Below are 57,505 nucleotides of genomic sequence, written 5' to 3'. Positions count from 1 at the left end.
TTTGCAAAGAAAAAATTTTTACAGCAGCGCTTCGATCTGCGGCGCGATGGCCTGCGCAAATGCCGCATGGTCTGCCGGAGACAGGTGCACGCCGTCGATCGATGTTACATGCGGCACGGCCTCGGACGCGTCCCAGAACGCCACGCCGTAACGCTCACAGACCGCACGATAGGACTGCGCCAAACGCGCCGAGCGGGCAGCTGAGGCCGCGTCAAACATGCTCTCCATATCGCTGCCCGGAATGTGTGCGGCATCCATCGGGATGGGCGCCACCGCTAAAATCTTAGGCACCGACTTTCCGCCCCAGATGAGCGGCGACTGGGTCAGGCGAATGAGCATTTCTAGCCCCTTGGCAATCTCATCTGCTCCGGCTCCTAGACGACGCTTGCAGTCATTGGTACCCAGCATGATGACGAGCAGGTCCAGCGGTTCATGCATGTTCAGCTCAATCGGCAGAATGTCGTAACCCACCCGTCCGGGCTCCAGATCGTCGTGAAACACGGTTGTGCGTCCTTTATGTCCGCACTCCAGAACGCGGCAGTCGGGCAGCATTTGCTGCAATCGTCCGGTCCAGCGCATGTCATACGGGTATCGTCCTCCGTTTGTCGGGTCGTAGCCCCAGGTGTTGGAATCTCCAAAACACAGAATCTGTTTCATATCGTTTTCCTCCCGTAAGATACAAAAAAGCGGCGCAGATGCGCCGCTTTCTGTGATTTACTTTTCCATTCTGCGTGCGAACACAATGCCGCCTTCCTTGAAGTGCTTGGCCTCACGACCGGTCACAACGAGTGCGCAGCGGCCGCCCATCGCGCTGTCCTTGGACACGCGCTCGACAGGCTCCATGGTCTGCTTCTCCTCGTTGGGTGCCTGTACGCTGCTGATATAGCAAGCGAAGGACTCAACCGGCACATGCTTGGGGCCGATCTCGCCGTAAGAGACGATTGCGCCCGGCACAATTTCGCCGCGGAATACCTGACCTGCGAGAATGGTGTGCTCACCGTACGGGTGTACCGAGTCTACGCCAAATACGAACTCCATGTCCGCCGGAATGCGCAGCTCAAACACCGGGAGCTTGCCCAGGTCGAGTTCCTTATCGTTTCGATTATCCGCCATCGTAGAAAACTCCTTTCGTTCGCTTAGAGCTTCGCCAGCTCCTGTGCGAGCAGCTTGTTGATGATCTGCGGGTTGCCCTGGCCGCGCGATGCCTTCATGCACTGACCAACCAGGAAGCCGGTGACGTTCTTGCCAGCCTTGTAGTCGGCGATTGCCTTCTCGTTCTTCGCCAGTACGTCCTGAACGATCGCGAGGATTGCACCCTCGTCGGATACCTGCTTGAGGCCCATGCGGTCAACAATCTGCTCTGCGGTCTCGTCGGTCTCGAACAGTGCCTTGAGCACCTTCTTGCCCGCTGCACCCGAAATAGTGCCGCCCTCGATGAGCACGATCAGGTCAACCAGCTTGTCTGCGGTCAGCTTGGTATCGCCCAGCTCAACACCCTTGTCGTTGAGGTACTTGGAAATATCGGACAGAATCCAGTTGGCAGCAGCCTTGGGCTTGATCTTACCCGATGCAGCTGCCTGGTCGAGCATGCTCGCCTTGGCAAAGGAATCCATCAGCTGACGTGCTTCCATTGCGGTCATGCCGTACTCGTTGAGATAGCGCTCGTAACGGGTGATGGGCAGCTCAGGGATCTCGCTCTCGATCTGGTGCATCCACTCGTCGTCGATCTCGACAGCAATCAGGTCCGGATCGGGGAAATAACGGTAGTCCTGCGCATCTTCCTTGGTACGCATGACGGTATTCTTGAGCTTGACATCATCCCAGCGGCGGGTCTCCTGCTGGATGGTGCCGCCGTGCTCAACAACGTCGATCTGACGTGCGATCTCGTAGTCGATTGCGCGAACCGCACCCGAGAAGGTGTTGACGTTCTTCATCTCGACACGGGTGCCCAGCTCAGTCGAGCCTTCCGGACGGATGGAAACGTTGATATCACAGCGGATGGAGCCTTCCTCCATCTTACAGTCACAGATATCAAGGTAAGACAGGGTGGTCTTGATCATCTCGAGGAATTCCTTGGCCTCGGCAGAGGAATGCAGATCGGGCTTGGTAACCATCTCGATCAGCGGTACGCCGCAGCGGTTGAAGTCAACGACCGTGCCGTCGATCTCGTCGTGCAGCAGCTTGCCTGCGTCCTCCTCGAAGTGGATACGCTCCAGACGGCAGGACTTCTTCTCGCCGTCCACGTAGAAGAATACCTCACCATTCTCGCAGATCGGAACGTCGAACTGGGAAATCTGATATGCCTTGGGCAGGTCGGGGTAGAAATAGTTCTTACGGTCGGACTTGCACAGGCGGTTGACCGTACAGCCGGTCGCCAGACCCATTTTTGCCGCGTAATGTACAACCTGCTTGTTGAGCACGGGCAGTGCACCCGGCATACCGGTGCAGACCGGACAGGTGTGGCTATTGATGGGTGCGCCAAACTCGGTTGAGCATGCGCAGAAAATCTTGCTCTTGGTGGACAGTTCCGCGTGCACCTCGAGACCGATGACAGCTTCGTATTTCATGTTGATGTCTCTCCTCCTTACAGTGCCGCGATGATGTTCTTGAGGCCGGATGCCTGCTCAAACGCCAGACCAGCGTTCAGCAGTTCCTGCTCACCGAACGGACGGCCGATCAGCTGCATGCCAATGGGCATCTTGCTGCTGTCAAAGCCGCAGGGCTGAACCAGACCGGGCAGGCCTGCGATGTTGACGCTGACCGTACAGATATCGCCTGCGTACATCTCCAGCGGGTCCTGAGTCTTGGAACCGATCTCGTAAGCGGTGGTCGGTGCAACCGGGGTCAGAATCATGTCGCACTTGTCAAATGCAGACGCGAACTCTTCCTTGATCTTACGCTGTGCTGCGCGTGCCTTCTTGTAGTATGCGTCGTAGTAACCGGAAGACAGCACGTAGGTACCCAGCATAATGCGGCGCTGTACCTCCTCGCCGAAGCCCTCAGAACGGGACTTGACGTACAGATCGATGAGGTCATCGCCTGCGTTCGGGGTGCGGTAGCCATACTTGACGCCGTCGAAACGTGCCAGGTTGGAAGATGCCTCAGCCGAAGACAGGATGTAGTAGATGGGCAGTGCGTAATCGACCAGCGGCAGCGAGATCTCAAAGACCTCTGCGCCCATTGCCTTGTACGAATCGGCAGCAGCCAGAACCGCCTTGCGTACCTCCTCCGAGATACCCTCGCCAAAGTACTCCTTGGGCAGACCGATCTTCTTGCCCTTCATGTCGGGGTTCAGGTTTGCACGCACCGAGCCCTCGAACGGGGTCTTGACCGAAGTCGAGTCGTGGGTCGGGTCATAGCCGGTGATGGCATCGAGCAGCATCGCTGCGTCCTCGATGGAACGTCCGAAGGGGCCAATCTGGTCGAGCGAGGATGCGAACGCGATCAGACCGTAACGGGAAACCGCACCGTAGGTGGGCTTGAGGCCGACGACACCGCAGAAGGATGCGGGCTGACGGATGGAGCCACCAGTATCCGAACCCAGTGCCAGCGGCACTTCGCCTGCTGCGACAACTGCCGCAGAACCGCCGGACGAACCACCCGGTACACGGTTCAGATCATGCGGGTTGTGGGTCAGCTTGACAGCCGAGTTTTCGCAGGAAGAACCCATTGCGAACTCGTCCATGTTGACCTTACCGGTGACAACCATGTCGTGTGCCGCCAGCTTGTCCACTGCAGTCGCGTTATACGGGGGCTTAAAGTTATACAGCATCTTGGACGCGCAGGTGGTCAGCGTGCCCTTGGTGCAGATGTTATCCTTGACGGCAACCGGGATACCTGCCAGCGCGGACAGTTCCTCACCGGAAGCACGCTTTGCGTCGACTGCCGCAGCCTGTGCCAGTGCCGACTCCTCAGCAACCGTGATGTAAGCGCCGACCTTATCGTCGACCGCCTTGGTTCTTTCCAGAACGTCCTTTGCCAGCTCTACCGCACTGATCTCCTTCTTTGCGAGCAGTTCGGACAGCTCGGACGCTGTTTTCTTAAATAATTCCATGCTCTTCACCTCTTATTCCACAATTCTCGGTACGGCTACGCCGCCTGCCTGGAAGTCGGGCGCATTGGGCTCGATGAGTTCCTCAGGCGTGTAATCCTGCTCGACGACGTCCTCGCGCAGCGCGTTCTTGCGCTCGGTGTTGATGACGTCAGTGATGTCTCCGAGATCGAGCTGCTGGAGCTTATCGACCATGCCGACGATATTCTGCATATCGCCTGCCAGATGGTCAAAGCGCTCGCCGCTCATCTCCAGACGCGCCAGCACGGCGATGTGTTCAATTTCCTGTCTGGTGATTGCCATGACTTGATGTCCTCCTGTATGTGAAATCTGTTTAGATTGCGATGATTTATTCGGTGTCCAGACCGATCATGCGTGCAAATTCGTCCTCGCCCACGACCGGGATACCGAGCTCCGCCGCCTTTTGCAGCTTGGAACCCGCATTTTCGCCCGCGACAACCAGGCTGGTCTTTTTGGAGACCGAACCGGACGCCTTGCCGCCCATGGACTCGATGAGGTCGTTGATCTGCTTGCGCGTAAAGCGCGTGAGCGAACCGGTCGCCACGATGGTCTGTCCGGCCAGTTTGTCGCTCTTGACCGTCTTTTCACCCGTGAAGTTCACGCCGCAAGCGCGCAGCGCTTCGATCAGATGGTGAGACTGTTCCTGCGACCGCCATGCCGCAATGCTCTCGGCGGTGGTCTGGCCAATGTCGCGAATGTCAGTCATTTCCTCGACCGGTGCGGCAAGCAGTGCGTCGAGAGATCCGAAGTGATCGGACAGCACCTTGCCGGCCTTCTGGCCGACATGACGGATGCCGAAGGCAAACAGCAGGCGCGACAGGTCGCGTGTCTTGCTCGCCTCAATACCGGCAACCAGATTTTCTGCCGACTTGCGCCCCATGCGGTCAAGCGGCTCAATCTGCTCCACGGTCAGGCCGTACAGATCGGCTGCCGACTTGACAAGTCCTGCACCAATCAGCGTATTGAGTACGCCCTCGCCCAGTCCGTCAATGTCCATCGCGTCGCGCGATGCAAAGTGCATCAGATTGCGCAAAAGCTGTGCCGGGCACTCAGCACCCGTGCAGCGGATAGCGGCTTCGTCCGGGTCTTCATAGACCGGTGCACCGCACACCGGACAGAACTGCGGCATCTCAAAGGGTACCGTGTCTGCCGGACGCTTGTCCATCACGACACCGATGATCTCGGGGATGATCTCGCCTGCCTTGCGCACCTGTACGGTGTCGCCCACGCGCACGTCCAGGCCGCGGATAAAATCGCGGTTGTGCAGCGTTGCACGGGATACAGTCGTACCTGCCAGACGCACCGGTTTGAGTACCGCATTGGGCGTGAGCACGCCGGTACGGCCAACCGTGATGGTGATATCCTCGAGCAGAGTTTCCTTGACCTCGGGCGGGTACTTGTACGCCGCCGCCCAGCGCGGGAACTTGGCAGTCGAGCCCAATGCTTCACGCTGCGCAAAGCTATCAACCTTAACGACCGCACCGTCGATGTCAAAATCCAGTGTGCCGCGGCTTTCTCCCATGTTCTCGATCTCGGCCTGTACGTCAGCCGGGTCGGTGTAGACCGGATAACGCGGGCTGACCGGGAAACCGAGCTGTTTGAGATAATCGAGCGCCTGCGTGTGGCTGGTGAGCGGCAGTTCGTCACTGTTCTGGATGTTAAAACAGAAGATGGACAGCTGACGGGATGCTGTGATCTTGCTGTCGAGCTGACGCAGCGAACCGGCTGCCGCGTTGCGCGGATTGGCAAGCAGCGGCTGCTCGTTGAGCTCACGCTCGGCATTGAGCGCATCGAAAACCGAGCGCTTCATATAGACTTCACCGCGCACGATCAGACGATGGGGTGCGTCCTTGAGGGTCTTGGGAATATCTTTGATGGTGCGCAGGTTTTCGGTGACATCCTCACCCACCTGACCATCGCCGCGGGTCGCGCCGCGCACAAATACGCCATCGATATACTCGAGCGCAACCGAAAGGCCGTCGATCTTATACTCGACAACGTACGCCGCCTGCTGTCCGGCACCGGCAACCCGATCGTAAAACTCGGAAAGCTCGTCGAACGAGAACACATCCTGCAAACTCTCGAGCGGATAGGCGTGCGTGACCTTAGAAAACTTCTCGTCGGCCTCACCACCTACGCGGTGGGTCGGAGAATCAGGATCGTCAAACTCGGGATATTCGGTCTCGAGCGCGCGCAATTTGCGCTGCATCATATCATAATCGTAGTCCGAAATCTCGGGCGCGTCCTGGTCGTAGTATTTTTGATTGTGATACCTGAGCTGCTCGCGCAGTGACAGGATTTCCTGCTGAACGTCCATAGCGGCTCCTTTCTACTGGCCAGGAGTGCGATGCGCATAGACCGACCAGCATACCTTAGTATTATATCAAACTTTCCCCGATTTAGAAAGACTGAATTTCTCATTTCTCGCGTTTACGGGGTATAATCGTTGATTTTTCCCAGCAGACTCTGCTCGGTGTCGTCGATATAGGTGTACTGTTCGGGGACGTGACCGACGATGACCGTATCGGATACGACGAGCTGATTGGTCACTTCCGTGTCCACACCGCCCAGACCGGTCAGGATGCGCATTTCGGCTGTGACCTCCAAAATAATCTGATGTCGTGTCTGATTGATGCCCGCATCGGTGAACGCGCTGATGAAATCGGCCTGCACATAGCCCAGACTGGAGATACCGACCTGAAAATCCGGACCGAAGCCACCGAACAGGTCAGGTCCGAGCAGCGAACCGAGCGAAATCTGCACCTTACTGTGCTCGAGTTCATCGAGTGCTTCATAGACCGCCTGCGATACCTGCACTTTGAGGTGATTGGCCAGAATACCGTCGGTTTTGAGTGCGGTCACGTTCTGTTCGCTGTCGCGTTCGAACTGCACCAGATTGGCATATTCTGCCCGATTTTCATAGACTGTATCCGTCAGCACGTCATAGAGTGCGAAAGATGCCTCGTGCACGACATAATTTTCCGCATGATCGAACAAAATTGGTCGGATGGCATGCAGAAAAAGCGTATATACCACCGCGCAGACAAGCGGAATGAGTGCGAGCAGGTAAGCTCTCCCCATCCTGCGATAATTTCGTCTCGCTCTCATCCGCGCATCCCTCCCCGTGGGTACTCTATGCCGCGTTTTGCGCCGGTAGTCCTCACAGGGCAAAAAAAGAGCACCCGAAATGGGGTGCTCTCTTATGAAGCGATATTACAGGATTACTCCTCGTCAACGCCGTCCAGCAGTGCACGGATGGACAGGGAAACCTTCTTCTTCTCATCGTTGATGTCGATGATCTTAGCCTCGACCTCCTGGCCGATGGTCAGAGCTTCCTCAGCCTTTGCGATGCGATGATCAGCAATCTGAGAAATGTGGATCAGGCCGTCAACGCCCGGAACGATCTCTGCGAATGCGCCGAAGGGCATGAACTTCAGGATCTTAACGGTAGCGGTGTCGCCAACCTGGAAGTTGGTGGTGAAGATGTTCCACGGATTATCCTCCGGACGCTTGTAGCCCAGGGAAATCTTCTTGTTCTCGCGGTCGAGTGCGATTACGTATACATTGACATGGTCGCCGATGCTAACAACCTCAGACGGATGCTTGATACGGCCCCAGGACAGCTCGGAGATGTGGATCATGCCGTCTACGCCGCCGATGTCAACGAATGCGCCGTAAGAAGTCAGGCTCTTAACGGTGCCCTCGTACTCTGCGCCAACCTCGATGGTCTCCCAAACCTTCTCAGCAGCTGCCTTGCGAGCCTCCTGCTGGATCTGGCGGATAGAACCAACGACGCGCTTGCGCTGACGGTTGATCTCGGTGATGTAGAAAGTCTGCTTGGTCTTAACCAGCTGTGCCATGGACTCGTCCTTCGGAACACCGGTCTGGGAAGCGGGGATGAAGACACGAACGCCGTGAGCAGTTGCAACGATACCGCCGCGGTTCTCCTCGATGATGGTGCCCTCAACCGGGGTGTGCTCTTCCTTAGCAGCCTCGATGGTCTCCCAGCCCTTCAGCTGATCAACGCGCTTCTTGGACAGAGCAACGGTGCCCTCGAGATCGTTGACGCGAACGACAACAGCCTCGATCTCGTCGCCCGGCTTTACATGCTCCTCAACCTTGTAGGACGGATCGTCGGACAGCTCGGATACCGGGATGTAAGCGGTGTGCTTTACGCCCAGATCAACCTGTACCTCAGTCGGGGAAACGGCGATGACGGTGCCGGTGACTTTATCTCCATTATTTAAAGTTTTGAAGGACTCCTCCAGCATTGCTGCGAAATCCTCATTGGTTTCGATTCTAGTTTCTGCGCTCATCATGTTACTGACCTCCTTAATTATCCATGCCGGAGTAGACGCGCCTGCGGTGATGCCCACTGTTAGGCCACGAAGTGCCTCGATATCCGACGTCCCGAGTTCTGTCGCGTCCTCGATGTGGAGGACGTGTGGGCAAAGAGACGCACTGATCTCATACAGGCGCTTGGTGTTCGAGCTTTTTTTGTCCCCGATCACAACCATGCAGTCCGATCTTCCGGCAAGCGAACGAGCTTCTGTCTGGCGCTCATCCGTAGCATTACATATTGTATCAAATATTTTGCAGTTTGTATACCTTTTTTTTAGAATCTTCACAGAAATATTCCAACTTGCCCGATTGAGTGTGGTTTGACCCACAACGCTGACCGGGGTTTCGGGCGGAAGGCCGAGTTCGTCCAAAGCCTGCAAAAGTTGCTCTGAACTCTCATAAATCGCCGCATTTTGACACCAACCGGCAATTCCGAGTACTTCCGGGTGGTTTTTGCTGCCCAAAATGATGATTCTCCGGCCAGCCTTGGACTCTGCCTCGACAATCCGGTGAATCTTGGCAACAAACGGGCAGGTCGCGTCGTAGACCGTGCATCCCTTGGCTTCGAGCTCCTCATAGACTGCCCGCGTCACGCCGTGGGCGCGGATGAGAACGGCTGCGCCGTCCGGGATGTCAGCCGTGCATTCAGCAGTGCGCACGCCCAGCTTTTCCAGTCTCCGCGTCTCATGGGTGTTGTGGATAATCTCGCCATACGAGTACAGCGTCTGATGTTTGGCCGCTTCCCGCTCGGCTAAATCCACCGCACGGCGCACGCCAAAGCAAAAGCCCGCCGACTGGGCAACCGTGACCCGACTCATCGCTCTTCCTCCGGCTTCAGCTCATAAATGCGGCGCATGATCTCCTGAGACAGCGCTGCATAATCTTTGCTCTTCGGGTCAGGCAGGAAGGGTTTGCCGATGATGACGTTGACCCGTCCATGCTTTTCCTTCTTCTCGGTAATGTACATCGGAACGATGGGTGCCTTGGTCTTGAGCGCGAGCATTGCCGCGCCGTCCTTGGCCTCGTTTTCACTGGCACCGCGTGTGCCCTGCGGGAAAATAAGCAGCTTGTTGCCGTCCTTGACCGCTTGCAGCGCGGTCTTGATCGCGGTCAGATCAGCTCTCGAGCGGTCGACCGGGAACGCACCCAGCCAGGTGATCAGCCAGCTCAGGCCGCGAATCTCAAACAGCTCTTTCTTTGCCATAATGCGGATGCTGTGACGGTTGGAAATACCGCACGCAGCCAGCGGAGGATCGGAGTTGTGCTTGTGATTCGGACAAACCACGCAGCCGCCTTCCGGAATGTTCTCGCGGCCGACGATGTGCAGCTTAAAATGGATATGAAATGCCAGCTGCACAAAGGGCAGCGCCAAACGCTGAAACCAGCGATGATATTTAGCCACCCCGGTCACGCTCCTTTCATCTTGTCACGAATGACCGTCAGGACGGCCTCGATGCTCTGTTCCAAAGTCAGGTCGCTGGTATCCACCAGAACGGCATCTTCCGCCTGCTTGAGCGGTGCCACAGCACGCGAAGCGTCCAGCGCGTCCCGGCGTTCCATGTCGGCCAGAATGCCCTCGACCGTCACGTCCTGTCCCTTCTCGCGCAGCTCGGCGCAGCGGCGTGCCGCACGCTTTTCGGGCGATGCGGTCAGGAAAATCTTGACCTTCGCATTGGGCAGAATGACCGTACCAATGTCGCGTCCGTCCATGATGACCGACTGACGGCGTGCCAGATCGCGCTGCAAATCCAACAGATAGGCACGCACCTCGGGTACCGACGAGACCTGCGAAGCATAGGTGGAAATCTGCGGGGTGCGGATGGCATCGGACACATCCTCGCCGTCCAGCAGCACATGCTGTGCACCGTCCTGATACGTGAGTCCCACCTGAATTTCGGGCAGCGTTGCAAGGATACCCGGTACATCGGTGCCGTCAATGCCTCGGCGGCAGACCGCCAGACCGATGGTTCGATACAATGCACCGGTATCCACATAGACAAAGCCCAGCTGTGCGGCAGCTGCACGTGCGATGGTCGACTTGCCCGCACCGGCAGGCCCGTCAATCGCGACCGCAATCACGTCTTGATTCATTTCTGTTCCTCCTCTGCCGCGCTCTTTCCGGCCAGCCGACCGGTCGCCCAGGCAATCTGTAAGTTAAAGCCGCCCGTGTACGCGTCCACGTCCAGCACCTCGCCCGCAAAGTACAAGCCCGGGGTGCGCTTGGACGCCATAGTCTTGGGGTTGACGTCACGCACCGACACGCCGCCGGTCGTGACGATAGCCTCGGCAATCGGACGTGCACCAGTGATTTCCACTGGGAATGCCTTGAGCAGGCGCACGAGTGCCTGACGCTGTGCCTTGGTGACCGAATGCACCTTGACGCGCGGGTCGATGCCCGAGCGCTCTACGACAACCGGAATCAGCTTGCGCGGCAGCAGTTCGCCGAGCGCGTTGATAAAGTCGCTGTTTTTATGCTTTTCAAAATCGGACAGCAGACGCTTGTCCAGCGTCTTTTCATCCAATGCCGGTTTGAGATCGATGTCGATGCGGTACTCCTTGCTGCCGAAATGGCGCATGTGCGCCGAAGCCGACAGGATGAGCGGGCCAGACACACCGAAATGGGTGAACAGCATCTCACCGAAGTCCTCATAGACCGCCTTCTGTCCCTCGTAGACCGTGACCTGCACGTTTTTAAGCGACAATCCCATGAGCTTCTGGCATACGTCACCGCGTGCGACCAGCGGAACCAGAGACGGACGCGGAGACACGACCGTGTGACCGAGTGCCTTAGCAAAGGTATAGCCGTCGCCGGTCGAACCGGTCGCCGGATAGGATGCGCCGCCGGTGGCGACGATGACTCGGTCGGCCTCGTAGGTCTTGCCGTCCGCCTGCACACCGCACACCGCACCGTCTTCCCCGGTCAGAATCTTGTCTACAGTATGTTCAAATTCAAATTTCACGCCCAGCCGCTTGACGTAGAAAAACAGCGCGTCTACGATATCAAGCGCCTTGTCGGACACCGGAAATACACGGTTACCGCGCTCGGTTTTGAGCGGTACACCCTCATTTTCAAAAAAGTCCATCACGTCAGCCGGACTGCATCCGCCCAGCGCCGAGTACAAAAAACGGGGATTGACCGGCACATTGGCCAGAACGGTCTGTACGTCGCAGTTATTGGTGACGTTGCACCGTCCCTTGCCCGTAATCATAATCTTGCGTCCGACCTTGGCATTCTTGTCGAACAACAGCACGTGTGCGCCTGCCTCTGCCGCAGCACCTGCGGCCATGAGTCCGGCAGCGCCCGCGCCGATGACTGCAATCGTCATTTATTCGCCCTCCAGCTTCTCATAGACCTGGTACTTGTCCCAGATGGACTCCAGCTTGTTGAATGTACCCTCGATCTCCTGCTGACGGTTCATACCAACCGCAACGATCAGCGCATTGAGCACGGACAGCGGTGCGACCAGCGAGTCCACAAAAGAAGCCATGTCGCTCTTGGCGACCAGTACATGGTCGGCATAGCGTGCGAGCGGCGACAGACGGGAGTCGGTCAGGGCAATAACCTGTGCACCCTGATCCTTGGAATACTTCATAGCCGACAGCGTGCGCTTGGAGTAGCGCGGGAAGCTGATGCCGATAAAGACGTCACCCTTGCCTGCACGCAGTACCTGCTCGAAGATCTCGCTGACCGTATTGGTGTTGACCAGCTTGACATTATCAAAAATCAGCGAGAAGTAAAAGCCCAGGAAATTAGCCAGCGCGGACGACGAGCGCACGCCCAGGATGTAAATACGGTTGGCGTTCGAGATCGCTTCCACCGCACTCTGGAACGCCTCGCGGTCGATCTCGTCGAGCGTCATGCGGATCTTTTCCACATCTGCCGACAGCACGGTCTGCAGGACGTCGCGATTGCCCATGCGATCGTTGGTGACCTCCATGCGCTGCACAGCGGTCAGGCGGTTGCGGATCATCTCCTGCAAGGTCTTTTGCAGGTGTGGGTATCCGTCATAGCCAAGTTCGGTTGCAAAGCGCACGACGGTCGATTCACTGACGCCCACCGTCGCGCCCAGTCTGCTCGCGGTCATAAAGGCCGCTTTGTCATAGTGTTCTGTGATATACCGTGCAATCAGCCTCTGGCCCTTGGAAAATTCGGGCAGATTGCACTGAATCCGGTTCATCAAATCATTCATGGCGTTGCCTGTTTGTCTCCTCTATTCACGCCGTTTTTCACATATCCGGCGCGTTTTCATTGCAAAAGCAACCGCTGCACCGGCAGATGGTGCAGCGGTCTAAGTTCATTGTATGAAATATGTGAAGAAAATGCAAGAGCGTTTGCAAGTTTTTTGCAAGATGAATTTAAAATTCCTTCAAATATGCAATTTCTTCCGGGGTCAGCGCACGCCACTTTCCGGGTGCCAGCTTGGGGTCGAGCATGAGTTCACCGACCGCGATGCGTTTGAGGCGGCGAACCTCCAGACCGCACTTCTCGCACATCTTACGAATCTGGCGGTTTCTGCCCTCGTGAATGGTCATTTCAATATGCGCTTCGGTATCCGAAGCCTGGTCACGGATATATACCTTGGCAGGCTGGACGGTGTAGCCGTCGATATCCATAGGCTGCTCCAGACCGGACAGGCGGCGCAGGTCACCGCGCACGCTGACCAGATAGGTCTTACCCGCCTCGTGTGACGGATGGGTCAGGTGCAGCGTCAATTCGCCGTCGTTGGTCATGAGCAGCAGACCCTCGGAATCGGCATCCAGTCGACCGACCGGATAAACACGTGCATGGCAGCCCGCAACCAGCTGACGGACGGTCTTTCTGCCGCGCTCGTCCTTGAGCGTGGACACGTAGCCGCGCGGCTTGTTGAGCATGAGGTAAACCTTCTCCTCGGCACGGCGCAGCGGCTTGCCGTTGACCAAAATCTTATCGCGTACCGGGTCAGCCGAGTCGCCCAGGCCTGCCGGGCGGCCGTTGACGGTCACGCCGCCATCGCGGATGATCTGCTCTGCCGCGCGGCGCGAGCACAGACCGGACTGTGCCATAATTTTCTGAATGCGTTCTTTCATATCTTTATCCTCTTATTTCTTTCAAAACTGATCTTTTAATCGAACAGTCCCCGGACAAAGTCCAGACACCGTTCCAAAATACCCTTGCGCGGCGGAAGCTGCTCCACATCGTACGCATAAGACAGGGTATCGGTCTTCAAAATATGTTCGCCAATCTGATAAACGATCTCGCCGTAATAGTCTCCGCCTGCGACGGTCGCATACACAAACGGTCGGCCGCGCAGGCTGTCTGTGACCTGTTCCCCCGGTGCAAGGTAGGCGGTCACTTCATGTCCGGCAACGAGCGGCACCGACTGTGCCGTCCCGCCCTCGACTGTGACCTCCCCTACCGTGTCCCCTGCCTCATGCAGGGTCACCGGGGTATATTGTGCAAATGCCTCGTCCAGCATGGTGCAGTGATCGTTCCAGTCGTCCGGGTCGTTGAGGGTCACAGCAATCAGCGTGCGGCCATTGCGCTCGGCAGCCGACACCAGACACCGCCCGCACTTTTTGGTGTACCCGGTCTTGACCCCGATTGCACCCTCGTACAGACTGAGCATCTTATTGTGATTGACCATCGTGCGCCCGGCGCAGGTGATGTTTTTGGTGCTGACGATCTCCCGGAAATCCGGATTTTGCAGCGCGTAGGCTGTCAGCTCAGCCAGCTCCCGCGCCGTTGTGTGGTGGGTATCACCATCTAAACCGTTCGGGTTTTCAAAATGCGTATTGGTCAGCCCCAGCGCCTCGGCTTTGTCGTTCATCGCCTGCACAAAGGCTTCCTGTCCGCCGCACTCGCCTGCGATGGCAAGCGCCGCGTCGTTTCCACTCATCAGCATGAGTCCATACAAGGTATCCCGAACGCTTACCGTCTCTCCCGGTTTGAGGTACATGGACGAGCCCTCGGTTTGGGTGTACTCCGGTTTGACCGTGTATGTTCGGTCAATGTCTCCCTGTTCGATGGCGACAATGGCGGTCATAATCTTGGTGGTTGACGCCATAGGCAGCACGGCGTCCGCATTGTGCTCATAGCGCACTTCGCCGGTATCGGCATCGATCACCACCGCACTCTGTGCGCTCATCGCTCCGGCGCGTCCGCATAACAGCACCAGAAACAAACACATCAAAACCCTTGTCCGCCATCTTCGCATTTCCGTCCCTCCCGATCTTTCCTGAAAAAGAGAACCTACCCATGTATCATACGAGTAGGTTCGGCGGAATATACGGGAGAAACCGGAAAAATTTTACGGCTCGGTCGTTTCGGACTTGTTGGTCTTGAGTTCCTCGGCGGTCTCCTCAGGGTCGTCACCCATGCGCTTGGCCAGGAAGCTCGATACCTTGCCGACTGCACCCGGAATCATCTCGACCAGACGGTCTGCGGTATTGACAGCCTGTGCATTGATGCCCAGTACATGCGTACCCTCGGTCGGCGAGATGACCAGAAAACAAACCGGCGTCACGGTCACACCGGCTGCACCGCCGCCGCCAAAGCTCAGCGGGGTGGTCTCCTTGGAATGACGGCTCTGAAAATCGGTGCCGCCCGAGCCAAAGCCAAAGGTCACACGCGAAACCGGGATGACAGTCGTGCCGTCCGGCGTGGTGATGGGCGTACCGACGACGGTATTGGCATCGATCATGCTCTTGATCTTTTCCATAGTCCCGTTCATCAGGTCTTGGATGGGATGATGTTCACTCATTTTGCTTTCGCCTCCACTTTTTGCGTCTGTCGAATCATCCGATACAGCCGGAAGCCGTGCTTGATTCCCGCCATCAACATACGGATGGGGCGGAACGAGCAGGCAAAGCGCAGGTCATATCGGGTCTTACTGCCCTCAAAATCGCCGTCTAACACGATCTCCAGGGTTTTGATGGTAAAATTACGGGCGAGAAACGGGTAAATAATCCCCGTAATCGCCGAGAGATAACCGAGATACAGTCCGGTCTTGGCCGCGTCTCCGGTCGCCAGCACCGCATGGACATACAGTACATCGATACGCAGGCGATCCTTCACGTCGTCCAGAAAATCCAGCACCTCACACATCACATCTCCCAAATCCAGTTTGGACAGGATATCCTTTCCCATTCCCAATTTGCTCGATGTTTCTTCGGCCGGTTCGGACAGTTTCTCAGATTTTTGTTTTGGCTGTTTCTTTTTGCCTTTCGGCAAGCTGATGGTCTTGTAAATCCATCCATATCGGATTTTCGCGGTGAACGTGCCATCCTGCGCGTGCAAATCCATGCCGACACGCGGCAGGAGCAGCAAAAATGCCAGCACAAACACGATCAGCAGCACTGCGGCCAGTCCGCCTGCGATGTAGCCGACAATCTTCAGCACAATCATCCGCCCTCACTCCGTTTCCTTGAGCACAAGCTGTTCCCCTTCGGTCAGTTCGGGCAGGTTGGGCAATTCGGACAGACCGCTGATGCCGAAGGTACGCAGAAAAACGTCGGTCGTGCGGAACAAGGTTGGTCTTCCCGGCACGTCCAGATGACCGCATGCCTCGATGAGTCCCTTATCCAGCAGACTGGCCACCGTACCGCTCGAGTCCACGCCGCGCAGCTGTTCGATATAGGCGCGGGTGACCGGCTGGCGATAGGCTACAACGGTCAGCACTTCGAGCGCTGCCGCGGACAGCGCCGGCGGTCTGCGACTCTCGGTCGCGCGGCGCACGGCTGCGGCGTAGGCCGGACGGGTACAGAGCTGCACCTTATCCTCCATGCGCACCAGCTGAATGCCGCTGCCAGACTGGTCATAGTGTGCCGCCAGCGCGTGCAGCGCATGCGCAACCTGTGCCGGTTCGGCATCGGCTGCCGCTGCCAGACGCGCAACGGGTACGGCATCGCCGACCGCAAACAGAATGGCCTCGAGCGTTGCTTCCAGTTTTGTCATGCCCTATCGTCCTCCACCAGTGTAAGTTCGGTCTGTTCCCCATCGCCTTCCAGCACAATGCGTCGCTCCTTGGACAGTTCGAGCACGGCCAAAAAGGTGGCAACCACCTCCGACCGGCTTTTCGCACCCTCAAACAGGCTGGTAAAGCGCAGTCGGGTCTGTCCGAGGAAGCGCTTGAGGATGGCTGCAATCTTGACCCCGACCGGCACGCTCTCACGGCCGACAATGCCGCGAAAGGCGGCGGCTGACGGCGGCGTGCGGCGCTGGGCACGCTCCAAAAGCGCACGGGCAGCACGCACCAGATCGGACGGCTGATGATGGTACTCGACCGGTCCGCGTTCGCCACGCGGTTCGGGCGGCTTGGCAATCACATCGCGCCCAACGTCCAGATGATCGCGGAAATACGGCGTCATCTCCTTCATGCGCTGATATTCGAGCAGCTGCTCGACCAGCTCGGCGCGCGGGTCTTCCTCTTCCTCGGCTTCGGGTTTGGGCAGCAGCATTTTGGACTTGATATACACCAGCTGCGCCGCCATCGCGATAAAATCACCGGCTACGTCCAAGTCCATCGCCTCTGCCGTGTGCAGCACCTCTAAATACTGCTCCAGAATGGACGCAATCGGGATATCATAAATGGATACCTTATTGCGTGCAATCAGATGCAGCAGCAAATCGAGCGGGCCGTCGAACGCCGACAGATGGAAGGTCATTTCATTCATAACAGGGGACGCACCACCCGAATGGCCAGCTCAATCACCCAGTTGTCGACACCTGCGATGACCAGATCGAACAAGCCAAAGTAGAGAATGACGATCAGCGCAAGCAGGATGACCGACTGATAGCGCTCCATCTTGACCTGAAGCCGGTACGGCAGAAAGGCGTTGAGCACACGCGAGCCGTCCAGCGGATGCACCGGAATCAGGTTGAATACACCCAGACCGACCGACAGTATGCCGATGTAGGTGAAAAACATGCGCAGAGTTTCCAGGAACATGATGTCGCTGTTTACCTTATAGGTCAGAAGCAGCGCCACAATGTAACTGACCAGCGCAAGCAGCAGGTTGGACACCGGGCCTGCCAGTGCAACCAGCGCCATGCCCAGTTTGCGGTTCTTGATGCGGAAACCAGACACATTGACCGGCACCGGACGCGCCCAGCCGAAGCCCAACAGCATCATACACAGGAAGCCGAAGGGATCGATGTGCGCCATGGGGTCAAGCGTCAGTCGTCCGGCACGCTCTGCCGTCCGGTCACCCAGTGCGCGCGCTGTCAAACCGTGTGCACATTCATGAATGGTCAGACAGATGATAACCGCGGGCAGTACCAGACAGAGCGTAATGACGAACTCCCGCAGGTCTCCGCTCAGCAAAGATCGAAGTAACACAGTAAATTTCCTCCAGATAAACTGATCATTCTCATTATAGTGGATTTCATACCTTTTTGCAACGAAAACCGCAAATTTAACAAACCGTTTGCAAACAGAAACCGGTCGGAAAATCAAAAAAAACGGGAGCCGTAACGACTCCCGTTTGGATGCTCTGAACGATTGAATTTTAGATGCCCAGTTCCTGCTTGAGTGCTGCAATCATCTCGTCGTACTCTGCCTGCGTCAGGTGTACCGGCTCGGGATTGGTGATGGCAAACGAACCGCCGAACTCAAAACCGCCCTCGTACTTGGGTACGATGTGGAAATGCAGGTGCGGATTGCTGTCGCCATAAGAACCCAGATTGAGCTTGGTGCAGCCCCACAGCTTCTTAACTGCGCCCGAAGCGCGTGCCAGATCCTCCATAAAATCGGTGCGCTCCTGATCGTCGCACTCGCACAGCTCCTTCTTGTGCGAACCCAGCGCCAGAACGCAGCGGCCCTTATGTGCCTGATCCTTAAACAGGTACAGGGTGCCGGCCTTCATGTCGCCGACCTTGAACATGATCGCTTCGCGACCCTCGTGATGCTCGTCACAGTAAAAACAACCAGTTGCCATAATGCTCTGTCTCCTTTTTCCGCGCGCGGCGGTATTCTGTTTTCAGCATACCACTTTTACACCAGAATTTCCAGTCTTTTGTGCATCATTTCCTCAAAAGTTCACAATCCTGTCCAAGCACCTCACACGGCATACAGGTTCACATCCCATGCGGGAACGTAGGGATGGTGACGCAGATAGAGCTTGTAGGACGAATCGAGTTCCTTTAATAATGCAGGAAGATCAAATAAATCTTCATTGCGGTGATAGCAAGCGACATTCAGACGAGGATGATGGGTTTTGATTGTCTGCTGCGCACCCAGAAGTGCTTGGTGCTCAGCACCCTCCACGTCCAGTTTGAGCATGGTGCACGGCGCACCGTCCAGCACGCTGTCGAGCGATCGCATCTGAGTCGGGATACCCTGCTTTGCAAGCGCAGAATTGCGTCCGGCCTTGGCCGCAAAGGTGAGCACAGTGTCCTCCGACCAACCGCCTGCCTGCACCAGCTCGACCTTTCCGGTCAGGCTCTCCTCTGCGTAGCGGCTGAGCTTCTTAAAGTTTCGCTTATCCGGCTCGAGCGCTGTGATGCTGTCGTAAGCGCCATCGGTATAGGACAGCAGCTCGCGGATGGTGTCGCCATTGTACGCGCCCAGATCGGCAAAACACTCATGTCCGTGCGGCTTGAGGATGTTTCGAAACATCTCGTCCTTATCGGTCTCGCAACGTCTCAAATAGTCGATCTTTCCGCTGATTTTAAAGTTGACAATATCGGAGAATACCTGTCTTGCCGTCTCGTCTGCCATCCAGTCGTAGGCGCGCTGAAATTCGTCGGCATGTGCGTGCACAAAGTCCAGATCAAACAGACCACTGCCTGCGACCGGTACGTCGGGTGCAACCAGATCAAACCGTGCGTCCAGTTCATAAAAGCGTTCCAGTAATTCAGGGCGCTGGCTGGCAAAACTCAGCACGATCACGATGTCCTCGCCGTACTGCTCGACAACCTCGGACAATTTTTGCACACGAAAGCCTGCAAAGCTATGTCCGCGCACAAATTCATCGCTCGCAAAGACCGTCGATGCCTTGATTCCCTTGTCCACAAACACGCGCAGGATCTTGTCCGCGCCATCTCCCATGCCATAGAGCGCAATCGGTCTGCGTTCCTGCTGCAAACGCTCCCACACACTCGTTTTTTCCTGTATAAATTCCATTTTTCGATTCCTTTTCGTCTTTTTTCTCCATTATACGCGAAAACGGTTCGCCTGTAAAGTATGATAAATTTGCACAAAACAGTTGCGCAAATGCACGGGGTCTTTTATAATAAAAGCAGAATGGCAAGGAGGGCGCTCGTATGGCGAACAAAAAAAGAAACCGTATTCTCGAACTGGACCCCGAACACTTCAGGGAAGTGGACGGCGTTGTGTTCGATCTTGATAGCTTCGCCCGGCACTGTGCGCCGCATCCCGCGCCCCACACGCCGACGCAGACCACACAGACCGCTGAACCGCAGGCACAGACCGCGCAGCCGTCTGAGACACCGTCCGAAACCGGTGCGATGCCCGCCCCAGTTTTCCTCTGTGATCCGGTGCATATCGGCTGGTATCCCATCCAGATTGAAGGCCCGTCCTATCCGGTGATGGCCGGTGCGGTGCAGCCCCAGCAAGGTCAGCAGATGAACACGGTGACCTATTACGCTGGCGGTGGTTCGGGCTCGTTCGCATCTTCTTATGTATCCTCTTATATGACCTCATTTATGACATCCTTTGCTACCTCATGGATGACCAGCTGGTATTGGGGTTCTGGCTCGTACTGGTACACGACTTCGGGTTCTTTCGGATCGTTTATCGGCTCGGGTTCGGCCATGCTGGCCGGTGGTTACGGATTGGAGCTGATCTAAGCGGTGCGTGCCTTTCACTCCAACTGGACGCGTCCATTTTTCGCCCGAAACGGTGCGGACGCAGTCTATACCGTTCCCCCGTTTGAGTTGTTGACCACCGCGCTGTCCGCACTGACTTGGCGGCGGGAAAACGGCTCAATCGCGATGTTATGCGACAACACGGCCAAGGACTATTACACCTCCCTTGGCCTTACTTTTTTGTGGGATGACGGCATTCATGCCGTATTGGAAGATATTCCCCGGGAAATCGACGCGACTTGCTTCTGGGCGGCTGGCAAGCTCTATGCCCTGCAGCACTTCGGGGCACCCTGTGTCATGATCGATACCGATTTTATTGTCTGGCGAAATCTGTCTGACCGTCTGGATGGACATAAACTGATGACCATTCATTCCGAGGATATCATGCCCGACATTTACCCGGGTCCCGAGGCGTTTACCCTGCACAAACCGTTCGATCTGGCATCTCTTGACTGGACGGTTCGTCCGGCCAACACCGCACTTTCCTATTTTGGTGACCGTGCATTTACCGAACAGTATGTACAGACTGCAATCGATTTTATGCAGGCGGCCTCCCCGGCTGACAACGGATTGACCTATATGGTATTCGCCGAACAGCGGCTGCTCGCCATGTTGGCAGCCCGTGCCCATATCCGGCTGGACTTCTTCATGGATTTGCCCGAACTGTTTTTATCCGGACAAACTTGGTTTACCCATGTTTGGGGATTCAAGCAGCAGATGATGGCTGACCGTGCCCAGTATGACGGGTTCTGCACCAGATGTGCCAAGCGGCTCATGCGAGATTTCCCCGATGCCGCGTTGGCCTTACAGCAAGTCCCTGCCCTTGCACCTTATTTTGATGTTCCCTTACTTTAAATAATTTAAATAATGATGACAAAAGCCGTCAGCATCATGCTGACGGCTTTTGTTGTTCCGGTCTGCGTTTCCGTGCCACAGACCAGCTGCTTTTTCCGTGTGTGTTACAAGTGGAGGATTGGAAGACCGACCGGTGTGTGGACAGCCGGCCTTCCGGAATCGAGATGAGAAGTTTTATGTGGAATCCGTAAACGGGAGTTCCCAAAAGAAATGGGTTGGCTTACGCCTTGACCAGCGACTCGCCCAGTGCACGGCATGCTGCCAGTGCATCATCGTCCGGGGTTTCGTGCGCCATCAGGCCATCGCCAATCAGCAGTGCACCTGCGTCATCGGCACGCTTGACCCAGTCGCGCATCCACTGGCCGTCGCCCCAACCATAGGAGCCGAACAGCGCGACGCGCTTGCCGCCAAGATTGCCTTCGAGTTCGGTGAAGAACGGGTCAAACTCAGCTTCTTCCAGAACCTCGGCACCCATCGCCGGGCAGCCCAATGCCATGCGGCCATACTTCGCAGCTTCCTGCGCGCTGGTGTCTGCTACGTGCAGCAGTACCGCTTCGCCGCCTGCGCTCTTGATGCCCTCGCAGATTGCATTCGCCATCTGTTCGGTGTTGCCGGTCTGGCTCCAGTAAATCACAGCGATCTGACTCATGATAATCGTTCTCCTTTGCAGTGTAAATGGTGTAATTTGAATTGGATTATGCCGCGAAAAGTTCTAAGATTGTCATTCCGCGCTCTATGTAGCCGCGTGCCGTATCCCGGCAGCGGTCGAACTGGTGAAAGAGGCGTCTTGCCGCCTGCTCGTCACCATATACCTTCCAATACCCACTCAGCTTGCAGTCTTTTCCGCGCTGCTCGATAAATCCGCGCACATCCTCAACCGGATAGCCCAAAAACAGGCCGATCTCATGCGGAAACTCGCGATTTGTCATAATGCGCTCGCTCAGATGCTCCAGCAGTGCATCCAGTCCCTCTTCCATCGGGTAACCGTTCTGCATAAGCAGTGCACGCGCTTCCTGGGAAGCCAGATCGTTCAGCAGTCGTTCCGGACGGTAGATCAAAAGCAGAAAGCGGTAATCGCAGGCGCACAGAATGCGAAAGCGCACGCCGCGATCGTGAAAGACCGCCTGATAGGTTTTCAAAAGTTCGGGTAAATCGGGATACCATGCTCTGCGGCAGGTGATCAGGTTTGCAGTTTTAATTCCTGCCAGCACGGGCGCACCGTGCTCGGCAAGCAGAAGATCAAAAGAGTACATCGTGCGTCCTCCCAATTTGTTGGTTTAGACTAACCCACCTGTCTAGCTCTTCCGCCACACGGACGGTGCTGCGGGCACCGTCCGGCGGGGAACGATTCGAGAATTTGAGAAAGGGGGTGAATCCTTTAGATGTTAGTCTTGGCTAACCTCTGGACATATGTTAGCATAGACTAACCCATCTGTCAACCCTTTTCTCAAAAAATTTTTTATGCCGGTATTTCTATCCCTATTCCCTCCTGTATACAGTTCACAGGTTGAAACAAAAAAATAAATCCGAATCGATACAGATTCGGATTTATTTTCTATGGTGGACACTAAGGGGCTCGAACCCATGACCTTCCGCACGTCAAGCGGATGCTCTACCAGCTGAGCTAAATGTCCACGCTACGCACTTGGTGGTGGAGACGGTGGGGATCGAACCCATGACCTCTTGAATGCCATTCAAACGCTCTCCCAGCTGAGCTACGCCCCCATGACAGTGATTTTATTATACAGGCTGCCCTGCCCGTTGTCAACAAAAACTTTTATTTTCCATTCTAAGAAGTCGACCTCTGCGCGAGTGCGTTCCGATTGCATTTTATAAGGTACCACGATATACTATTAGATAAGAATACGGCTTGTGCCGGAAATGAGGAACACAATGAAATTTGTATTAGAAGCCTGCGTGGATTCGGTCGAATCCGCTCGCGCGGCGCAGGCAGGCGGCGCCACCCGCTTTGAACTGTGCGGTAATCTGATTATTGGCGGTACAACTCCCGATCCCTTCCTGTTCTCCCGCGTACAGGAGTGCTGCACCCTTCCCATCCATGTCCTGATCCGCCCGCGTTTCGGTGATTTTCTGTATACTGACGAAGAATTTATGCTCATGGAGCAGCAAGTCTCTTGGTTTGCAGCCCATGGTGCACGTGCGGTCGTCATCGGCATGCTGACCCCGAACGGCGCACTAGATCGCGATAGTATGGCACGTTTAATCGAGGCTGCACGGGCGCAAAATCCCGACTGCAAAATCACCCTGCATCGCGCATTTGATGTCTGCCGCGACCCGTTTACCGCTCTGAAAACAGCCAAAAAGCTCGGCGTGAACACCATCTTGACCTCGGGACAGGCGGCCAGCTGTGTGCAGGGCGCTCCGCTGCTAACCGAACTGGTGCACCGTGCTGGAGACACTGTAGAAATTCTAATTGGTGCGGGTGTCAACGCAGCGGTGATCGGTGATCTGCTGCCTGTGACCGGCGCACACGCCTTCCACATGTCGGGTAAGCGCACGCTAGACAGCCAAATGACCTACCGCCGCGAAGGTGTCCCCATGGGACTGCCCGGAATCAGTGAATTTGAAATCTGGCGCACCGATGCTCAGGCCATTGCACAGGCACGCCAGGTACTCGATACCTATTTCGCAGGTTAAAAAATTTTTTCCAAAAGGGCTTGTCAAATACACAATTCCGTGATAGAATAAATAAGCTGTTAACGACAGCCCAATGGAATATGGAGAAGTATCGAAGTGGTCATAACGAGCTCGACTCGAAATCGAGTTGGCGGTAAAACGTCACGTGGGTTCGAATCCCACCTTCTCCGCCACCCAAAGAACCATCCAAACGGATGGTTCTTTTTTTGTTTTCTCCCTCACTTTTCTAGTTATCTACCACTAAAATACTGTATTTCGAAAATATTTTCCACCCTGTACTTTGTATGGTGAATGTTTCCATAAACTCAAATTGTGTCATATTTTGTCGAATTCTTTTGTTTCTATGTTTTCAAATCAGGTTTGGTACAAATGTTCGCGGTCAGAATGCGAATTGACGAAGTTTTCCTTTCTTCTGATAATGAATTTATATACTTATATTTTCAAATTCATCCCTTTATCCATCTTTGCGGATATTCTGAAAGGAAGTTCTTCCGATGAAACAACCTCTGCATCGACTCATCTCCGCTGTTCTGCTTCTGACTTTGGCTTCGTCCCTGTTCCCTGCATCTGCTGCACAGGCCTCAGTCAAAATTGGAGATCAGCTTTTTTCCACGCTTTCCGATGCAGTGGCACAGGCACAAGAGGGTGATGTCATCGAACTGCTTTCCGACTGCACCGTCAACGAAACGATCATTTTCCCGTCCGGAATCACTCTTAATGGCTATCATTATCGGTTGACACTCGGTAATGCAGCCTGTTTGCAAGCATCGGGTGATCTGACGCTATGCAACCTGAGCATACTGATGAACCGAAATGCACGTTCCGATACTCCCTTTACACTGGCCGGTGAGCATGCTCAATATGAACTCAGTAACGTTGTTATTGACTGCCCCGATATTTCACGCCCCCCTCCCAGCACCGAACTTCTCACGTTTTCGGCACAAAATAGTTCTCTAACTCTGGAGCGCTGCAAATTTACAAGCTCTATCGATCACTCAACCGGTATTCTGCTAACCGGAGACTGCTCAGACAGCACTCTTTCTCTATCCGAGTCAGACATTCGCATCACGCCGCAATCCAATTCCGTATCTAGTGGTGCTGCCATCCATGCAGATGCAAGCGGCTCAGTCGAAATCGCGGCAGACAGTTGTACGCTTGAAGCTTCTTTTACCGCGCTTGCAAGTGGTGAATCGCAGACCGGTCTTCAAACTACGCTTAGCAACTGTCAACTATATGCAGCTACGCCTCTTTATATCTGCGCTTCCGACGGCTCATACGAAATCTCTGACTGTACTTTGAATGACGAACAGACCAACGCAAACAAATTTTCCGGCTTACTGTTTTTAGAGCAAACCGCACAAGATAACACGTGTTCGATTGTAGATACAAGCCTTGAAAGCGGTTCAGAATCACCGTTTTCCTGTGTATTTTCCATTCAAAACGCACAAAATGACATATCCATTGGCGACCATTCCACCGTGTCCATCGCATCGGACATGGTGGACTTGATTCATGCAAAGGACAAGCTTTCCACACAAATCCACGTATCCGCAGATGATAGTGTAGACTTATCCGCCTTTCCAATCGTCTGGTACGACGCTGATGATCGTCTGCGCAACGCATCCACCTCACTGTCCACCGCCGCACCTGTATGGCAAGCTGGAGATACCGTGACGCTGCGCGGAGCCGTCAGCGGTGCAATTGACTTGCAGGTACCAGTAACCATCCTTGGTGAGCATGCTTCCTTTTCTGGTTCTCTTGCCCTCCGTGCTCCCGGCACCGTTATTCACGAACTGGATCTGTCAAACAGTGCGGTCGACTGCGTGGCAGATTGTGACCTCTCGCGCAATTATTGGGGCACGCAATCGCCGCCGGCAAGTGCCATGACCTCTCCTTTATATGCCGATGCAGACCTTACCGAGCTGGTATATACACAGGTTCCCGACGATCAAGCAGGTCAAGAAATCGATTACTTTATCACCGAAATACAGAACATTCTGTCCCAAGCGATTCCGGGCTGTACGCTGGAAACATTTGATCCACTGACGGACGACAATGCACTCACCTCCTACGCGGAAGAACTGCGTGCACTCTGCACCCGCTTATCGCAGAGCACCACAGACGCACAGCGCGATGCCATTTTATCAGCTTCTCCAGTTCAGCAAGCCCGCATGGAGCTCGCCTGGCACGTCTACTGGGCAGGGATTGAATGCAACACCACAAACAGCACCGTTACATTGTCCCAAACGCTTGATCCTCCGGGCAGCGATGCCTTGCGCACGCTGATGACACAGAATACAGCCGCCAATCAACCCATTTGCGGCATATCAGTCGACGGCACAGAAATCGATCCTACGCAGACGCTTTCTGTTCACAGCACGCTGACGGAGTGGGAATTTGACAGTCAGGGACAGGTGCAATCGCTCACATTTGAAACCGAATTGCGCACCGATCAGGGAACGGTCGTAGCTGGTGACGGTACTTATCGTCTGCCGCTTCCCACGCAGGATTGCGAATCTGTACAGGCCACTATCAACCAGGCAACCACAACTTTGTTTCCTGAATATTCAGTGGAAAAATATGCATACGTGACGCTCTCGGAATTGGGCACGATCAAGCTAACACTGTCACAGTCTGATGAGCCAACAGACCCGGAAGAACCCGACCCACCGACCGAACCTGAAGAACCAACCGAGCCGGAGGAGACATATTACACAATCACGTTGCGTGCAAACACGCACGGAACATTGCGTCTCCGCACACCATCCGAAGCCATACAAGGTGAAACCGTCAAAATCACGGTACTTCCTGATGATGACTACCAATTAGACACGTTGGACGTGCTGGATGCGCGCGGCCGCTCGATTGATTTTGATTTATCCGGCGACACCTTGCGCTTCATCATGCCCGCATCCAACGTCCGTGTCACCGCACGTTTCGTGCGCACGGAGACAGACTCGGAAGTTGCCCCGGATGATCAGCCCACGTTGCCTTCCGATGTGGCGGACGATGCATGGTATCAAGAGGCTGTCCTGCAAGCGGTTGAACAAGGCTTCATGACGCCGCTGCTCATTGGGCAATTCTGTCCCGATCTTCCGACCGCACGCGGCGATCTCATCACAGCGCTCTATCGTATGGCTGGTGAGCCGACCGCTTCGGCTCCGGCATTTACCGATATTCCATCTGACAGTGCATACTATTCTGCTTCCATCTGGGCACGAGCTGCCGGCATTGCCATCGGTGAACCGGACGGTCGATTCCGTCCTTACGACACCGTTACCCGTGAAGAATGTATTGCTCTGCTCTATCGCTTCTGCGGCATGCCACCCATTATACAGACCACACTTCCCTTCTCGGACTTTTCCTCGGTTTCCGACTGGGCGCGTCCGGCGATGTGCTGGGCATATCAGTCGGGCATTCTGTACGGCAACGCAGAGGGCACTTGTACCCCGCTCGCAGCAGTGACACGTGCCGAAACCGCAGCGCTGCTCATGCGTCTGTCACAATAAAATATCCTGCATACAAAAAACAGCGTCAACCATGTTGACGCTGTTTTTTACTCACACTTCCCGGCAAAAATCGCCCGATTTTCCGCCGCTCTTGCGCAGCAGCATGACATCCCGAATGACCATACCGCGGTCAACCGCCTTACACATATCATAGAGCGTAAGCGCCGCGACCGAAGCCGCTGTCAACGCTTCCATTTCAATACCGGTCTTATGCGTGCAGCGCAGCGTCGAAACGATGCGCACATCGGTGTCTGAAATCGGGGTGATCCCCATTTCAATGCCCTCGATGGGCAGCGGGTGGCACATCGGAATGAGCTCCCAGGTACGCTTTGCAGCCATAATTCCGGCAATACGTGCACAGGCAAACACGTCCCCCTTGGGCATACCGCCCGACAAAATCAGGGACAGGGTTTCAGGCTGCATGGACACGACCGCCTGCGCCGAAGCCGAACGCCGGGTTACTTCCTTTTCCCCAACGTCTACCATACGCGCCGCGCCGTTGTCATCAATATGTGTCAGAGACAAGGCAAATCGCTCCTTTTGATCGTATTTGTACCATTAAACCACCTGTCTTTCGGTTTGTCAAGTGACAGTGAAAAGGCTTTCATAACGTTTCCGATGAAAAAGGAAAACAATATGCCAATATGTTGGTGAAAAAATACGAAAGACAGCGCAATCAAAATATGATATAATGCAGCAGAAGTCAAAAAAATCAAGTGTATTATATCGATACGACTCGAATTTTGTCGAGAAATGCGAAAATCCGACAAGTACAATTTCCATGATAACAGATAGAAACAGGACGGAACAGCACGGGGACAAATGACGCATTCCGTCCATATGGGGAGATGGATGGTATTTGAACCAATCGCAGAAAATACAGGTAGAACAAATCTGGAACGCGCAGGCAGAGCAATTACAGCAGATGGCTCTGCGTCTGGTACGCGACCCAGAATCCGCTGAGGAGATCGTACAGCAGGTGTTTCTGTCTGCCTGTCAAAAATCCGATCAGCTGCTGGCCTGCGCAAATCCCAGCGGCTGGTTATGCCGTACCTTATATTGCAAAGTATTAATCTGGTTCTGCAAGCGCCGTCGGGAAAAGGGGCACGTCACATTGGAAGCCATCGAACAGGAAGCGGCCTACTGGATGGACGATCTGATCGACCTGCACACGCTCTATGACGGTGTAGTACCCTACGAAGATCTCGAGCTATTGCGCCGAGCTTACGTGGAAAACGAACCTTTCCGCACCATTGCAGAGGATATGGGTATCTCACTCGGCGCGGCAAAAATCCGCGCTTCACGCACCAAACACCGTTTAAAACAGGAAATCCGCAAACATTTTTAAGCACACGCCTTCGGTATGACCGGAGGCGTGTTTTGTTCTGTGACCGGGTCACGGAATATAGACCTGCAATCTGTTATACTCCTTACAGACCAATCGAGAGGAGAAACCAAACGATGAAAAAACGTTTTGCGGTGGTGGACACCGCACTTTGCGTTGCCTGCGGATGCTGTGTGAAGGTCTGTCCCCGTCAGGCAATCACCGTCCCTAAGGGTATCTTTGCCGAGGTTGCGCGCGCGCAGTGTGTGGGCTGCGGTTTATGCGCCAAGGCCTGCCCGGCATCCGTCATCGAGATCATGCAGGAGGAGACACCGTGAAAAAAGCAAAAAAATGGTATGACTACCTGTGGATTGTGTCCGCACTCTACTTAATTTTGGGATTTTTCAACATCCTGTTTGCATGGCTGGGTCTCATCTGCTTTTTCGTCCCGCTCGCCATCGCAATCATCCGCGGAAACAAGGCGTACTGCAATCGCTACTGCGGACGCGGTCAGCTCTTTCAGCTGCTCGGTGAACGTCTGCATCTGTCCCGCAACCGTCCGGTACCGCGCTTCCTCAAGCAGAAATGGTTCCGCTATGGTTTTTTGATTTTCTTCCTCGCCATGTTCCTCAACATGCTGTTTACCACCTATCTGGTCGCAGCCGGTGCAACCAGCCTGCGCGAAGTGGTCACGCTGCTGTGGACATTTCGTCTGCCCTGGCACTTTGCTGCCTCGTCTGCGGCATCGGTTACCCCGTGGGTTGCGCAGTTCGCGTTCGGTTTTTACAGCGTTATGCTGACCTCTACCGTACTCGGACTCATCACCATGGCGCTGTTCAAGCCCCGTTCGTGGTGCGTGTACTGTCCGATGGGCACAATGACCCAAGGCATCTGCCAGCTGCGCCATCGCGGTGAGGCAAAATAAAAAAATTTGTTGATCTTTTGACTGTACGTTGTATTTCCAACGTACAGTCTTTTATTTTTGCCGTATAATCTGCTCTGTCAGGACGAGAGATCGTCCAAAACAGTAAGATAAGCCACCAAACCTCAACCAACCGATCGAGAAATAAGGAGTTTTCAAATATGGAAAATACGATGTTTTGCTACCAGTGTCAGGAAACCGCAGGCTGCTCGGGCTGCACTCGTGCTGGTGTGTGCGGTAAGACCGCCGAGACTGCAAACCTGCAGGATCTGCTGATCGACGTGACCCGCGGTCTGTGTGCCGTAACTGCTCGTCTGCGCGCCGAGGGCAAGCCGGTATCCGACGTGATCGACACGCTGGTCACCGAGAACCTGTTCGTGACCATCACCAATGCAAATTTCGATAACGATGCCATCCGCGCACGCATTTCCCAGACCATCGAACACACCCAGTCGCTGCGCGCGCAGCTGAGCGACGCATCCGGTCTGCCCGAGAATGCACTGTGGGACGGTTCGGGTGACTGGGACGCACGCGCAAAGACCGTCGGCGTTCTGGCAACCGGCGACGCAGACGTACGCAGCCTGCGCGAGCTAATCACCTACGGCCTCAAGGGTATGGCGGCATACAACCACCACATTAACGCCTACGGCAAGCGCGTTGCCTCGGTCGATGCCTTTTTGCAGCAGGCGCTCGCCAAGACCCGCGATGACAGCCTGTCGGTGAATGACCTGATTGCACTGACGCTGGAAACCGGTAAGTACGGCGTCGACGCGATGGCCGCACTGGACGAAGCCAACACCTCGGCATACGGTAACCCCGAGATTACCAAGGTCAATCTGGGTGTGCGCAGCAATCCGGGCATTCTGATTTCCGGTCACGATCTGCACGATCTGGAAATGCTGCTCGAGCAGACCGCAGGCACCGGAGTGGACGTATACACTCACTCCGAAATGCTGCCTGCGCACTACTATCCGGCATTTAAGAAGTATCCGCACTTTGTCGGCAACTACGGCAACGCATGGTGGAAGCAGAAGGAAGAGTTCGAGGCGTTCGGCGGCCCCATCCTGCTCACCACCAACTGCCTGGTACCGCCCAAGGATAGCTACCGCGACCGCGTTTACACCACCGGTGCAGTCGGTTTCCCGGGCTGTGCGCACATCGAGGCAGATGAAAACGGTCACAAGGACTTCTCTGCGCTCATCGCACACGCCAAGCGCTGTCCGTCTCCGACCGAGCTGGAAACCGGTGAGATCGTCGGCGGTTTCGCTCACAATCAGGTACTTGCACTGGCAGACAAGGTCGTCGAGGCGGTCAAGTCGGGTGCGATCAAGAAGTTCGTCGTCATGGCAGGCTGTGATGGCCGTGCAAAGTCCAGAAACTACTACACCGACTTTGCCAAGGCGCTGCCCAAGGACACCGTGATTCTGACCGCCGGCTGCGCAAAGTACAAGTACAACAAGCTCGATCTGGGCGATATCGGCGGTATTCCGCGTGTTCTGGATGCCGGTCAGTGCAACGACTCCTACTCGCTCGCAGTCATCGCACTCAAGCTCAAAGAAGTATTCGGTCTGGACGACATCAACGATCTGCCCATCGTCTACAACATCGCATGGTACGAGCAGAAGGCGGTCATCGTCCTGCTGGCTCTGCTGCACCTGGGTGTCAAGAACATCCACCTCGGCCCCACCCTGCCCGCGTTCCTGTCCGAGAATGTCGCCAAGGTTCTGGTGGAAAACTTCGGCATCGCAGGCATCACCACGGTCGAAGACGATCTGCGTCTGTTTTTTGGCGACGCGGTACCGGCAAAAATCCATGCTGACATGCATGTCGGTGACATCCTGAAGGCGCACCCCAAGGCTGCCGAAGTGCTCATGTCGTGCGGTATGCACTGTCTGGGCTGCCCGTCGGCGCAGATGGAGTCGCTCAAGGATGCATGCATGGTGCACGGTCTGAACATCGAGGATGTTCTGTCCATGCTGAACGACTGATTGCGAGGGAACACACGATGAGTGCATTTTTAGGACCCATTCACGCTAGAATGTATGGCAAGGTGCAGGCGGTGAACGCACTGGCTGACACCATCGCCGCCTTTTCCGATGCGCAGGGCTGGACAAGTACCCTGCTGACCGACCTGCGGGCTTCATTGCCCGCACCGTCGGGTACGCTCGAGCAGGTCATTGACCTGTCGCAAATTCACGCCTCGCTGAGCGGTCTGGTCGATCAGGCCGAGCGCCGTCTGGCGTTCGCCGTGACTCATGCAATCGCATCCGATGCGGCACATATCCAGGACTTGTGCACGCTGATGGAAAATCAGGGTGCACAGGCCGCACCGCAAACGACCGAATCCTGTGTCGCCGCGTGGCAAACCATGGACACGTACTGGCTGGACGGTATGCCGTGCGACGGCGGCGTGCAGTTCTTGCAGACCGAACCGGACGAAGTCATCTGGAGTGTGCACGGTCAGCACCCGACACCCGATTACTGGACGCTGCGCATCCACTGGATGCAGGGATTTTGCACCAAGCTGCACCTGCGTCTGGAACAACTGAACGACAACACGTTCCGCTTAACTCAGGAGGACTAACACCATGACTTTGATGGAAACCTTATATCAAGAGCACGACGAAATCTGGGCATTCACCGAACAGATGACCCAGAAGTGCATCGATCTGATGGAGCACAATGTTTTCGATGCCGACAGCTTCCGAGCTGATATCGCATACATCCGCACCTATGCCGATGCGACACACCACAAGAAAGAGGAAGATTTGCTGTTCCGCGCGATGCTGGACGAACTTGGCCAGGTGGCTGAAAATCTCATCCGACACGGCATGCTGGTCGAGCACGATCAAGCCCGACTGTATGTCATGGAGCTGGAAACCGCGGTCAATGCCTACGAGACCGACCCTTCTCCTGCGCTCAAGCTGGAAATCCTCTCGCAGGCGATGGACTATGTTCATCTGCTGCGCCGTCACATTGAGAAGGAAAACGGTGCAATCTATCCCTTTGCCGAGCGTGCACTGTCTCCCGACACCATGCGCAAGCTGGAAGCCCAGTTTCAGGCTGAGTGGAATCACGCATAAGAAAACAGGCAGACACAAACGTGTCTGCCCGTTGTTTTTACATTAGTAAGACATAATTGCCTTGACGGCCTCAGCGGTCGAGGTCTTGGGCATCAGTTCAAAGCCAATGCGGCCGGTGTATCCTACCTCTCCGAGGCACTGGAATACATTATGATAGTTGATCTCTCCCGTTCCCGGTTCATGGCGGCCGGGAGCATCGGCAACATGGATATGTCCCAGCTGATCGGCATACGTGCGGATGGTGTCACACAGACTGCCCTCGTTGAGCTGCATGTGATAGACGTCATAGAGCACCTTGAGCATGGGCGAGCCGATGAGTCTTGTCATCTCTGCGGCCATCTGAGTGTGAGCAAGGAAGTTTCCGACGTGGTCAGTCGTAATGTTGAGGGGTTCGAGATTCATGGCAATGCCGCTCTCCTCAGCGATCTTGGCGCATTCGAGCAGCATATCGTACATCGAGCACAGCTTCACCGTATCGCTCAGATCATCATAGTGGTTGACCACGATACCACCGTCACCGAGCGCGTTGGAATGGATGGTGACCGACTTTGCACCGATCTTCTGTGCTGCTGCAACCGACTGGCGCAAAAAGTCCAGATACTTCTCCTTGTGGGTGGGATCGATCAGCGAATAGTCAGCGTCTCCATTGAAACCGGAAATTCCGATGCCTGCCTTTTCTGCCGCTGCCTTGACCGCATTCAAATCCTTGTCTGTCCAGCTCCAGAACTCTACATACTCAAATCCGTCGTCCTTGGCTGCCTGGAAACGATCCAGAAACGGAATCTCATAGTACATCGGTTCAATGCAAGCAGAGCGTATGAATTTCATAGCAAAACCTCCTCAAAACGATTATCCGTACACATACTTTCCCTGTGATTTCTCTCCATTTTATGTGTTTTTGCACGCACTGTGCCTTTATTGCTATTATACGCACACAGCCTACAACCTGTCAATGTGCTCTCTCCCGCTCGCTTTTCACCCATTCTCAAAGTTTTCACTTTACCCGGCAGATATACAATCATTTTCTCGTTTTTCCTGCAATATCTGTACGAATTAAGTTCATTTTATGCACTTTTCCCATTCTATCACCGTCTTTCTATTCAACCCGCACAATTTTTGTGTGCATTTCTATTCCCGGCATCTTTAATCTGGTTATATCGTTTTCACTTTTCTTGTATCTTTATATCTTATTTGCATGACTTTTCCTTTTTTCTCCCAATCCCCTCGGTACTCGCACAGATTGCCGTTCTTGCCCCGTGCATACTTTATCGGCATTCAAAAATGCACAGGATTTCCCGAATTTTTTGATCTCTTGTAAATATTTTTGAAAAAGCATGTGCACCGCACAGAATCTATGGTATACTGAAAACAGTTCTGTCAGCGCACTCTTGGTACAGTGCGCTTTTTACTGAAGCAACAAGGAAGTGATCCAGTATGGGAAAGCGTCCCACCATTCAGATGGTCGCCGATCGCGCCGGCGTTTCTCGCGGTACGGTCGACCGTGTCCTCAACAATCGCTCTTATGTCAAAGCCGAAGTGCGTACCCGCATCCTGGCTGCTATGCAGGAACTCGGCTATGTTTCCCCGCGCGATGCGCACCAGCGTGTGCTCAGTGAATCGCGTTTTTCTCCCATCCGTCTGGGTGTCATTTTACCCAACTGGCCGGATGATCATTTTAGAAATGAAGTGCAGCGCGGTATCCAGACTGCGCGCGCTGAACTGACCGACTTTCACGTCGATGTCATGCTCTGCCACTGTCAGACCGACATTCCCGGCGAGGTCATCGAACTGCTCGACCAACTGGTCGCAGACGGTGCGCAGGGCATCGCTATGTGCGCCATCGCCAACATCGCCATCGAGGCCAAAATCGACCAGCTGGCGACACAAGGCATTCCGACCATCACCTTTAACTCCGATCTTCCGAACAGCAAACGCCTGTGCTTTATCGGTCAGGACTACCGCCGCAGCGGTCGCATTGCCGCCGAACTGATGAGCAAGTGCATCGACCCCAAGGGCAAAATTCTGGCTGCGGTCGGCAATCTGGAATTTGACGGTCACCGCACCCGTTTGGACGGATTCTGTGAGCGCATGCATGAATTGGGATTTGATAACGGTCAGATTGAAATTGTCGAGACCTTCAACGATTACCACACCACCTACCGCAAGGTGCTCGAATCCCTCAGCCGCTGCCCCGATCTATCTGCCATCTACATGGCCAATCAGAGCGTTGCCGGCTGCACCGAAGCCATTCACGCCGCCACGTCCAAAGCACGTATCCGGGTCATCTGTCACGATATCTCGGAGAGCACCAAGCGTTTGCTGCGCAGCGGCGACGTAGACCTTGCCATCTCGCAGGACATCTACCAGCAGGGCTATTTGCCGCTCATTCTGCTGCGTGACTTGCTTCAAAAAGGCAAATCTCCCGCGGCTCAGCAGCCCGGTTCCAACATCTCGATTTTCTGCGCAGAAAATTTATAATAACCTCGACCAACAAAAGACCCCCGGACGGTATCCATGTCCGGGGGCTTTTTCAGGCAGAAAAAACAGCCGTGCGCAAATTGCCGCGACGGCTGTTTTGGGAATCTTACAAATCACTTTGCAAGCAAAGTGCAGTGCATTTTGTAGGTCTTCTGACTCACGCTTTCAGAGCGGTTATTGCCGCTCAACGTCTTAGTACCGCAGCCTTCCCAGTTTCCCAGTGACCGGTTTTCACCTTTTCAGCGGTACGGACTCGCGCTTCAGCAGCGATAAGCTGTGGGGTACGTCCCTCTTCCCTTGTTTAGCCTCTGCCGTTCGCACACCTGCGGTGTGTCAGCCCGACAGCGGCCACAAAAGTAAAACTTATATGGTTTACGATGCGCAGATCGCAAGTGCTGCATCCGCTGCGCTTGCTGCGTCCGGGGTGTAGCAGTCTGCACCGATGGAATCGCAGAATGCCTGGGTGATCGGCGCGCCGCCAATCATGATCTTGACCTTGCCGTTGAGCTCAGATGCCTTAACTGCCTCAACAACCTCACGCATCTCGGTCATGGTGGTGGTCAGCAGAGCCGAGCATGCAATGATGTTCGCGTTATTCTCACGCGCTGCGTCCAGATACTTTTCAACCGGTACGTCAACGCCCAGATCGATGACCTTCAGGCCCTTGCCTTCCATCATCATGCGAACCAGGTTCTTGCCGATATCATGCAGGTCACCCTTGACCGTACCGATGACAACCGTGCCCTTCTCCTCAACGCCTTCGGTTACCAGGTAAGGACGGAGCAGCTCGATGCCCTTGGTCATTGCACGTGCTGCAATCAGAACCTCAGGAACGAAAACTTCGTTGTTCTTGAACTTCTGGCCGATGATGTTCATGCCATCGAGCAGACCCTTTTCCAGGATATCGCCTGCCGGAATGCCTTCGTCGAGAGCCTGCTGTACGCAAGCCTTTACCTTCGGTGCACGTCCCTGCTGCAGCCAGGAGCTGATATCAGTCAAAATAGCGCTCATAATTATATTCTCCCTTTCACAATCTTATCGTTTGGATTCCCTTTTCAGGCGCGTGCAACTCCAGCGCACAGCGGATGCACTTTCCGCTCGGCTGTCTGCGCTGCCGCCCCGATCTGTTGTATGTATCATACCAGTCCCCTGTCTTTTTTTCTTGAACTCATTTGCGCTTTTTTGTACTATCTTATCACTTTTCACAGGAGTGCCTTTCAAAATTCATGCGTTCTTGGGCAAGTATACAGTGCCCGCTCACCGTAAGGTTCTTTGCATTTTATTGAAATTCACATTGCATATCACAAAAAAATCTGCTATATTGAAAAAAATTAAACTGTCTTCCCCAGGAGGTTTCTGAGCATGGACTTCCAGCAACAATGCCTGCACTACTGCAATTTTGTGCAAACGCTGACGGGTACACACTGTACCCTCATCCGCATCCCGGACGGCTCTTTTTGCAGCGAGCCCTTCCGCACAGTCTGTGACAATTATCAGTGCAACGCCTCGCACACCCACCTGTACGGTGCATACGAGGCCGAGCGCTGGGACGGAAAATATATTTATTACTGTCCGCGCGGTCTGGTGTTTATCGCCACCATGGTGCACGATCCCGACAACCAGGGCGATCTGTGCATGATCACCGGCCCCATCGTTATGGCGAACTCACTTGATGACCCGTACGAGGACAACATCCTCTCGCTGGAAAACGTCGAGGGTATCCCGCGCATGACTACCCAGCAGACTCGTGCGCTGAGCGAACTGCTGCGCGCCGCCGTCGGCTATCTCAGTCAGGAAGACCGTGCGCCGAACGTTGACTCCGGCCGTCAGGCGCAGCTGCTCAACACCATGTACGATCTCTATTCCTCGGCTGAGGCGGCAGAATACCCCATCGACAGCGAGCGACAGCTCCAGCAGAGCATCCGCGCCGGAGACAAGGAAGGCTCTCAGCGACTGCTCAACGTGCTCTTGTCCGGCCTGTATCTGGCCTGCGGCAACGATCTGGCCAAGATCAAACAGCATGTGCACTCCCTGCTTGTGCTGATGTCCCGCGCAGCTATCGACGGTGGTGCCGATGTCAACGATATCTTCCGTCTGAGCCAGTCTTATGAACCGGAAATTGAAAAACTGCGCAATCTGGAAGAATTGAACCGCTGGCTGAGCATGGTACTGCACCGTTTTATCAACTTTGTCTTCGACTTCAACGACATCAAGCACCACAACGTCATCTACCAGACTACCGCCTACATCAAAGAAAATCTGGCCGAAAAACTGACACTTGAAGATGCCGCCGAGCATGTATCTCTGTCCAAGTCCTACTTCTGCCGCATTCTCAAGGATGAGCTGGGCTACACCTTCACCGAGTACGTCAACCATCTGCGCGTCGAACGCGCCAAGCTCTACCTGCGCGACAGCACCATGTCCATTGCAGATATCGCCTACGCAGTCGGTTTTGACGATCAAAGTTATTTTACCCGTATTTTCAAAAAGCTGACCAACGTCTCACCCGGTCAGTACAGAAAGAGCAAAAAGTAAATCTTTTGGACTGTCAGAAAGTAAACAAAACCGCTCCTTTTTCGGAGCGGTTTTTTCATTGCATCATGCCTCGGTCTCGTCGATCTTGACCGCGCAAATTTTCTTGTTGGAATAATCGGCCTGCACCCGTTCGCCCGGATGGCAAACCAAAAAGCGTTCTTCATCCCACGGACCATGCAGCAGCGCCTCAAAATAGCCCATTTCTCCCGGCTCTTCAAAGTACGTCCAGCCGAAGTCCTGCGCCGCCTGTTTGGTGTACGCCTCGTATTCGGGATAGCGCCGCAGCGGACAGGTGATGTATCCACAGCTCTCATACCCGTGCATCCATGAATTGGTGCTTTCCATCAGAAAATCGGCATTTTCCTCGCCGTACAGTTCGGCATACTGCGCACGCTGGACACGATAATTTTCGGTCGACGGCGTAAACGCCTGCTCAATCCAGCCCGGATTATACCAGTAAATGCCCTTGTGTTCGGCAAACAGCTTGCGGTATCGGTCAGCCGAGCCCAAAAAGAGTGAAATGCAGTCGTCACAGCGTGGAATGACCAGCGGAAGCGAGCGCGGACGCAGACCGACCACACCGTTCGAGCACAGACCGTATCCCAGACAGATGACCTCAAAGCGCTGGTTCTCGCGCAGCATCTCATTTTCCCGCTCGATCTCGTCAATGATGCGCTGCAGCTCATGGCGCAAAATGTCCGGTGTGTCGTGCAGTCCCTGCCGCAGCCACCAGGTACGGATCGGGTTCTGACTCTCGCTGACCAGATGGCTGATTTCCCGGTTCATCACCATACAGCCGATAAATGCCGTTCTCATCGTTCCTTTCTCTCCCTCTTGTCCGGTTTTGCCTCCATTATACGCACGACTTCGCCCGCTGGCAAGCAATTTTTTCACGCTTCCAGGCATTTTTTCATTTTTGTACTTTCTTGCCATTCTATCCAAAATTCTGCGCAAATTGTCCTATACAGTGGGCGCACACACAGCTATACTGAAATTAGTTATCTGTATCTGAAAACGGGAAGGGGCAAACGTATTATGCGTATCGGCATTGGCATCGACACCGGCGGCACCTCGACCGATGCCGTCCTGATCGATCTGGACACCCGCGCCATTTTGGACACTTCCAAGGCGCTGACCACCCATTACGACCTGATGGCCGGCATTTTGAACGCACTCGATGGACTCAATCCCGAATTGTGCCGCAAAGCCGAGCTTGCCGGTCTGTCCACCACCCTCGCAACCAACGCCTGTGTCGAGTCCAAGGCGCGCAAATCCCGTCTGCTGCTGCTCGGCATCGATCATCAGGGCATCGCGCGCAACGGCGCCCGGTTTGGACTCAATGACCCGGATGACATCCGCTATCTGCCCTGCCGCACCACCATCCGCGGTGAAGTACTCGAAGAGCCCGACTGGTCTGTCCTGCGCCAGCACGCCAGAGAGTGGTTTTCTGACGTGGAAGCGGTCGCCGTGTGCGAAATTTTTGCCGTGCGCAACGAGGGTATTGTGGAAAAGAAGGCCGCACAGATCATCGAGGAGGAAACCGGCCTGCCGGTCGTGGTTTCCAGCACCCTGTTCGGTGACCTGTCCAGTCTGGAACGCGCAGCCAGCGCACTGCTCAACGCCGGACTCATCCCCATCACCCGTGATTTTCTAAACGCTGCCAAGCAGGCGTTCCGCGCCCACGGAATCTCCGCCGAGCTCATGGTCGTGCGCTCGGACAGCAGCCTGATGAGCTGTCCCTTTGCGATGAACCACGCGGTCGAAACCCTGTTATCCGGCCCTGCCGCCTCGGCACTTGGCGGCAGCACACTGGTTGGAGTCGATCAGGCCATTATCGTCGACATGGGCGGCACCACGACCGATATCGCACTGATTGACAACCGTCTGCCCATTCTGTGCGAAGACGGTATCCGCGTTGGAGACTGGAAAACGCTGGTGCACGGTCTATTCTCGACCTCCTTTGCACTCGGCGGCGACAGCGTTATCCGCTGGCGGTTCGACGCCCTCACCATCGGCCCCGAGCGCGTCATTCCGCTCTGTCGACTGGCGGTACAGTATCCCGAGATTGTGCAGACGCTGCGCGACCAGATTCGTGCAACGCCCACCCACTCGCTTCCCATGCACGAGTTCCTGACCCTCGGGCGCACCGACTGGGAGACCATCCCCATGACACCGGAAGAAGAACGGCTGTGTCGCGCACTCACACGGGGCCCGCTCAGCATCCAACAAGCGGCAAACCTGCTGCATCTGGACAAGTATTTGCTGGACACGTCGGCACTGGAACAGTCGGGTGCCATCGTGCGCGCTGGACTGACTCCCACGGACGTAATGCACGTGCGCGGAGACTTCACCGCATACGACACCGAATGCGCGCGTCTGGCAGTTTCCTTTGCCGCGGCTTCGCTGGATTTGCAGCCCGAAACGCTGTACCGTCGGGTATATACCGAGATCGAGCGCCGCATTTTTCTGGGTGTCTCGCAGATGCTGCTCGAACATACCCACCCGTATTTCCGCAAAAACGGTCTGGACGAGGGCATCAAGGCCGTTTTGGAACTGCAATGGAACGAGCGACACAAAGAACCGTCTGGCCTGCTGCATCTCGGGTGTTCCACTCCGGCCACCCTCATCGGCATTGGCGGCCCCATCCACCTGTTCCTCAAAGCCGCAGCGGACGCGCTGCATGCCCCCTGCGTCATTCCCGCCCATGCTTCCACCGCAAACGCGGTCGGTGCAGTCACCGGACAAATCACCGCAACGGTATCCGGTGAAGTCCGCGTGCACGCCCGCTCGGCTGAAACATCCGAATTTCAGGTCATCATTCCCGGTCTGGCGACCCGCTGGTTTGCCCAGGCTGAGGATGCAGTCGCTTACTGCAAATCCTGTCTGCGCACACAGGCCGAACAGAATGTGCGCGCACAGGGCGCAGTGGGTGAACTCCGGGTGACCTTCCATACGACCGACAACTGCTATGACGGCACCAAGTTGTCGACCCACCTCTCGGCAACCGCAAGCACCTACGTACATCCCGAAGCAAAGGAGGATAACGCCGACTGACGGCGTTTTGACCCATCATGCCTACCATCACCATTTTAACGGCAAACCGTGAAATTCACACCCAGGCACCGATCGGAACGCTGCTGTCCGCTGTGCTTCAGTCGGAATTACCGTCTTTCGCGCTGCCCTGTGCAGGCAACCACACCTGCGGCAAATGCCGCGTACAGATCTCCGGCCAGGTCTCCGAACCTGACGCACATGAGTTAGCGTTCCTGTCTGCCGATGACCGCACAAACGGCATTCGACTGGCTTGTTCCTGCCGGATTTCCGGTGATGTGACGGTCACTGTACATACGGCTGGGCCGTCCAAGATTCTGGCTTGGAATGAAATTCCAACGTTCACACGCACCGAGACCGGTTACGGCATTGCGGTGGATATCGGCACGACCACCGTCGCCATGCAGCTGTTTGACCGTACCTCGGGCACCGTACTGGCCGAGCAGCTGGCCGAAAACGCCCAGCGCAGCCACGGTGCAGATGTGATCTCGCGTATTGAAGCCTGCAAGACAGCCGGATTGGATACGCTATCCACGCTCATCCGCGATCAGCTCGAGCAGATGGCACAGCGCTGCTTGACCGAAGCCGGTATCTCGCACATTGACGAGGCGGTCGTGACCGGCAACAGCACCATGCTCTATCTGTACGAGGGCATTGACCCGTCGGCACTGGCCGTCGTTCCCTTCACCATGTCCACCTTCTTCGGCTCGATCAGCCGTCACACACTCGCCGGTGCACCGGTCTATCTGCCTCGCTGCATTGGCGCTTATGTCGGTGCGGATATCACCTGTTCCATTCTGGCTTCCGATATGCTGCATGAGGACGGGGTACAACTCATGACCGACATCGGCACCAACGGCGAAATGGCGCTGTACAAGGACGGCAAGCTGCTGTGCTGTGCCACGGCAGCCGGACCTGCATTCGAGGGTGCCGGACTGAGCTGCGGCATGCCTGCCGCACCGGGTGCCATCCGCACGGTCGAGTTATCGGACAATCAGGTGACCTACACAACGGTCGGCGACCGTCCGGCGGTCGGCATCTGCGGTTCGGGCATTCTGGATGCCCTGCGCGTCATGCTCGAGCAGGAAACCATCGACGATACCGGCTATCTGGAAACCGAAGATGAGGAAAGCTACACCATCGGTAACAGCACGGTGTCCATCACCCAAAAGGACGTCCGGCAAATCCAGCTTGCCAAATCCGCCATCTGTGCCGGACTGCTCACGCTCATGCAGGAGAGCGGCATTACCGCCGATGAAGTCGCTCGTTTCCACGTCGCGGGTGGTTTTGGCAGCAGTATCAACTATGACTCAGCGGCAGCCATCGGCCTGTTCCCGGCGGCACTAACCCACAAGACGCACTTCATCGGAAACGGTGCACTCGGCGGCGCAGCCATGCTGCTGATGAACCGCGAACTGCGCACGATCAGCGAACGCATGGCACAGGAAGCCTGCGAACTGTCGCTGTCGGCCAGCCCGGTCTTTATGGACGCGTATGTCGACTGCATGTCCTTTATGGAATTTTAATTACATCATAAAACACAAGAAAACCGCTCCCAAACGAGAGCGGTTTTCTTGTGTCTGCTGTCTGAAAAAAGACAGGTATGAACATACGCCTTTGACAGCGTTGTTCGGCTGATTTTCATTCTGCATGCAGTCATGCAGGGTTGGTCAAAGGTGACCTTACAGGCCGTCTTCCTCCAGAATATCGTCCAGATCTTCCAGATACGGGGTATCGCAGCACAGCTCGACCGGTGCCTTCTTGGCATAGATGCCGACCGATGCCGCAGACTTTGCGATGGGCTGCATGGTGCCTGCACCAGCGACGCAGCCGCCCGGGCAAGCCATGCCTTCGAGCAGGTAGCCGTTATACTTGCCTGCCTTGGCCATCATCATCATCTTCTTGCACTCTGCCAGGCCCTGTGCGCTTGCAACCTTGATGTCGCAGGTGGGCTCCAGCTTCTTCATGCTATTGACAACTGCCTTTGCAACGCCGCCGCTGACCGCAAAGTTACGGCCGTCGGTGCTTGCCTTGGACAGTGCTTCTTCTGCTTCAATGGACTCCAGATCAATGTTCTTGGCATTGAACAGACCCATCATTTCCTCAAACGTCAGGACATAATCAATGTCGCTGCGTACCGAACGGCGGCGTGCTTCCAGCTTCTTTGCCGCGCAGGGTCCGATAAATACGATCTTAGCCTCGGGATGACGCTTCTTGATCATACGGCCGGTCAGTACCATGGGTGTCAGTGCCATGGAGATGCACTCCTTGTACTCCGGGAACTCCTGCTTTGCCATCATCGACCATGCCGGGCAGCAGGAAGTTGCCATAAACGGAATCTTCTCCGGAACATGATCAAGGAAGTCGATGGCTTCCTGGGTTGCACACAGGTCAGCGCCAACCGCAACCTCGATGACATTGGCAAAGCCCAGTGCCTTCATTGCTGCGCGCAGCTTCTCCGGGGTAACCTTGGGGCCGAACTGACCGACAAATGCCGGTGCAACAGCCGCGTAAACCTTCTCGCCCTTCTTGATGGCCTGGATAACCTGGAAGATCTGTGCCTTGTCAGCGATTGCGCCGAACGGGCAATTAACCAGACACATACCGCAGGATACGCACTTGTCATAGTTGATCTCTGCGCAGCCGTTCTCGTCCGAATGGATTGCATTCACGCCGCAAGCCTTCGCGCACGGACGCTCCTGCTTGATAATTGCATTATACGGGCATGCCTCCTGGCAGCGGCCGCACTTGATGCACTTCTCCTGATCGATGACCGAGCGGCCATTGATGATGTGGATGGCATCCTTGGGGCAAACCTGGGTGCAGGGATGCGCCAGACAGCCCTGACAGCCCTCGGTGACTACGATCTGCTTCTCCGGGCAGGCATGGCAGGCAAACTTAATGATGTTGATGAGCGGCGGCTCATAGTACTGCTCCTCGGTCGAGCACTTTTCGATGCCCTCCGAGATCGGCTTGTCAGCCGCAGCGGTGCGCACCGGCATACCCATTGCCAGACGCAGGCGCTCGCCTACAATCGCACGCTCCAAGAAAATGCTGTCGCGGTAAGATGCACGCTCACCGGGCAGGATCTGGTAGGGCAGCCCCTCCATGGTCTTTGCATAATCGTCGCTCTCATACGCCATACGCGCAATTTCGGTATAAACGCGGCGACGAATCTCGTTAATGCTGGTATAAACTCCGCGCATACAGAGACTCCTTTCACGATTCCTCAATATTCTTTCAATCTCGCTCTCATAGTATAATAGTTTTCCAACATTTTATCAATCCCTTTCTCATATCTTACCCATTATTTACCGGTAATTTGACCAAGTTTGCCAACATTTTTGTCTTTTTCGTTACAGCTGTCCGTTGTCATTTTGCATACAATTTCAGGAAAGCAAAAGACCTGCCAATTTTGGCAGGTCCTGATCGTTTTTCTGTCCATCTTATATGGTACTTTGTCCGCGCTTGAAGGACAATAACGTCTGTACGTCCTTGCGTCGCGGTGCCGGCGGCGTCTCGTCCGGGTAGCCCAGGGCAATCAGCGCCATGAGTTCCTGATCTGCGGGAATGTTTAAAAAGCGCTCGAGCGCCGGACGGTCGAACACACCCATGATGACCGTTCCCAGTCCCATATCGTGCGCGGCAAGGCACAGGGTCTGTGCGGCGATGCCGCAATCGTAATACTGCCATCCCGGGCCGCGATCGGTCGAAAAAGAGCCGTCCCGCTCGTATCCCGAACGCGACTTGACAAAGGTCTGTGCGAGCAGCACCGAGCACTGATCGATGATGCGCGCGTTATAGTCGGGTACATACTGACAGATTTGCGCGCGGTCCTCAGGCTCTATGACGGCCAGATAACGGCTCACCTGGGTATTCTTCCACGAAGGCGCGAAGGCGGCAAGCGATACCACCTGCTCGACGGTCTCGGGTGCGACCGGCTCATTGGTAAATTTACGCACGCTGCGGCGGGTTAAAATACAGTCCTGGGTATTCATAAAAACGATCACCTCTTTTCTTTTATCATAGGGTTTTACCCGAAAAAAGTCAACAAACAGGGTGTATAAGTTCATCAAATCTTCATAAACTATCCCATTCCCGTCCTTGTCCTTCCCGATTGCACGGTCTGTATTTGACAAGGCGGCACATCCGTGTTAGAGTGGACTTACAAATTTTTCCGGTATGCCGGAATCCGAAAGCGAGGAATCCCTATGCCCAAAACCGTTCCCGCCCGTGCGGAGGTCGATCCGCAGTTTCAATGGGCGCTGACCGATATTTTCCCCTCTGATGAAGCCTGGAGCTCCTGCTACGCCGAGGCACAGTCCATGCTGGACAAGCTACGCGGCTTTGAGGGTCATCTGTCCGACTCCGCCGACACCCTGCTCGAATATCTGCGCTTTGGCGATACGCTCAGCGAAAAGCTGGACGCGCTCGGTAACTACGCGCAGCGCAAGAGCGATGAGGACACGAGAAACGCAGTCTATCAGGAGATGACCGCAAAATTCACCAATCTGGCTGTCGCAGTCGGTCAGGCCGACGCATTTTCCACGCCCGAACTGCTCGCCATCCCGGACGAGACGCTGGACAGCTTCTATCAGGCTGCGTCTGGTCTGTCGCACTACCGTCTGGTACTTGACCGCGTCCGCCGTCAAAAGCCGCACACGCTGTCGCGCGAGTGCGAAGCACTGCTGGCCGCTGCCGGTCAGCTCGGACAGTGCCCGGACGATATCTTTTCCATGCTCAACGATGCCGATATGACCTTCCCGGACGCTGTGGACAGTCAGGGACAGTCCCATCCGGTCACCCACGGCACCTTCGTTCCCCTGCTCCAGTCTCCCGACCGCGTACTGCGTGAAAATGCCTTCCATTCGCTGTACAGCGTGTATGGCCAGTACCGCAACACCTCGGCCGCCGTGCTCAGCGCACAGATGAAGCAGCTGCAATTCTTCGCCGATGCACGCCGCTACGACTCTGCCCTGCACGCCGCCCTGGACGGCACCGAAGTACCGGTCGAGATCTATCACAATCTGATTTCCGCTGTCCGCGACGGTCTGCCCGCCATGCACCGCTATGTGCGTCTGCGCAAAAAGCTGCTGGGCGTGGACGAGCTGCACTTCTACGATCTGTACACCTCGATCGTTGCCGATCAGGATGTCGAGGTCGATTACGAAGAGGCCAAGCAGACCGCGCTGGAAGCACTTGCTCCGCTCGGCAACGAATACCGTGCTATGCTGGAAGAAGGCTTTGCAAACCACTGGATCGATGTATACGAAAATCAGGGCAAGCGCTCGGGCGCGTACTCTGCCGGCCCTTACGGCACCCATCCGTACGTTCTGTTAAACTACACCGATACCTTAAACGATGTCTTTACGCTCGTGCATGAGATGGGACATGCGCTGCACTCCTATCTGTCCAACAAGCACCAGTCGGTCACCTATGCAAACTATGTGATCTTTGTCGCTGAAGTGGCCTCGACCTGCAATGAGTCGCTGCTCATGCAGCATTTGCTGAACAAGACCCAGGACAAGCGCCGCCGCGCTTATTTGGTCAACTACTTCCTCGAACAGTTCCGCGGTACGCTGTACCGTCAGACCATGTTCGCAGAGTTTGAGCTGTGGTGCATCGAGCAGACCCGTCAGGGCATCCCGCTGACCGCAGAATCGCTGTCGGCCAAGTACCAGCAGCTCAACCGTGATTACTACGGCGAAGACATCGTGCTCGATCCCGAAATCGCACTGGAATGGGCACGCATTCCGCATTTCTATTACAACTTCTATGTCTACCAGTATGCGACCGGCTATGCGGCAGCCATCGCGCTGTCTCAGCGCATCCTCAAAGAGGGTGCACCCGCTGTGAAGGATTACCTGTCCTTCCTGTCCAAGGGCTGCTCGGCCGATCCGGTCACTCTGCTGCGCGGCGCAGGCGTGGATATGGCTTCCCCCGAACCGGTTGCCGCTGCGCTTAAGTTGTTCGATTCTCTGGTCACCGAACTGGAGACTCTGCTGCAAGACTAAACATCCGTCAAAAAAAGACCGCTCTTTCAGAGCGGTCTTTTCGTTTATTCTTTCCATTCGTCCCACCAGGCGTTAAACGGCCCAGTGTAATTGGTCTTAAAACCGGTCAGACTGCGGGTGCAGATCTTCTGCCAGCCGCCCGGCGTGTCTCCCAGATTGGAGAACACCAGAATGCCGCGTCCGCGCAGCCATTCAATATCCTCGCGCTCAAGCGCTTCGATGTTGAGGCCAACTTCGAACAACTTCATCGACGGAATCTTTTCCTTCCATTCGGGCGTCAGACGGCGAATGTTTGCGCCCAGCTTGACACCTTCGGGCAAGCGATTGTGTCGGGCATAATCCTGAATTTCGTCGATCAGCTCGGGTTCTCCCGAAAATACAATGCAGTCGCTGCGTCCGGAAAAACCTTCGAGCAGTGCGCACAGTTCGGGCATCATTCCCGGTGCCTTGTACTCAATTTCCAAAATCACACGGCGGGTCAGCTGCTCCATCCACTCAAACAGGTCGGACAGACGCATCAGCTTGGCCATACGCGGATCTTTCTGCCGTTCGATCTCATACGGATGATCGGGGTCCTGTCCCAGCTGGCGCGCAACGTCCACCGCTTCGTGCTCCTCCATGCCCTCATCCTTCCAGTTATCCATCAGGTGATTGGCATAAGGCAGTTCAAGCGCTTCCAGCTCCGCCCAGGTACAGTCCCGCACCGCACGGGTGCAGGGATGGTCCGAACCACAGGTCAGACGCTCCAGGGTCTCGTCGTGATGAATGACGATCACCCCGTCCCGGGTCATACGGATATCGATTTCCAGTCCTTCAATTCCGCCGTGATAGGCCGCGCGAAAGGCTTCGAGCGTATTTTCCGGAGCAGCCTGACTGATGCCGCGATGCGCCATGCGCCAGGGGCCGGTATACTGCTTTCTCATAGTACTCGTCTTCTCCTTCTCAAACACGGCAAGGTGCGCCGCACGTCTTTTCAGCTTCACTATACTGCGCCCTTTAGAGAATGTCAACAAAAATTTGGTTAAATTTGCTAATTTTACCCTGACTTTTTCCCGTGCATTTGGATATGACTTTGTTTCTTTCGCTTCATCATGCACTTATAACATACCCGGAATTTGGAAGAAATCGGCATGGGTGCATGGCAAACCTGGCAGCTTTTACCCTTTTGGGACAACTCTCGCACCAGAAGTTCGTTGATTTGCAGCGCAGTATTCTCTTTTTCGGTGCGCAGCCAGTCCAGATCGACCGGCTGACGAAATGCGCGGCAGAACGAATAGTACAGATCGAGCATCTGGCTGTATAATTCCAGCCCGTCGAGCGAGCTCTTGCCCCGCCGCGGCCATTCGATCTCCCGTCCTTCCAGGTACTGACCACAGTACAGCAGGAAATAGTCCATCAATTCCTCTTCCCGCTCGTCAAACGGAATGGTCGCAGCCCGCAGGGATTGTTCCTTGTCCAGCGCAAGCCCACAGTCTTGCAAGGTCTTTAAAATAAAGATGTATCGGTCGATGGGCATTTTTTTATACGGCTCGATTGCTGGGATGCTGTTCCACACCTGCAAAACTTCGAGCAGGTCGTGATCGACACGCAGAACCAGATCGGAAAAGCCCAGCATGGCCTGCTTGATCGGTTCAACCGGTGCGGAAAGGCCCTGCCAGATGGTCTCGCTGTCGATGGTCGCGGTCACAAAGCCCTCATCATATACACCAAACCGTCCGGCACGTCCGCCAATCTGGCGGATTTCCTCCGGGCGCAGTGCGCGATTATGCAAGCCGTCAAACTTGCGGTCACGGGTGAAGATAACACGTCGGATGGGCAGGTTCAGTCCCATGCCGATGGCATCGGTCGCCACCAGCACGCGGGTCTCACCGCGTAAAAAGCGTTCCATCTGCAACTTACGCGTCGCATACGGCAGTGCACCATAAATAATCGAGGCCGGTACGCCGATCTGGCGCAGCTGCTCGGCCAATAACAGCACGTTGCGCTTGGAAAACGCGATGAACGCATCGCCGTCCTGCACATCTTCCAAAGTGATCGGCTGATCGACCAGAATCAAGTCACACTTGCGTCCGTGGTGCTCGATCTCATAGGATTCCCCGCAGCTCTCAATCAGCCGGACGATGATGTCCAGTCCTTCGGGTGCGGTGCACAGGTGGATCTCCCGGGCACAGCAGCCCAAGATCGCACGCGTCCATGCAAAACCACGCTCGCGATCCGCGATCATCTGGCATTCGTCCACGACTGCTACGTCATACACGCGATGCGGGTCGAGTTTTTCCACCGTAGATGCAATGTGCGTCGCACCCGGTCGGATGTCCTCCTCTTCGCCGGTCAGCATACTGCAATTCACGCCGCGTTCCAGCATAGACTCCTGCACCTCGAGTGCCAGCAGGCGCAGCGGTGCTAAATAAACACCACTCTCGGCCTGTGCCAGACGGTTCAGGCTCTCGTATGTCTTGCCCGTATTGGTTCCGCCGACATGAATGACAAACCGGCGCTGCATCATACGCGCTTCGGGATACTCGTCCTTGGGATCGACCGTGATGAGGTCGGACAGCTGGCTGCGAATCATAGCCGGGATAAAGTCGACCAGATAAATCTGGTACAGCGAGCTGTCCATGAGCTTACGCACCGGGAAATCGGGCAGCGCTAAAATCTGCTCGGCCGGAACCGGCTCGCCGCGCTGGGCGTACTCATATAAAATAACCGCCGCCACGCGTACCAGCGCCGCTGTGTACCCCTTTTGCAGCAAATGATGTAAGCTGCGCTCGCGCTTGGTCTCTCCCCGTCCGAGCCACGGCGCACAGGATGCCAGAAGCTGCGGATTTTTGAGGTAACGGCTGTGCCGCACATCGGCTCCGGTCATCTCCATGACCGTGCGCAGACCGTCCTGTGCCTCGGCAATCGATCGCACCGGCTGTGTGTCATACAGTGCGCTCAAGATGGCCTGATGCAGACGGCGTACCAGCAGAATTGCCGTGCGGTCACCCTCGGTCATGGTTTCCAGTGCCTGCGCATCAAAGGCCTGCTCCAATGCCAGACCGCCCAGAAATGCCCGGTTCTGCCGCTGTAATTCCTGCGCTCTGCGCCGCTCGGCACGGCCTGCACGCCGTCCGGCGACGCGCTCCAGCTGCGCCCGGATATCCGGTCGGTTTTCCAGCCGCATGACGTCCTCGAGCGACCACAGCCGCACGGCCTTGGGACTGTTCTTATGATGCGGATTTATGCCCCGTGTCGGTGCGGGCAGGCGCTTGATGATCGGGTCAGTCCAACCGCGTTCATACAGGTCGCTCACGGTCAGCCACTGGGCTTCATTGGGGTCAAGCATGAAAGGCCTCCAAGATTTCAAAATTTCTGTCTCAATTAGCTGTAATTATGTACAGCTGCTCCCGGCTATTATACCATTTCTATCCTTCAAGGACAAGGCTTGCCCTCTGTTCTCCCTTCACGCACGCAAAACCTCTACCTAGTGAATGTATTGTATGTGCTTTCTCTGTTTGGGACAGCTTATCCCACCCCCTCGGTTACACATTTAACTGTTTTTATCATCTGCCCAGTCCTATTTTTTGAGACAAAAAAAGAAGAAACCACCCCTTTTGGTTTCTTCCTGCGCGGTCATAGCATCGCCTGTTCTGTAATCCAGTCATAGATGATATCTCGGAAATGGATCGCAGCGACTCGATTCTGATTGAGTTTGCACACGATTTTCTCGGCATCTGCGCGTCTTACCGTTACATCAGACAGCATATCGAGCAGACAGCCGTTTTTCAGCATCGCAATGCCGAATGTGTGTGTCCGATCCTCCGGCACGGGGACAGACTCAATCACAGCGAAGCAGGGATACATAAACGCTTCCCCCTTTCTGCTCCTATTGTAGCACGCAGCCACCATATGCTGTGTCACTTTTTGTCGATATACACATGATGTTTTACTATATTTCCTGCTTTTCCCTACAAGATTTGCGGGAAAATATCGGCAAAATCCATAAGATATGAGAGATTTTTCTCATTTTGCGCGCAATACGGATACTGGTAAAATGTGCGTAAAAACGCAAAAAGCGCCTGCGCAGAATGCGCGGGCGCTTTCAAATGAATCAACATTAGATGGCACGGGTAACCTTGCCGGAGCGGAGGCACCGAGTACATACGTTGATATGGCGGGGAGTACCGTCGACCAGAGCCTTAACACGACGAACGTTCGGCTTCCAAGTTCTGTTAGAACGTCTGTGGGAGTGGGAAACCTTGATACCAAAGGTCACGCCCTTGCCGCAAATATCGCACTTTGCCATTTTTCCTGCACCTCCTTATCTAAAAGGCATTGAGTAACGGATATTATATTAGCACAAGTCCGGCATAAATGCAAGCCTTTCTTTCAATTTATTTTAAAAAAACAAAAAAACTTTTCACCGTTTTCATGCAGCCATTGAAAAGCCTGTATCGCTCCGTTATAATAAAGGTATCTTACTCGCGTACGGTAGGAGGATTCGAAAACATGCAATTAAAAGAATTTGGTGTATGCCTTGGCGACCTGATCCAGGAATTTGATTTCGAGGTCGTCTACGGCCCGGAAAACTTTGAACACGTCGAGATCACCAAGACCGACGTCAGCCGTCCGGCGCTTCAGCTGGCAGGTTTCTTTGACTACTTTGACCCCAACCGTATCCAGATCATGGGTAAGGTTGAAAACACCTTTGTGGAAAAGATGACCCATGAAGAACGTGCGCTGTGCTTTGACAAGCTGTTCGGCTCTGGCATCCCGGTTATGATCATTTCCCGCAACATGGATGTCTTCCCCGAGTGCCTCGCAGCCGCTCAGAAGTACAACGTACCGCTGCTGCGCACCAACGAGTTTACGTCCACCATCGTCAACGCACTCGTGGCTTCCCTTAAGGTATCCCTCGCGCCGCGCATCACCCTGCACGGCGTTCTGGTCGAGATCTACGGCGAAGGCGTTCTGCTGCTCGGTGACTCCGGTGTCGGTAAGTCCGAGACCGCGATCGAGCTGGTCAAGCGCGGTCACCGTCTGATCGCTGACGATGCCGTCGAGATTAAGCGCGTGTCGGACAAGACTCTGGTCGGCACCTCGCCCGATGTCATCCGCTACTTTATCGAGCTGCGCGGTATCGGCATCGTCGATGTGCGCCGCATCTTTGGTGTCGGTTCGGTCAAGCTGACCGAAAAGGTCGAGCTGGTCATCAATCTGGAACCCTGGGAGGAAGGCAAGCAGTATGATCGCCTGGGCCTCGAGGGTCAGACCACCAGCATTTTGGACATCACTGTTCCCTCTCTGACCATTCCTGTTCGCCCCGGCCGTAACCTCGCCGTCATCATTGAGGTCGCTGCAATGAACGACCGCTATAAGAAGATGGGCTACAACGCGGCCAAGGACTTGCAGGAGCGCATGCTCAAGTCTTTCGGCGGCAACTAATGAATTTCCGAGAAAGGCAGGGCTTCCCCCTGCCTTTTTTCCCACGCTCCGGCAGGCAAAACCACCGGAATTTGACAAAATATTTGACTGGAGGAATCCTGAATTATGATGAGACTCGGCATTGACCTCGGCGGTACCAACACGGTTGTTGGCCTGTGCACCCTGGACGGTGTACTGATGGATAAAATTTCTGCTCCCACCAAGACCGGCGATCCGGACGGCTTGTGTGCGGTCATGCACGACCTGTGCCGCGATCTGTGCGACAAGCACAACATTCCTTATTCCGAGATCGAGCAGATCGGCATTGGTCTGCCCGGTACGCTCGTCAAGGCAACCTGCACGCTGACCTTCGGCACCAATCTCGGCATGTCCAACGTCTGCTTCGCGCATGCATTTGAACCCGAATTCAACTGCCCGGTCAACATCGACAACGATGCAAACTGTGCTGCACTGGGCGAGTTCTACGGCGGCGCAGGCCGCGGCACCCGCAACCTGCTGATGGTCACGCTGGGCACCGGCGTAGGCGGCGGTATCGTTCTCGAGGGCAAGCTGTACACCGGCCGCGAGGACATCGCAGGCGAGATCGGCCACATGGTCATCGTCCCGAACGGTGCACCCTGCAACTGCGGCCGTCACGGCTGCCTGGAGACCTACGCGTCTGCAACCGGTCTAATTCGTCTGGCACGCGAAGCAATGGAGCAGTGCCCCGACACCTGCCTGCACGCCATGGTACAGGAAAACGGCGGCAAGCTGACTGCTAAGATGGTCTGTGATGCACGCGATGCCGGCGACGCACTGGCCGACCGCGTATTCAATGATTACTGCGACTATCTGGCCTGCGGTCTGACCAACCTTATCAACGTATTCCAGCCCGATGCCATCGTCATCGGCGGCGGTGTTGCCGGATACGGTGAAAAGCTGCTCATGCCGCTGCGCGAGCGCGTCCATGCACAGCAGTTCAAGATCGCTCCCGAAGGTACGCCCATCGTTGCAGCAACCCTCGGCAACGATGCCGGTATCATCGGCGCAGCCCTCCTCTAATCGCTTATTTTTGTAAAAACCTGCCAAAATCCAACATATTCCGGTGTTTTTCTTGATTTTCCGCCGCTTGTTTGTTATAATTAACTTTAGTATTCGCATTCACCCCCGGACGAAAAAAGGAAGACGCATCTATGAAACGATTGGTTGCAGGCATTCTGACGGCAGCACTGCTCACTTCGGCCGCAGGCGCTGTCTCATACGACCCGGAAGCCGCAGGTACATCTGCTCCTACTGCCACGGCAGTCAGCGAGACCGTGAGCGAGTCCGTCATGGCCGCTTCTCTTACTGCATATCCGGCTACCATGACTGTCATGCTTGACGGCAAGCAGGTCAAGCCGGTGGGTTACAACATCAACGGCAACAACTATTATAAGCTGCGTGATATCGCCCTCATCCTCAACGGTACGACCGCTCAGTTCGGCGTGACCTGGGACAAGAGCACCCGTTCCATGAACCTCACACCCGGCAGCAGCTATGAAGCCGTCGGTGGTGAGCTCGGCGCGATCCCGACCAAGAACGCGACCGCACAGACATGCAGTGAAACCGTTCTGATCAACGGCATCAAGGCCTCTTTGACCGCCTACAACGTCGACGGCTACAACTACTTTAAGCTGGTCGATCTGGGCGATGCGCTGGGCTTCGATGTCGGCTATGAATCCCAAACGCGCACGGTCGTCATCACAACCCCGACCGTAGAACAGCCGACTCCGGAAACACCCGAAGAGACCCCTGAAGAACCCGAAACGCCGGCAGAACCGGAACCGACTCCCACCCCCACAGCTATCGATGGCAAGCTCAAGATCTGGATCGATCCCGGTCATGGCGGCGCCGACTCGGGCAATGTTGCAACTTCGGCTATCCCCTTCGATGACTATTGGGGCGTACACCACGATGGCAACACCAAGATCTACGAGAAGGACTTTACCCTTGCTGTCTCGCTCATGCTGCGCGACAAGCTGGAAGCGGCCGGTGTTGAGGTACGCATGACACGTGAGGATGACTCGACGGTAGACGCAACGACCCGTAAGCAGCTGTTCAGCACCGAAGGCGGCGGGTACGACATGATTTTCAGCGTTCATCAGAACGGTTATTCTACGTCCACCCCCAAGGGTGCCGAGCTGCTCATTCAGGTTGCCTACGAGAACGGCGGTGCAGGACAAGAGTTTGGCGATCTGCTCAAGCAGGAGTACACCAGCTTGGGTCAGGATTGGAGACGCTTTGTCTTCCAGCGCAGCAGCAGCGATCCCTCTAAGGACTATTACTTCGTCCTGCGTGCAGCTCAGGAAGGCGGCGCACTGGCATTTATCAGTGAGTTCTGCTTTATGAGCAATCCGGACGACCAGCTGTGGCTTCTGTATACCGAGAACCTGGACAAGCAGGCTACTGCACAGTACAATGCGATCATGAAGTATTTCGAGACCCATCCGTACTGATTTTGAAATCCTACGCAAAGGAAGTTTATGTTACATGGAATCGATAATTGAACAGGCAATCGCCCGCCATCACAAGGGCTACAACTGTGCTCAGGCCATTGTCTGCACCTACGCTGACCTGTTCGGCGTAGACGAGCAGACCGCTTACAAGATGAGCGAAGCATTCGGCTTTGGCATGGGCATGATGGAAGTTTGCGGTGCACTGACCGGCGGTCTGATGCTGGCAGGTCTTCAGAACAGCGCCGGTGTAGAAACGCCGGGTTCTACCAAGGCCGCAACCTACAAGATTGACCGCATGTTGGGAGAAGCCTTTTCAGAGGCAACCGGCTCGCTGCTGTGCTCCGAGCTCAAAGGCCGCGATACGGGCAAGCCGCTGTGCTCGTGCGACGACTGCATCCGCCATGCTGCACGTATCATCGAAGAAAAGCTGCTCGCTGATGCGCAGTAAAATATTCTGCATGTCAAAAACGGTCATCCATTCGGATGACCGTTTCTTTTACCCAATCTCTTACCGCGATCGCAGCATTCTATTTTGCCCATGCTGCGCATAAGATATGCAATTCGGGAGGGATTTTCTATGATTGTAACTGCCATTTACGGCACAGAACATGTGGGCAGCACCGTACACCTCGCGCGCATGGCGATTGAGACCTTACAGCCGGATGAGGTGCATGAGTTTTTTCTGCCCCGTGACTTTCATCATGTCTGCACCGGCTGTAACGCCTGTTTCTTTGCTCCAGTTCCCTGCTGTGCACCTGCTCACGCACAAATTGCCCCCATACTGGATGCCATCGACCGAGCCGACGTGCTCATCCTTGCATCTCCTGTCTACGTCTATCACGTCACCGGCACAATGAAATCCTTTTTGGATCACTTTGGATGCCGCTGGATGCTGCACCGTCCCACCCCATCCATGTTCACCAAACGAGCGCTTCTGCTGACAACAGCCGCAGGCGGCGGCATGCGCCGTACCTTGCAGGATTTGCAGGACAGCATGAATTTCTGGGGTGTGGGCCGCGTAGTGCGCTTAGGCAGAGCTGTTCACGCACTGACTTGGGATTCGGTCTCCCCTGCCACACGCTCACGTCTGGAGCGTGATGTGCAAAAGGCCTGTCGTCGCCTGCGCGTCGATCGTCCCGTCAAACCTCGCCTGTATGTGCGCCTGATGTTTGGCTTCTTTCGTCGTCTACTGCCGCGCATGAATACTGCGACCGATCTGCAATACTGGGAGGTGCAAGGCTGGTTTTCCGGCCACAAACCCTGGTAAACATAAAAAAGACCGCATGACAACATGCGGTCTTTTCTCTTATTCCTTTTCAAATACGCATACAACCATCTTGACAAAGCACTCCTTGAGCAGCGGCAGCTTGGCCAGCGGTGCCAGGAAGCCACGCAGCGGCACTTCACGATAATATACCTGCTTCATTCCTGCACTTGCACGTAAGCCGTCAAAACGCTTAATGGTCATGTGATTGATGTAGGAGAAATACTCCTTGCCCTGCGCATTGGTCGAAATGCGGAAGTTAATGCGATCATCACCGTCCGGAACCGTCTTGCACAACTCCTTGTAAGCGGCAACCAGCGTGTCCTCAGAAAAGAACATGTGCACCCACGGAATTGCGATCAGATCGGACAGATGCGCACCAAACGGATGATAGTACGGCGGGAAGTTTACATACAGCCGTCCACCAGGCTTGAGCACACGGCGTACCTCTGCCAGTACCAGATCGGGACGGTCTACATGCTCCATTGCATCATTCATGATAATCGTATCGAAGCTGTTGTCCGGGAAACCGGTATTGGCTGCATCGCCAACCACGAAGGTAAAGCGATCTGCATACCCAAGCTGCTCCGCCAGCGCCTCAGCTTCCTCTTTGTAGTGCGCTACAATGTCCATGCCTACGATCTTTTTGACACCCTGCGAGGCATAGTACATGGTCTTACCACCTGCGCCGCAGCCGACATCCAATACGGTTTTATCCGCAAACATCTCCTCTGTCGTGTAGCGCTCGGTGTAGAACGCAATGGTATTTCCGCCGCGCTCATACTGCCACATTGCATAGCTTTCTTTGCCTTCGTTCTGTAAATTAAACGGATGTACCGGCAACGGGAACAGTCGGTTGAGCGCCAAAAGGAATTTTGTCATCATAATACCTGTCAACTCCTGTATCGAATCCTCTTAATCACGCTCTATTATAAAGCAAAATGCAAAAAATTGCAACCAAAAGTCAGAAAGTATCTATTTCAGCATTTTCCAACGAGCTTTCTTAATAAAGTTTCGATCAAACCTTTTCAAAGGTTTGCGGGTTCCCAGGGCAGAGCCCTGAGTCGCGTCCCGCAGGACGCGAAATCCCCTTTTGATTTTCGCGTCCCCCGCGAGGGAAAATCAACTAAACTCTCGTTCAAAGCGCCGCCCGCAGGCGGCGAGAATCTTTGCGCGCTAAGCGCGCTCATGAAAAACGCCTAAAGCGTTTTTCACATAGCGGCTAACGCCGCTACCGCTACCGTTTCATTTCCCGATCAGTCGGGAGGACTGGAAACTCTCCTTGAAAGGAGAACGAAGGCCAAAGGATGGACAACCTACGGTTTTCCACCCTTTGGGAACCCGTTTTCCCTTGTTATCCGGGTTACTGCGTACTGCCGACAGGGTGGGAATGTACGAGCTCCTCACGGCGGGTGCAAGCCGTCCGGCGCTCCCGTTTATGCTAGGACTACGTTGTAAATGTGAACTTTATGGAACCTTACGGAAATAGAAAATGTCCCGGTGGGACGTTTTTCCGTAAGGCTGTGACCGACTTGTTCGGTCAAGCCATGAACAGAGAATAATTTTATCTAAAATCCTATATGACTTTTTCAGATAAAACAAAAAGCAGTCTATACAGACTGCTTTTCAGTGTGCGCGTCGAGTTATCTTCCCGGGCCGTCGCCAGCCAAGTATTGTCACCGTAAATGAGCT

The 57,505-nt window shown here is 55.1% G+C and carries 54 protein-coding genes and 3 tRNA genes; 21 read left to right on the top strand and 36 right to left on the bottom strand.

Annotated features, from left to right (window positions below; translation table 11 throughout):
* Positions 1 to 18: 18 nt before the first annotated feature.
* From B5F17_RS10250 to B5F17_RS10150, 21 genes are all read right to left on the bottom strand, one after another.
* Complete coding sequence (locus B5F17_RS10250) at positions 19 to 657, bottom strand: GDSL-type esterase/lipase family protein (RefSeq protein ID WP_087373589.1); 639 nt, start codon at positions 655 to 657, stop codon at positions 19 to 21.
* A gap of 57 nt (positions 658 to 714) precedes the next feature.
* Positions 715 to 1,113 (bottom strand): hypothetical protein, encoded by a 399-nt coding sequence (locus tag B5F17_RS10245; protein WP_016146283.1) that lies wholly within the window; start codon positions 1,111 to 1,113, stop codon positions 715 to 717.
* Positions 1,114 to 1,136: 23 nt separating this feature from the next.
* A complete protein-coding gene (gene gatB / locus B5F17_RS10240; RefSeq protein WP_016146282.1) occupies positions 1,137 to 2,567 on the bottom strand; it encodes an Asp-tRNA(Asn)/Glu-tRNA(Gln) amidotransferase subunit GatB in 1,431 nt (476 codons plus the stop codon).
* A gap of 17 nt (positions 2,568 to 2,584) precedes the next feature.
* Positions 2,585 to 4,054 (bottom strand): Asp-tRNA(Asn)/Glu-tRNA(Gln) amidotransferase subunit GatA, encoded by a 1,470-nt coding sequence (gene gatA / locus B5F17_RS10235; protein ID WP_087373587.1) that lies wholly within the window; start codon positions 4,052 to 4,054, stop codon positions 2,585 to 2,587.
* Between the two features lie 12 nt (positions 4,055 to 4,066).
* On the bottom strand, positions 4,067 to 4,354 hold the full coding sequence (gene gatC / locus B5F17_RS10230) for an Asp-tRNA(Asn)/Glu-tRNA(Gln) amidotransferase subunit GatC (RefSeq protein WP_087373585.1): 288 nt from the start codon (positions 4,352 to 4,354) through the stop codon (positions 4,067 to 4,069).
* Positions 4,355 to 4,400: 46 nt separating this feature from the next.
* Positions 4,401 to 6,389: an NAD-dependent DNA ligase LigA gene (gene ligA, locus B5F17_RS10225; RefSeq protein WP_087373583.1), complete on the bottom strand. Its 1,989-nt coding sequence runs from the start codon at positions 6,387 to 6,389 to the stop codon at positions 4,401 to 4,403.
* Between the two features lie 113 nt (positions 6,390 to 6,502).
* Positions 6,503 to 7,180, bottom strand: a complete 678-nt coding sequence (gene yunB, locus B5F17_RS10220; RefSeq protein WP_087373581.1) for a sporulation protein YunB — start codon at positions 7,178 to 7,180, stop codon at positions 6,503 to 6,505.
* 113 nt (positions 7,181 to 7,293) lie between these two features.
* Positions 7,294 to 9,231, bottom strand: coding sequence for a bifunctional 4-hydroxy-3-methylbut-2-enyl diphosphate reductase/30S ribosomal protein S1 (locus B5F17_RS10215; RefSeq protein WP_087373579.1), 1,938 nt, complete (start codon positions 9,229 to 9,231; stop codon positions 7,294 to 7,296).
* Complete coding sequence (locus tag B5F17_RS10210; protein WP_016146276.1) at positions 9,228 to 9,815, bottom strand: lysophospholipid acyltransferase family protein; 588 nt, start codon at positions 9,813 to 9,815, stop codon at positions 9,228 to 9,230. Before B5F17_RS10210 ends, B5F17_RS10215 begins: the two co-directional genes overlap by 4 nt.
* 5 nt (positions 9,816 to 9,820) lie before the next feature.
* Complete coding sequence (gene cmk / locus B5F17_RS10205) at positions 9,821 to 10,504, bottom strand: (d)CMP kinase (RefSeq protein ID WP_087373577.1); 684 nt, start codon at positions 10,502 to 10,504, stop codon at positions 9,821 to 9,823.
* Entirely contained in the window at positions 10,501 to 11,739 is a 1,239-nt protein-coding gene (locus B5F17_RS10200) for a BaiN/RdsA family NAD(P)/FAD-dependent oxidoreductase (RefSeq protein ID WP_087373575.1), read from the bottom strand. The genes cmk and B5F17_RS10200 overlap by 4 nt, the downstream gene beginning before the upstream one ends.
* Entirely contained in the window at positions 11,740 to 12,603 is an 864-nt protein-coding gene (locus B5F17_RS10195; protein ID WP_087373574.1) for a MurR/RpiR family transcriptional regulator, read from the bottom strand.
* 166 nt (positions 12,604 to 12,769) lie between these two features.
* Entirely contained in the window at positions 12,770 to 13,480 is a 711-nt protein-coding gene (locus B5F17_RS10190) for a pseudouridine synthase (RefSeq protein WP_016146272.1), read from the bottom strand.
* A 35-nt stretch (positions 13,481 to 13,515) separates the two neighbouring features.
* Entirely contained in the window at positions 13,516 to 14,580 is a 1,065-nt protein-coding gene (locus tag B5F17_RS10185; RefSeq protein ID WP_162608149.1) for a D-alanyl-D-alanine carboxypeptidase family protein, read from the bottom strand.
* Positions 14,581 to 14,700: 120 nt separating this feature from the next.
* Entirely contained in the window at positions 14,701 to 15,153 is a 453-nt protein-coding gene (ytfJ, locus tag B5F17_RS10180) for a GerW family sporulation protein (RefSeq protein WP_087373570.1), read from the bottom strand.
* Positions 15,150 to 15,797 carry a DUF2953 domain-containing protein gene (locus tag B5F17_RS10175; RefSeq protein WP_087373567.1) on the bottom strand — a complete coding sequence of 216 codons (648 nt, stop codon included), beginning with the start codon at positions 15,795 to 15,797 and terminating at the stop codon, positions 15,150 to 15,152. The genes ytfJ and B5F17_RS10175 overlap by 4 nt, the downstream gene beginning before the upstream one ends.
* A 6-nt stretch (positions 15,798 to 15,803) precedes the next feature.
* Positions 15,804 to 16,346: an SMC-Scp complex subunit ScpB gene (scpB, locus tag B5F17_RS10170; protein ID WP_087373566.1), complete on the bottom strand. Its 543-nt coding sequence runs from the start codon at positions 16,344 to 16,346 to the stop codon at positions 15,804 to 15,806.
* A complete protein-coding gene (locus B5F17_RS10165; RefSeq protein WP_016146267.1) occupies positions 16,343 to 17,065 on the bottom strand; it encodes a segregation and condensation protein A in 723 nt (240 codons plus the stop codon). The genes scpB and B5F17_RS10165 overlap by 4 nt, the downstream gene beginning before the upstream one ends.
* The gene (locus B5F17_RS10160; protein WP_143287724.1) at positions 17,062 to 17,730 is read right to left on the bottom strand and encodes a site-2 protease family protein; all 669 of its coding nucleotides are present in this window, start codon (positions 17,728 to 17,730) and stop codon (positions 17,062 to 17,064) included. The genes B5F17_RS10165 and B5F17_RS10160 overlap by 4 nt, the downstream gene beginning before the upstream one ends.
* A gap of 169 nt (positions 17,731 to 17,899) precedes the next feature.
* Positions 17,900 to 18,328, bottom strand: a complete 429-nt coding sequence (locus B5F17_RS10155) for an HIT family protein (protein ID WP_016146265.1) — start codon at positions 18,326 to 18,328, stop codon at positions 17,900 to 17,902.
* 122 nt (positions 18,329 to 18,450) lie between these two features.
* Positions 18,451 to 19,515 (bottom strand): FkbM family methyltransferase, encoded by a 1,065-nt coding sequence (locus B5F17_RS10150; protein ID WP_087373563.1) that lies wholly within the window; start codon positions 19,513 to 19,515, stop codon positions 18,451 to 18,453.
* 140 nt (positions 19,516 to 19,655) lie between these two features.
* On the opposite strand from B5F17_RS10150, the gene B5F17_RS10145 reads away from it, so the two are divergent.
* Both B5F17_RS10145 and B5F17_RS10140 read left to right on the top strand, forming a co-directional pair.
* Entirely contained in the window at positions 19,656 to 20,201 is a 546-nt protein-coding gene (locus tag B5F17_RS10145; protein WP_087373561.1) for a hypothetical protein, read from the top strand.
* Between the two features lie 3 nt (positions 20,202 to 20,204).
* Entirely contained in the window at positions 20,205 to 21,074 is an 870-nt protein-coding gene (locus tag B5F17_RS10140; protein ID WP_087373559.1) for a DUF6734 family protein, read from the top strand.
* Between the two features lie 220 nt (positions 21,075 to 21,294).
* On the opposite strand, the gene B5F17_RS10135 is transcribed toward B5F17_RS10140, so the two are convergent.
* From B5F17_RS10135 to B5F17_RS10120, 4 genes are all read right to left on the bottom strand, one after another.
* On the bottom strand, positions 21,295 to 21,723 hold the full coding sequence (locus B5F17_RS10135; RefSeq protein ID WP_016146261.1) for a flavodoxin: 429 nt from the start codon (positions 21,721 to 21,723) through the stop codon (positions 21,295 to 21,297).
* Positions 21,724 to 21,769: 46 nt separating this feature from the next.
* Complete coding sequence (locus B5F17_RS10130; protein WP_087373557.1) at positions 21,770 to 22,327, bottom strand: DUF3793 family protein; 558 nt, start codon at positions 22,325 to 22,327, stop codon at positions 21,770 to 21,772.
* 305 nt (positions 22,328 to 22,632) lie between these two features.
* Positions 22,633 to 22,708 (bottom strand) — tRNA-Val (locus tag B5F17_RS10125).
* A 15-nt stretch (positions 22,709 to 22,723) separates the two neighbouring features.
* Positions 22,724 to 22,799, bottom strand: a tRNA-Ala gene (locus B5F17_RS10120).
* A gap of 168 nt (positions 22,800 to 22,967) precedes the next feature.
* Between B5F17_RS10120 and B5F17_RS10115 the strand changes: the two genes are divergently transcribed.
* The 3 genes from B5F17_RS10115 (at position 22,968) to B5F17_RS10105 (ending at position 27,241) form a co-directional block, all read left to right on the top strand.
* Positions 22,968 to 23,732, top strand: a complete 765-nt coding sequence (locus tag B5F17_RS10115) for a copper homeostasis protein CutC (protein ID WP_087373555.1) — start codon at positions 22,968 to 22,970, stop codon at positions 23,730 to 23,732.
* Positions 23,733 to 23,814: 82 nt separating this feature from the next.
* A tRNA-Ser gene (locus tag B5F17_RS10110) sits at positions 23,815 to 23,905 on the top strand.
* Positions 23,906 to 24,226: 321 nt separating this feature from the next.
* Positions 24,227 to 27,241, top strand: coding sequence for an S-layer homology domain-containing protein (locus B5F17_RS10105; protein ID WP_087373553.1), 3,015 nt, complete (start codon positions 24,227 to 24,229; stop codon positions 27,239 to 27,241).
* A 51-nt stretch (positions 27,242 to 27,292) separates the two neighbouring features.
* Here B5F17_RS10105 and moaC read toward each other — a convergent pair whose 3' ends face one another.
* Positions 27,293 to 27,766, bottom strand: coding sequence for a cyclic pyranopterin monophosphate synthase MoaC (moaC, locus tag B5F17_RS10100; protein ID WP_087373551.1), 474 nt, complete (start codon positions 27,764 to 27,766; stop codon positions 27,293 to 27,295).
* A gap of 334 nt (positions 27,767 to 28,100) precedes the next feature.
* Between moaC and B5F17_RS10095 the strand changes: the two genes are divergently transcribed.
* The 6 genes from B5F17_RS10095 to B5F17_RS10070 all read left to right on the top strand — a co-directional run bounded on the left by B5F17_RS10095 (position 28,101) and on the right by B5F17_RS10070 (position 32,570).
* A complete protein-coding gene (locus B5F17_RS10095) occupies positions 28,101 to 28,589 on the top strand; it encodes an RNA polymerase sigma factor (protein ID WP_087373549.1) in 489 nt (162 codons plus the stop codon).
* A gap of 113 nt (positions 28,590 to 28,702) precedes the next feature.
* Entirely contained in the window at positions 28,703 to 28,903 is a 201-nt protein-coding gene (locus tag B5F17_RS10090) for a 4Fe-4S binding protein (RefSeq protein WP_087373547.1), read from the top strand.
* Positions 28,900 to 29,490 (top strand): 4Fe-4S binding protein, encoded by a 591-nt coding sequence (locus B5F17_RS10085; RefSeq protein ID WP_087373546.1) that lies wholly within the window; start codon positions 28,900 to 28,902, stop codon positions 29,488 to 29,490. Before B5F17_RS10090 ends, B5F17_RS10085 begins: the two co-directional genes overlap by 4 nt.
* A 158-nt stretch (positions 29,491 to 29,648) precedes the next feature.
* Positions 29,649 to 31,475 carry a hydroxylamine reductase gene (gene hcp / locus B5F17_RS10080; protein WP_087373544.1) on the top strand — a complete coding sequence of 609 codons (1,827 nt, stop codon included), beginning with the start codon at positions 29,649 to 29,651 and terminating at the stop codon, positions 31,473 to 31,475.
* Between the two features lie 17 nt (positions 31,476 to 31,492).
* Entirely contained in the window at positions 31,493 to 32,071 is a 579-nt protein-coding gene (locus tag B5F17_RS10075) for a hypothetical protein (protein ID WP_143287723.1), read from the top strand.
* Between the two features lie 4 nt (positions 32,072 to 32,075).
* Positions 32,076 to 32,570 carry a hemerythrin domain-containing protein gene (locus tag B5F17_RS10070; protein WP_087373541.1) on the top strand — a complete coding sequence of 165 codons (495 nt, stop codon included), beginning with the start codon at positions 32,076 to 32,078 and terminating at the stop codon, positions 32,568 to 32,570.
* 42 nt (positions 32,571 to 32,612) lie between these two features.
* Here B5F17_RS10070 and B5F17_RS10065 read toward each other — a convergent pair whose 3' ends face one another.
* Positions 32,613 to 33,398, bottom strand: coding sequence for a TIM barrel protein (locus tag B5F17_RS10065; protein WP_087373539.1), 786 nt, complete (start codon positions 33,396 to 33,398; stop codon positions 32,613 to 32,615).
* A 606-nt stretch (positions 33,399 to 34,004) separates the two neighbouring features.
* Between B5F17_RS10065 and B5F17_RS10060 the strand changes: the two genes are divergently transcribed.
* Entirely contained in the window at positions 34,005 to 35,048 is a 1,044-nt protein-coding gene (locus B5F17_RS10060) for a LacI family DNA-binding transcriptional regulator (RefSeq protein ID WP_087373537.1), read from the top strand.
* 372 nt (positions 35,049 to 35,420) lie between these two features.
* On the opposite strand, the gene B5F17_RS10055 is transcribed toward B5F17_RS10060, so the two are convergent.
* Positions 35,421 to 36,059 carry a cobalamin B12-binding domain-containing protein gene (locus B5F17_RS10055; RefSeq protein WP_016146248.1) on the bottom strand — a complete coding sequence of 213 codons (639 nt, stop codon included), beginning with the start codon at positions 36,057 to 36,059 and terminating at the stop codon, positions 35,421 to 35,423.
* A gap of 351 nt (positions 36,060 to 36,410) precedes the next feature.
* Between B5F17_RS10055 and B5F17_RS10050 the strand changes: the two genes are divergently transcribed.
* Complete coding sequence (locus tag B5F17_RS10050; protein ID WP_087373535.1) at positions 36,411 to 37,583, top strand: helix-turn-helix domain-containing protein; 1,173 nt, start codon at positions 36,411 to 36,413, stop codon at positions 37,581 to 37,583.
* A 63-nt stretch (positions 37,584 to 37,646) separates the two neighbouring features.
* Here B5F17_RS10050 and B5F17_RS10045 read toward each other — a convergent pair whose 3' ends face one another.
* Entirely contained in the window at positions 37,647 to 38,399 is a 753-nt protein-coding gene (locus B5F17_RS10045) for a DUF1638 domain-containing protein (RefSeq protein WP_016146246.1), read from the bottom strand.
* Between the two features lie 219 nt (positions 38,400 to 38,618).
* Here B5F17_RS10045 and B5F17_RS10040 point away from each other — a divergent pair, with 219 nt between their 5' ends.
* Positions 38,619 to 40,637: a hydantoinase/oxoprolinase family protein gene (locus B5F17_RS10040; RefSeq protein WP_162608148.1), complete on the top strand. Its 2,019-nt coding sequence runs from the start codon at positions 38,619 to 38,621 to the stop codon at positions 40,635 to 40,637.
* Positions 40,638 to 40,654: 17 nt separating this feature from the next.
* Entirely contained in the window at positions 40,655 to 42,160 is a 1,506-nt protein-coding gene (locus B5F17_RS10035) for an ASKHA domain-containing protein (RefSeq protein WP_087373532.1), read from the top strand.
* A gap of 156 nt (positions 42,161 to 42,316) precedes the next feature.
* Here the strand turns inward: B5F17_RS10035 and B5F17_RS10030 are convergent, their stop codons facing one another.
* Both B5F17_RS10030 and B5F17_RS10025 read right to left on the bottom strand, forming a co-directional pair.
* Positions 42,317 to 43,840, bottom strand: a complete 1,524-nt coding sequence (locus B5F17_RS10030; protein WP_087373531.1) for a 4Fe-4S dicluster domain-containing protein — start codon at positions 43,838 to 43,840, stop codon at positions 42,317 to 42,319.
* 240 nt (positions 43,841 to 44,080) lie between these two features.
* Complete coding sequence (locus B5F17_RS10025) at positions 44,081 to 44,632, bottom strand: nitroreductase family protein (protein WP_040332444.1); 552 nt, start codon at positions 44,630 to 44,632, stop codon at positions 44,081 to 44,083.
* Positions 44,633 to 44,845: 213 nt separating this feature from the next.
* On the opposite strand from B5F17_RS10025, the gene pepF reads away from it, so the two are divergent.
* Complete coding sequence (gene pepF, locus B5F17_RS10020; RefSeq protein ID WP_087373529.1) at positions 44,846 to 46,648, top strand: oligoendopeptidase F; 1,803 nt, start codon at positions 44,846 to 44,848, stop codon at positions 46,646 to 46,648.
* A 44-nt stretch (positions 46,649 to 46,692) separates the two neighbouring features.
* On the opposite strand, the gene B5F17_RS10015 is transcribed toward pepF, so the two are convergent.
* The 4 genes from B5F17_RS10015 to rpmB all read right to left on the bottom strand — a co-directional run bounded on the left by B5F17_RS10015 (position 46,693) and on the right by rpmB (position 50,936).
* On the bottom strand, positions 46,693 to 47,571 hold the full coding sequence (locus tag B5F17_RS10015) for a glycerophosphodiester phosphodiesterase (protein WP_016146240.1): 879 nt from the start codon (positions 47,569 to 47,571) through the stop codon (positions 46,693 to 46,695).
* 113 nt (positions 47,572 to 47,684) lie between these two features.
* Complete coding sequence (locus tag B5F17_RS10010; RefSeq protein ID WP_087373527.1) at positions 47,685 to 49,976, bottom strand: helicase-related protein; 2,292 nt, start codon at positions 49,974 to 49,976, stop codon at positions 47,685 to 47,687.
* 287 nt (positions 49,977 to 50,263) lie between these two features.
* Entirely contained in the window at positions 50,264 to 50,494 is a 231-nt protein-coding gene (locus B5F17_RS10005; RefSeq protein WP_016146238.1) for a DUF6514 family protein, read from the bottom strand.
* A gap of 253 nt (positions 50,495 to 50,747) precedes the next feature.
* On the bottom strand, positions 50,748 to 50,936 hold the full coding sequence (gene rpmB / locus B5F17_RS10000) for a 50S ribosomal protein L28 (RefSeq protein WP_016146237.1): 189 nt from the start codon (positions 50,934 to 50,936) through the stop codon (positions 50,748 to 50,750).
* Between the two features lie 203 nt (positions 50,937 to 51,139).
* On the opposite strand from rpmB, the gene hprK reads away from it, so the two are divergent.
* The 5 genes from hprK to B5F17_RS09975 all read left to right on the top strand — a co-directional run bounded on the left by hprK (position 51,140) and on the right by B5F17_RS09975 (position 55,816).
* Complete coding sequence (gene hprK / locus B5F17_RS09995) at positions 51,140 to 52,075, top strand: HPr(Ser) kinase/phosphatase (RefSeq protein ID WP_016146236.1); 936 nt, start codon at positions 51,140 to 51,142, stop codon at positions 52,073 to 52,075.
* A 105-nt stretch (positions 52,076 to 52,180) separates the two neighbouring features.
* Complete coding sequence (locus tag B5F17_RS09990) at positions 52,181 to 53,116, top strand: ROK family protein (protein WP_016146235.1); 936 nt, start codon at positions 52,181 to 52,183, stop codon at positions 53,114 to 53,116.
* Positions 53,117 to 53,247: 131 nt separating this feature from the next.
* The gene (locus B5F17_RS09985) at positions 53,248 to 54,549 is read left to right on the top strand and encodes an N-acetylmuramoyl-L-alanine amidase (RefSeq protein WP_087373526.1); all 1,302 of its coding nucleotides are present in this window, start codon (positions 53,248 to 53,250) and stop codon (positions 54,547 to 54,549) included.
* Between the two features lie 34 nt (positions 54,550 to 54,583).
* Entirely contained in the window at positions 54,584 to 54,997 is a 414-nt protein-coding gene (locus tag B5F17_RS09980) for a C-GCAxxG-C-C family protein (RefSeq protein ID WP_087373524.1), read from the top strand.
* Positions 54,998 to 55,126: 129 nt separating this feature from the next.
* On the top strand, positions 55,127 to 55,816 hold the full coding sequence (locus B5F17_RS09975) for a flavodoxin family protein (protein ID WP_162608147.1): 690 nt from the start codon (positions 55,127 to 55,129) through the stop codon (positions 55,814 to 55,816).
* A 39-nt stretch (positions 55,817 to 55,855) separates the two neighbouring features.
* Here B5F17_RS09975 and B5F17_RS09970 read toward each other — a convergent pair whose 3' ends face one another.
* Positions 55,856 to 56,698: a class I SAM-dependent methyltransferase gene (locus B5F17_RS09970; RefSeq protein ID WP_087373520.1), complete on the bottom strand. Its 843-nt coding sequence runs from the start codon at positions 56,696 to 56,698 to the stop codon at positions 55,856 to 55,858.
* Between the last annotated feature and the right edge of the window lie 807 nt (positions 56,699 to 57,505).

The organism is Butyricicoccus pullicaecorum, from assembly GCF_002160355.1.
Lineage (GTDB): Bacteria > Bacillota > Clostridia > Oscillospirales > Butyricicoccaceae > Butyricicoccus > Butyricicoccus pullicaecorum.
This window is presented reverse-complemented; position numbering and strand designations above follow the sequence as displayed.

What these genes read in the sequence shown, in the direction of transcription:
- rpmB (WP_016146237.1), bottom strand. Translation starts at nt 50,936, where the DNA reads ATGGCAAAGTGCGATATTTGCGGCAAGGGCGTGACCTTTGGTATCAAG.
- B5F17_RS09975 (WP_162608147.1), top strand. Translation starts at nt 55,127, where the DNA reads ATGATTGTAACTGCCATTTACGGCACAGAACATGTGGGCAGCACCGTA.
- yunB (WP_087373581.1), bottom strand. Translation starts at nt 7,180, where the DNA reads ATGAGAGCGAGACGAAATTATCGCAGGATGGGGAGAGCTTACCTGCTC.
- ytfJ (WP_087373570.1), bottom strand. Translation starts at nt 15,153, where the DNA reads ATGAGTGAACATCATCCCATCCAAGACCTGATGAACGGGACTATGGAA.
- B5F17_RS10245 (WP_016146283.1), bottom strand. Translation starts at nt 1,113, where the DNA reads ATGGCGGATAATCGAAACGATAAGGAACTCGACCTGGGCAAGCTCCCG.
- B5F17_RS10155 (WP_016146265.1), bottom strand. Translation starts at nt 18,328, where the DNA reads ATGGCAACTGGTTGTTTTTACTGTGACGAGCATCACGAGGGTCGCGAA.
- B5F17_RS10010 (WP_087373527.1), bottom strand. Translation starts at nt 49,976, where the DNA reads ATGCTTGACCCCAATGAAGCCCAGTGGCTGACCGTGAGCGACCTGTAT.
- B5F17_RS10105 (WP_087373553.1), top strand. Translation starts at nt 24,227, where the DNA reads ATGAAACAACCTCTGCATCGACTCATCTCCGCTGTTCTGCTTCTGACT.
- hprK (WP_016146236.1), top strand. Translation starts at nt 51,140, where the DNA reads ATGCAATTAAAAGAATTTGGTGTATGCCTTGGCGACCTGATCCAGGAA.
- B5F17_RS10165 (WP_016146267.1), bottom strand. Translation starts at nt 17,065, where the DNA reads ATGAATGAAATGACCTTCCATCTGTCGGCGTTCGACGGCCCGCTCGAT.
- B5F17_RS09985 (WP_087373526.1), top strand. Translation starts at nt 53,248, where the DNA reads ATGAAACGATTGGTTGCAGGCATTCTGACGGCAGCACTGCTCACTTCG.
- gatA (WP_087373587.1), bottom strand. Translation starts at nt 4,054, where the DNA reads ATGGAATTATTTAAGAAAACAGCGTCCGAGCTGTCCGAACTGCTCGCA.
- B5F17_RS10030 (WP_087373531.1), bottom strand. Translation starts at nt 43,840, where the DNA reads ATGCGCGGAGTTTATACCAGCATTAACGAGATTCGTCGCCGCGTTTAT.
- B5F17_RS10005 (WP_016146238.1), bottom strand. Translation starts at nt 50,494, where the DNA reads ATGTATCCCTGCTTCGCTGTGATTGAGTCTGTCCCCGTGCCGGAGGAT.
- B5F17_RS10195 (WP_087373574.1), bottom strand. Translation starts at nt 12,603, where the DNA reads ATGAATGATTTGATGAACCGGATTCAGTGCAATCTGCCCGAATTTTCC.
- B5F17_RS09970 (WP_087373520.1), bottom strand. Translation starts at nt 56,698, where the DNA reads ATGATGACAAAATTCCTTTTGGCGCTCAACCGACTGTTCCCGTTGCCG.
- B5F17_RS10185 (WP_162608149.1), bottom strand. Translation starts at nt 14,580, where the DNA reads ATGTGTTTGTTTCTGGTGCTGTTATGCGGACGCGCCGGAGCGATGAGC.
- B5F17_RS10215 (WP_087373579.1), bottom strand. Translation starts at nt 9,231, where the DNA reads ATGAGTCGGGTCACGGTTGCCCAGTCGGCGGGCTTTTGCTTTGGCGTG.
- B5F17_RS10035 (WP_087373532.1), top strand. Translation starts at nt 40,655, where the DNA reads ATGCCTACCATCACCATTTTAACGGCAAACCGTGAAATTCACACCCAG.
- B5F17_RS10200 (WP_087373575.1), bottom strand. Translation starts at nt 11,739, where the DNA reads ATGACGATTGCAGTCATCGGCGCGGGCGCTGCCGGACTCATGGCCGCA.
- gatC (WP_087373585.1), bottom strand. Translation starts at nt 4,354, where the DNA reads ATGGCAATCACCAGACAGGAAATTGAACACATCGCCGTGCTGGCGCGT.
- B5F17_RS10175 (WP_087373567.1), bottom strand. Translation starts at nt 15,797, where the DNA reads ATGATTGTGCTGAAGATTGTCGGCTACATCGCAGGCGGACTGGCCGCA.
- B5F17_RS10150 (WP_087373563.1), bottom strand. Translation starts at nt 19,515, where the DNA reads ATGGAATTTATACAGGAAAAAACGAGTGTGTGGGAGCGTTTGCAGCAG.
- B5F17_RS10065 (WP_087373539.1), bottom strand. Translation starts at nt 33,398, where the DNA reads ATGAAATTCATACGCTCTGCTTGCATTGAACCGATGTACTATGAGATT.
- B5F17_RS09990 (WP_016146235.1), top strand. Translation starts at nt 52,181, where the DNA reads ATGATGAGACTCGGCATTGACCTCGGCGGTACCAACACGGTTGTTGGC.
- pepF (WP_087373529.1), top strand. Translation starts at nt 44,846, where the DNA reads ATGCCCAAAACCGTTCCCGCCCGTGCGGAGGTCGATCCGCAGTTTCAA.
- B5F17_RS10075 (WP_143287723.1), top strand. Translation starts at nt 31,493, where the DNA reads ATGAGTGCATTTTTAGGACCCATTCACGCTAGAATGTATGGCAAGGTG.
- B5F17_RS10090 (WP_087373547.1), top strand. Translation starts at nt 28,703, where the DNA reads ATGAAAAAACGTTTTGCGGTGGTGGACACCGCACTTTGCGTTGCCTGC.
- B5F17_RS10190 (WP_016146272.1), bottom strand. Translation starts at nt 13,480, where the DNA reads ATGAAAGAACGCATTCAGAAAATTATGGCACAGTCCGGTCTGTGCTCG.
- B5F17_RS10025 (WP_040332444.1), bottom strand. Translation starts at nt 44,632, where the DNA reads ATGAATACCCAGGACTGTATTTTAACCCGCCGCAGCGTGCGTAAATTT.
- gatB (WP_016146282.1), bottom strand. Translation starts at nt 2,567, where the DNA reads ATGAAATACGAAGCTGTCATCGGTCTCGAGGTGCACGCGGAACTGTCC.
- B5F17_RS10250 (WP_087373589.1), bottom strand. Translation starts at nt 657, where the DNA reads ATGAAACAGATTCTGTGTTTTGGAGATTCCAACACCTGGGGCTACGAC.
- B5F17_RS10130 (WP_087373557.1), bottom strand. Translation starts at nt 22,327, where the DNA reads ATGTACTCTTTTGATCTTCTGCTTGCCGAGCACGGTGCGCCCGTGCTG.
- B5F17_RS10045 (WP_016146246.1), bottom strand. Translation starts at nt 38,399, where the DNA reads ATGAGAACGGCATTTATCGGCTGTATGGTGATGAACCGGGAAATCAGC.
- B5F17_RS10040 (WP_162608148.1), top strand. Translation starts at nt 38,619, where the DNA reads ATGCGTATCGGCATTGGCATCGACACCGGCGGCACCTCGACCGATGCC.
- B5F17_RS10070 (WP_087373541.1), top strand. Translation starts at nt 32,076, where the DNA reads ATGACTTTGATGGAAACCTTATATCAAGAGCACGACGAAATCTGGGCA.
- scpB (WP_087373566.1), bottom strand. Translation starts at nt 16,346, where the DNA reads ATGACAAAACTGGAAGCAACGCTCGAGGCCATTCTGTTTGCGGTCGGC.
- hcp (WP_087373544.1), top strand. Translation starts at nt 29,649, where the DNA reads ATGGAAAATACGATGTTTTGCTACCAGTGTCAGGAAACCGCAGGCTGC.
- cmk (WP_087373577.1), bottom strand. Translation starts at nt 10,504, where the DNA reads ATGAATCAAGACGTGATTGCGGTCGCGATTGACGGGCCTGCCGGTGCG.
- B5F17_RS10115 (WP_087373555.1), top strand. Translation starts at nt 22,968, where the DNA reads ATGAAATTTGTATTAGAAGCCTGCGTGGATTCGGTCGAATCCGCTCGC.
- B5F17_RS10145 (WP_087373561.1), top strand. Translation starts at nt 19,656, where the DNA reads ATGGCGAACAAAAAAAGAAACCGTATTCTCGAACTGGACCCCGAACAC.
- B5F17_RS09980 (WP_087373524.1), top strand. Translation starts at nt 54,584, where the DNA reads ATGGAATCGATAATTGAACAGGCAATCGCCCGCCATCACAAGGGCTAC.
- ligA (WP_087373583.1), bottom strand. Translation starts at nt 6,389, where the DNA reads ATGGACGTTCAGCAGGAAATCCTGTCACTGCGCGAGCAGCTCAGGTAT.
- B5F17_RS10055 (WP_016146248.1), bottom strand. Translation starts at nt 36,059, where the DNA reads ATGAGCGCTATTTTGACTGATATCAGCTCCTGGCTGCAGCAGGGACGT.
- B5F17_RS10050 (WP_087373535.1), top strand. Translation starts at nt 36,411, where the DNA reads ATGGACTTCCAGCAACAATGCCTGCACTACTGCAATTTTGTGCAAACG.
- B5F17_RS10060 (WP_087373537.1), top strand. Translation starts at nt 34,005, where the DNA reads ATGGGAAAGCGTCCCACCATTCAGATGGTCGCCGATCGCGCCGGCGTT.
- B5F17_RS10015 (WP_016146240.1), bottom strand. Translation starts at nt 47,571, where the DNA reads ATGAGAAAGCAGTATACCGGCCCCTGGCGCATGGCGCATCGCGGCATC.
- B5F17_RS10135 (WP_016146261.1), bottom strand. Translation starts at nt 21,723, where the DNA reads ATGAGTCAGATCGCTGTGATTTACTGGAGCCAGACCGGCAACACCGAA.